The organism is Pseudomonas sp. PA-6-3C, from assembly GCF_021605825.1.
Taxonomy (GTDB): domain Bacteria; phylum Pseudomonadota; class Gammaproteobacteria; order Pseudomonadales; family Pseudomonadaceae; genus Aquipseudomonas; species Aquipseudomonas edaphica.
Genome location: NZ_WKDV01000029.1, coordinates 1 through 54,222, shown reverse-complemented (window position 1 = coordinate 54,222; position 54,222 = coordinate 1). Strand labels below are relative to the sequence as shown.

General features: G+C 59.9%; 61 protein-coding genes and 1 pseudogene (1 of these 62 only partly in view). 23 read left to right on the top strand and 39 right to left on the bottom strand.

Annotated elements, in window-relative coordinates:
- The 5 genes in view from tssF to tssA are tightly spaced (at most 34 nt apart) and all read right to left on the bottom strand, a layout consistent with a single transcriptional unit that may run on beyond the window.
- A protein-coding gene (tssF, locus tag GIW48_RS19360; protein ID WP_236461329.1) for a type VI secretion system baseplate subunit TssF crosses the window boundary here: on the bottom strand, positions 1-1,167 show its 5' portion. The gene continues 621 nt to the left of window position 1, outside the view; 1,167 of the gene's 1,788 nt are visible here — the first part of the coding sequence; the start codon lies at positions 1,165-1,167; its stop codon lies beyond the left edge, outside the window.
- Positions 1,157-1,576 carry a type VI secretion system baseplate subunit TssE gene (gene tssE / locus GIW48_RS19355; RefSeq protein ID WP_268935037.1) on the bottom strand — a complete coding sequence of 140 codons (420 nt, stop codon included), beginning with the start codon at positions 1,574-1,576 and terminating at the stop codon, positions 1,157-1,159. The genes tssF and tssE overlap by 11 nt, the downstream gene beginning before the upstream one ends.
- Positions 1,573-3,048: a type VI secretion system contractile sheath large subunit gene (gene tssC, locus GIW48_RS19350; protein ID WP_236461331.1), complete on the bottom strand. Its 1,476-nt coding sequence runs from the start codon at positions 3,046-3,048 to the stop codon at positions 1,573-1,575. The genes tssE and tssC overlap by 4 nt, the downstream gene beginning before the upstream one ends.
- A gap of 26 nt (positions 3,049-3,074) precedes the next feature.
- A complete protein-coding gene (gene tssB / locus GIW48_RS19345) occupies positions 3,075-3,572 on the bottom strand; it encodes a type VI secretion system contractile sheath small subunit (protein ID WP_017136831.1) in 498 nt (165 codons plus the stop codon).
- 34 nt (positions 3,573-3,606) lie between these two features.
- Positions 3,607-5,190: a type VI secretion system protein TssA gene (gene tssA, locus GIW48_RS19340; RefSeq protein ID WP_236461345.1), complete on the bottom strand. Its 1,584-nt coding sequence runs from the start codon at positions 5,188-5,190 to the stop codon at positions 3,607-3,609.
- 479 nt (positions 5,191-5,669) lie between these two features.
- Here tssA and GIW48_RS19335 point away from each other — a divergent pair, with 479 nt between their 5' ends.
- The gene (locus GIW48_RS19335; protein ID WP_017136833.1) at positions 5,670-6,185 is read left to right on the top strand and encodes an Hcp family type VI secretion system effector; all 516 of its coding nucleotides are present in this window, start codon (positions 5,670-5,672) and stop codon (positions 6,183-6,185) included.
- A gap of 53 nt (positions 6,186-6,238) precedes the next feature.
- Here the strand turns inward: GIW48_RS19335 and GIW48_RS19330 are convergent, their stop codons facing one another.
- Positions 6,239-7,060 carry an aldo/keto reductase gene (locus GIW48_RS19330; RefSeq protein WP_236461334.1) on the bottom strand — a complete coding sequence of 274 codons (822 nt, stop codon included), beginning with the start codon at positions 7,058-7,060 and terminating at the stop codon, positions 6,239-6,241.
- Between the two features lie 106 nt (positions 7,061-7,166).
- Here GIW48_RS19330 and GIW48_RS19325 point away from each other — a divergent pair, with 106 nt between their 5' ends.
- Positions 7,167-7,661 (top strand): DUF1543 domain-containing protein, encoded by a 495-nt coding sequence (locus tag GIW48_RS19325; protein WP_017136835.1) that lies wholly within the window; start codon positions 7,167-7,169, stop codon positions 7,659-7,661.
- A gap of 4 nt (positions 7,662-7,665) precedes the next feature.
- Here GIW48_RS19325 and GIW48_RS19320 read toward each other — a convergent pair whose 3' ends face one another.
- A complete protein-coding gene (locus GIW48_RS19320) occupies positions 7,666-8,211 on the bottom strand; it encodes a GNAT family N-acetyltransferase (RefSeq protein ID WP_177034415.1) in 546 nt (181 codons plus the stop codon).
- Between the two features lie 122 nt (positions 8,212-8,333).
- On the opposite strand from GIW48_RS19320, the gene GIW48_RS19315 reads away from it, so the two are divergent.
- Positions 8,334-9,011, top strand: coding sequence for a class I SAM-dependent methyltransferase (locus GIW48_RS19315; protein ID WP_017136837.1), 678 nt, complete (start codon positions 8,334-8,336; stop codon positions 9,009-9,011).
- 3 nt (positions 9,012-9,014) lie between these two features.
- Here GIW48_RS19315 and GIW48_RS19310 read toward each other — a convergent pair whose 3' ends face one another.
- Positions 9,015-10,214, bottom strand: coding sequence for a TPM domain-containing protein (locus GIW48_RS19310; protein ID WP_236461336.1), 1,200 nt, complete (start codon positions 10,212-10,214; stop codon positions 9,015-9,017).
- Positions 10,215-10,341: 127 nt separating this feature from the next.
- Between GIW48_RS19310 and GIW48_RS19305 the strand changes: the two genes are divergently transcribed.
- Positions 10,342-11,157, top strand: a complete 816-nt coding sequence (locus GIW48_RS19305) for an alpha/beta fold hydrolase (RefSeq protein WP_017136839.1) — start codon at positions 10,342-10,344, stop codon at positions 11,155-11,157.
- Entirely contained in the window at positions 11,147-12,280 is a 1,134-nt protein-coding gene (locus GIW48_RS19300; protein WP_169987773.1) for a PAS domain-containing sensor histidine kinase, read from the top strand. Before GIW48_RS19305 ends, GIW48_RS19300 begins: the two co-directional genes overlap by 11 nt.
- Here GIW48_RS19300 and dapF read toward each other — a convergent pair.
- The gene (gene dapF, locus GIW48_RS19295) at positions 12,277-13,080 is read right to left on the bottom strand and encodes a diaminopimelate epimerase (RefSeq protein WP_236461337.1); all 804 of its coding nucleotides are present in this window, start codon (positions 13,078-13,080) and stop codon (positions 12,277-12,279) included. The two genes, GIW48_RS19300 and dapF, sit on opposite strands and share 4 nt — an antisense overlap.
- 104 nt (positions 13,081-13,184) lie before the next feature.
- Here dapF and GIW48_RS19290 point away from each other — a divergent pair, with 104 nt between their 5' ends.
- Positions 13,185-14,213 (top strand): alginate lyase family protein, encoded by a 1,029-nt coding sequence (locus GIW48_RS19290; RefSeq protein ID WP_236461338.1) that lies wholly within the window; start codon positions 13,185-13,187, stop codon positions 14,211-14,213.
- A gap of 42 nt (positions 14,214-14,255) precedes the next feature.
- Positions 14,256-14,816, top strand: a complete 561-nt coding sequence (locus tag GIW48_RS19285; protein ID WP_017136843.1) for an AAA family ATPase — start codon at positions 14,256-14,258, stop codon at positions 14,814-14,816.
- 150 nt (positions 14,817-14,966) lie between these two features.
- Here GIW48_RS19285 and GIW48_RS19280 read toward each other — a convergent pair whose 3' ends face one another.
- Positions 14,967-16,550, bottom strand: coding sequence for a L,D-transpeptidase family protein (locus tag GIW48_RS19280; protein ID WP_099547809.1), 1,584 nt, complete (start codon positions 16,548-16,550; stop codon positions 14,967-14,969).
- A gap of 41 nt (positions 16,551-16,591) precedes the next feature.
- On the opposite strand from GIW48_RS19280, the gene GIW48_RS19275 reads away from it, so the two are divergent.
- A complete protein-coding gene (locus tag GIW48_RS19275) occupies positions 16,592-17,305 on the top strand; it encodes a murein L,D-transpeptidase catalytic domain family protein (RefSeq protein ID WP_017136845.1) in 714 nt (237 codons plus the stop codon).
- A gap of 30 nt (positions 17,306-17,335) precedes the next feature.
- Entirely contained in the window at positions 17,336-18,082 is a 747-nt protein-coding gene (locus GIW48_RS19270; protein ID WP_065912055.1) for a creatininase family protein, read from the top strand.
- Between the two features lie 53 nt (positions 18,083-18,135).
- Here GIW48_RS19270 and GIW48_RS19265 read toward each other — a convergent pair whose 3' ends face one another.
- Together GIW48_RS19265 and GIW48_RS19260 are read right to left on the bottom strand one after the other, a co-directional pair.
- Entirely contained in the window at positions 18,136-18,477 is a 342-nt protein-coding gene (locus GIW48_RS19265; RefSeq protein WP_017136847.1) for a hypothetical protein, read from the bottom strand.
- Positions 18,478-18,510: 33 nt separating this feature from the next.
- A complete protein-coding gene (locus GIW48_RS19260; protein ID WP_017136848.1) occupies positions 18,511-19,155 on the bottom strand; it encodes a hypothetical protein in 645 nt (214 codons plus the stop codon).
- 143 nt (positions 19,156-19,298) lie between these two features.
- On the opposite strand from GIW48_RS19260, the gene GIW48_RS19255 reads away from it, so the two are divergent.
- Complete coding sequence (locus GIW48_RS19255) at positions 19,299-19,544, top strand: hypothetical protein (protein ID WP_017136849.1); 246 nt, start codon at positions 19,299-19,301, stop codon at positions 19,542-19,544.
- 3 nt (positions 19,545-19,547) lie between these two features.
- Here GIW48_RS19255 and yfcF read toward each other — a convergent pair whose 3' ends face one another.
- A complete protein-coding gene (gene yfcF, locus GIW48_RS19250; protein ID WP_138452699.1) occupies positions 19,548-20,180 on the bottom strand; it encodes a glutathione transferase in 633 nt (210 codons plus the stop codon).
- 98 nt (positions 20,181-20,278) lie between these two features.
- Positions 20,279-21,157, bottom strand: coding sequence for a hypothetical protein (locus GIW48_RS19245; protein WP_225933049.1), 879 nt, complete (start codon positions 21,155-21,157; stop codon positions 20,279-20,281).
- Positions 21,158-21,420: 263 nt separating this feature from the next.
- On the opposite strand from GIW48_RS19245, the gene GIW48_RS19240 reads away from it, so the two are divergent.
- Positions 21,421-22,860 carry a lipase family protein gene (locus GIW48_RS19240; RefSeq protein WP_236461430.1) on the top strand — a complete coding sequence of 480 codons (1,440 nt, stop codon included), beginning with the start codon at positions 21,421-21,423 and terminating at the stop codon, positions 22,858-22,860.
- A 41-nt stretch (positions 22,861-22,901) separates the two neighbouring features.
- Here GIW48_RS19240 and GIW48_RS19235 read toward each other — a convergent pair whose 3' ends face one another.
- On the bottom strand, positions 22,902-23,444 hold the full coding sequence (locus GIW48_RS19235) for a DUF924 family protein (protein ID WP_026013690.1): 543 nt from the start codon (positions 23,442-23,444) through the stop codon (positions 22,902-22,904).
- A gap of 326 nt (positions 23,445-23,770) precedes the next feature.
- Positions 23,771-24,376, bottom strand: coding sequence for a LysE family translocator (locus tag GIW48_RS19230; RefSeq protein ID WP_236461426.1), 606 nt, complete (start codon positions 24,374-24,376; stop codon positions 23,771-23,773).
- 265 nt (positions 24,377-24,641) lie between these two features.
- Between GIW48_RS19230 and GIW48_RS19225 the strand changes: the two are divergent.
- Positions 24,642-25,016 (top strand): annotated as a pseudogene (locus tag GIW48_RS19225) (GNAT family N-acetyltransferase); the annotation flags it as partial.
- Between the two features lie 3 nt (positions 25,017-25,019).
- Here GIW48_RS19225 and GIW48_RS19220 read toward each other — a convergent pair.
- The 7 genes from GIW48_RS19220 to GIW48_RS19190 all read right to left on the bottom strand — a co-directional run bounded on the left by GIW48_RS19220 (position 25,020) and on the right by GIW48_RS19190 (position 31,966).
- Complete coding sequence (locus GIW48_RS19220; RefSeq protein ID WP_017136858.1) at positions 25,020-26,339, bottom strand: OprD family porin; 1,320 nt, start codon at positions 26,337-26,339, stop codon at positions 25,020-25,022.
- Positions 26,340-26,477: 138 nt separating this feature from the next.
- Positions 26,478-27,311, bottom strand: coding sequence for a phosphodiesterase (locus tag GIW48_RS19215; protein ID WP_236461420.1), 834 nt, complete (start codon positions 27,309-27,311; stop codon positions 26,478-26,480).
- A 9-nt stretch (positions 27,312-27,320) separates the two neighbouring features.
- On the bottom strand, positions 27,321-28,352 hold the full coding sequence (locus tag GIW48_RS19210; protein WP_099547798.1) for an ABC transporter ATP-binding protein: 1,032 nt from the start codon (positions 28,350-28,352) through the stop codon (positions 27,321-27,323).
- Complete coding sequence (locus tag GIW48_RS19205) at positions 28,349-29,143, bottom strand: ABC transporter permease (RefSeq protein ID WP_017136861.1); 795 nt, start codon at positions 29,141-29,143, stop codon at positions 28,349-28,351. Before GIW48_RS19205 ends, GIW48_RS19210 begins: the two co-directional genes overlap by 4 nt.
- Positions 29,140-29,958, bottom strand: coding sequence for an ABC transporter permease (locus GIW48_RS19200; RefSeq protein WP_236461418.1), 819 nt, complete (start codon positions 29,956-29,958; stop codon positions 29,140-29,142). The genes GIW48_RS19205 and GIW48_RS19200 overlap by 4 nt, the downstream gene beginning before the upstream one ends.
- The gene (locus GIW48_RS19195) at positions 29,959-30,963 is read right to left on the bottom strand and encodes an ABC transporter substrate-binding protein (RefSeq protein ID WP_236461416.1); all 1,005 of its coding nucleotides are present in this window, start codon (positions 30,961-30,963) and stop codon (positions 29,959-29,961) included.
- A complete protein-coding gene (locus GIW48_RS19190; RefSeq protein ID WP_236461413.1) occupies positions 30,947-31,966 on the bottom strand; it encodes a LacI family DNA-binding transcriptional regulator in 1,020 nt (339 codons plus the stop codon). The genes GIW48_RS19195 and GIW48_RS19190 overlap by 17 nt, the downstream gene beginning before the upstream one ends.
- A gap of 220 nt (positions 31,967-32,186) precedes the next feature.
- On the opposite strand from GIW48_RS19190, the gene GIW48_RS19185 reads away from it, so the two are divergent.
- The 6 genes from GIW48_RS19185 to GIW48_RS19160 all read left to right on the top strand — a co-directional run bounded on the left by GIW48_RS19185 (position 32,187) and on the right by GIW48_RS19160 (position 37,415).
- Positions 32,187-33,284, top strand: coding sequence for a carboxynorspermidine decarboxylase (locus GIW48_RS19185; protein WP_017136865.1), 1,098 nt, complete (start codon positions 32,187-32,189; stop codon positions 33,282-33,284).
- Between the two features lie 28 nt (positions 33,285-33,312).
- A complete protein-coding gene (locus GIW48_RS19180) occupies positions 33,313-34,557 on the top strand; it encodes a saccharopine dehydrogenase family protein (RefSeq protein WP_017136866.1) in 1,245 nt (414 codons plus the stop codon).
- 327 nt (positions 34,558-34,884) lie between these two features.
- Complete coding sequence (locus GIW48_RS19175; protein WP_186618248.1) at positions 34,885-35,127, top strand: hypothetical protein; 243 nt, start codon at positions 34,885-34,887, stop codon at positions 35,125-35,127.
- A 451-nt stretch (positions 35,128-35,578) separates the two neighbouring features.
- Entirely contained in the window at positions 35,579-35,914 is a 336-nt protein-coding gene (locus GIW48_RS19170) for a DUF6124 family protein (protein ID WP_138453237.1), read from the top strand.
- Between the two features lie 590 nt (positions 35,915-36,504).
- Positions 36,505-36,840 carry a DUF6124 family protein gene (locus GIW48_RS19165; RefSeq protein WP_017136868.1) on the top strand — a complete coding sequence of 112 codons (336 nt, stop codon included), beginning with the start codon at positions 36,505-36,507 and terminating at the stop codon, positions 36,838-36,840.
- A gap of 71 nt (positions 36,841-36,911) precedes the next feature.
- Complete coding sequence (locus GIW48_RS19160) at positions 36,912-37,415, top strand: signal peptidase II (RefSeq protein WP_169987747.1); 504 nt, start codon at positions 36,912-36,914, stop codon at positions 37,413-37,415.
- A gap of 41 nt (positions 37,416-37,456) precedes the next feature.
- Here the strand turns inward: GIW48_RS19160 and glsB are convergent, their stop codons facing one another.
- Both glsB and GIW48_RS19150 read right to left on the bottom strand, forming a co-directional pair.
- Positions 37,457-38,365: a glutaminase B gene (gene glsB / locus GIW48_RS19155; protein ID WP_017136872.1), complete on the bottom strand. Its 909-nt coding sequence runs from the start codon at positions 38,363-38,365 to the stop codon at positions 37,457-37,459.
- A 213-nt stretch (positions 38,366-38,578) separates the two neighbouring features.
- The gene (locus GIW48_RS19150; protein ID WP_099547791.1) at positions 38,579-38,989 is read right to left on the bottom strand and encodes a hypothetical protein; all 411 of its coding nucleotides are present in this window, start codon (positions 38,987-38,989) and stop codon (positions 38,579-38,581) included.
- 109 nt (positions 38,990-39,098) lie between these two features.
- On the opposite strand from GIW48_RS19150, the gene GIW48_RS19145 reads away from it, so the two are divergent.
- Positions 39,099-39,950 (top strand): AraC family transcriptional regulator, encoded by an 852-nt coding sequence (locus GIW48_RS19145; RefSeq protein WP_017136874.1) that lies wholly within the window; start codon positions 39,099-39,101, stop codon positions 39,948-39,950.
- On the opposite strand, the gene GIW48_RS19140 is transcribed toward GIW48_RS19145, so the two are convergent.
- Complete coding sequence (locus GIW48_RS19140) at positions 39,951-40,580, bottom strand: ribonuclease T2 family protein (RefSeq protein ID WP_099547790.1); 630 nt, start codon at positions 40,578-40,580, stop codon at positions 39,951-39,953.
- A 37-nt stretch (positions 40,581-40,617) separates the two neighbouring features.
- The gene (locus tag GIW48_RS19135) at positions 40,618-41,598 is read right to left on the bottom strand and encodes a Gfo/Idh/MocA family protein (RefSeq protein WP_099547789.1); all 981 of its coding nucleotides are present in this window, start codon (positions 41,596-41,598) and stop codon (positions 40,618-40,620) included.
- 127 nt (positions 41,599-41,725) lie between these two features.
- On the opposite strand from GIW48_RS19135, the gene GIW48_RS19130 reads away from it, so the two are divergent.
- On the top strand, positions 41,726-42,088 hold the full coding sequence (locus tag GIW48_RS19130) for an NUDIX hydrolase (protein WP_017136876.1): 363 nt from the start codon (positions 41,726-41,728) through the stop codon (positions 42,086-42,088).
- On the opposite strand, the gene GIW48_RS19125 is transcribed toward GIW48_RS19130, so the two are convergent.
- The 5 genes from GIW48_RS19125 to GIW48_RS19105 form a co-directional block, all read right to left on the bottom strand.
- A complete protein-coding gene (locus tag GIW48_RS19125) occupies positions 42,074-42,787 on the bottom strand; it encodes a transporter substrate-binding domain-containing protein (RefSeq protein WP_099547788.1) in 714 nt (237 codons plus the stop codon). The two genes, GIW48_RS19130 and GIW48_RS19125, sit on opposite strands and share 15 nt — an antisense overlap.
- A 224-nt stretch (positions 42,788-43,011) precedes the next feature.
- Entirely contained in the window at positions 43,012-43,506 is a 495-nt protein-coding gene (locus GIW48_RS19120) for a periplasmic heavy metal sensor (protein WP_017136878.1), read from the bottom strand.
- A complete protein-coding gene (locus GIW48_RS19115) occupies positions 43,503-43,934 on the bottom strand; it encodes a hypothetical protein (RefSeq protein ID WP_099547787.1) in 432 nt (143 codons plus the stop codon). Before GIW48_RS19115 ends, GIW48_RS19120 begins: the two co-directional genes overlap by 4 nt.
- The gene (locus GIW48_RS19110) at positions 43,931-44,509 is read right to left on the bottom strand and encodes an RNA polymerase sigma factor (protein WP_017136880.1); all 579 of its coding nucleotides are present in this window, start codon (positions 44,507-44,509) and stop codon (positions 43,931-43,933) included. The genes GIW48_RS19115 and GIW48_RS19110 overlap by 4 nt, the downstream gene beginning before the upstream one ends.
- A gap of 33 nt (positions 44,510-44,542) precedes the next feature.
- Entirely contained in the window at positions 44,543-44,854 is a 312-nt protein-coding gene (locus GIW48_RS19105; RefSeq protein ID WP_017136881.1) for a YXWGXW repeat-containing protein, read from the bottom strand.
- Positions 44,855-45,071: 217 nt separating this feature from the next.
- Between GIW48_RS19105 and GIW48_RS19100 the strand changes: the two genes are divergently transcribed.
- Complete coding sequence (locus GIW48_RS19100; protein ID WP_017136882.1) at positions 45,072-45,212, top strand: hypothetical protein; 141 nt, start codon at positions 45,072-45,074, stop codon at positions 45,210-45,212.
- On the opposite strand, the gene GIW48_RS19095 is transcribed toward GIW48_RS19100, so the two are convergent.
- Positions 45,209-45,457 carry a DUF1652 domain-containing protein gene (locus GIW48_RS19095; protein ID WP_017136883.1) on the bottom strand — a complete coding sequence of 83 codons (249 nt, stop codon included), beginning with the start codon at positions 45,455-45,457 and terminating at the stop codon, positions 45,209-45,211. The genes GIW48_RS19100 and GIW48_RS19095 overlap by 4 nt on opposite strands.
- 246 nt (positions 45,458-45,703) lie before the next feature.
- Here GIW48_RS19095 and GIW48_RS19090 point away from each other — a divergent pair, with 246 nt between their 5' ends.
- Entirely contained in the window at positions 45,704-46,648 is a 945-nt protein-coding gene (locus tag GIW48_RS19090; RefSeq protein ID WP_017136884.1) for a sensor domain-containing diguanylate cyclase, read from the top strand.
- A 291-nt stretch (positions 46,649-46,939) separates the two neighbouring features.
- Here the strand turns inward: GIW48_RS19090 and GIW48_RS19085 are convergent, their stop codons facing one another.
- From GIW48_RS19085 to GIW48_RS19060, 6 genes are all read right to left on the bottom strand, one after another.
- Positions 46,940-47,197 carry a hypothetical protein gene (locus GIW48_RS19085; protein WP_017136885.1) on the bottom strand — a complete coding sequence of 86 codons (258 nt, stop codon included), beginning with the start codon at positions 47,195-47,197 and terminating at the stop codon, positions 46,940-46,942.
- A 3-nt stretch (positions 47,198-47,200) separates the two neighbouring features.
- A complete protein-coding gene (locus GIW48_RS19080; RefSeq protein ID WP_017136886.1) occupies positions 47,201-47,647 on the bottom strand; it encodes a GNAT family N-acetyltransferase in 447 nt (148 codons plus the stop codon).
- A gap of 83 nt (positions 47,648-47,730) precedes the next feature.
- A complete protein-coding gene (locus GIW48_RS19075) occupies positions 47,731-48,639 on the bottom strand; it encodes a helix-turn-helix transcriptional regulator (protein WP_017136887.1) in 909 nt (302 codons plus the stop codon).
- Between the two features lie 36 nt (positions 48,640-48,675).
- Entirely contained in the window at positions 48,676-49,371 is a 696-nt protein-coding gene (locus GIW48_RS19070) for a fumarylacetoacetate hydrolase family protein (RefSeq protein WP_017136888.1), read from the bottom strand.
- Positions 49,372-49,478: 107 nt separating this feature from the next.
- Positions 49,479-49,808, bottom strand: coding sequence for a hypothetical protein (locus tag GIW48_RS19065; protein ID WP_026013691.1), 330 nt, complete (start codon positions 49,806-49,808; stop codon positions 49,479-49,481).
- 313 nt (positions 49,809-50,121) lie between these two features.
- Complete coding sequence (locus tag GIW48_RS19060) at positions 50,122-52,614, bottom strand: TonB-dependent siderophore receptor (RefSeq protein WP_236461411.1); 2,493 nt, start codon at positions 52,612-52,614, stop codon at positions 50,122-50,124.
- Between the two features lie 256 nt (positions 52,615-52,870).
- On the opposite strand from GIW48_RS19060, the gene GIW48_RS19055 reads away from it, so the two are divergent.
- Positions 52,871-54,222 (top strand): DUF6531 domain-containing protein (locus GIW48_RS19055; RefSeq protein ID WP_236461409.1); only part of this gene is annotated, 1,352 nt, incomplete at its 3' end.

The following is a 54,222-nucleotide window of genomic DNA, read 5'->3' as shown; positions in this document are numbered from 1 at the left end:
CGAGCGCTGACGAATGCTGTAGCTGGGCGTGCGCGCCGAAGTGGCATTGCCACTGCCATGCTCGAAGGATTCGAACGGCACATACGCCTGGTAGCCCAGTCCACCCGGGCGCCATCCGGTCACCTGGTCCACGGAAAAGACCGCGGCATTGCCCCGCGCTATGCCACCCGGCAGCAGCAGGTACTCATCCTGCTTGCCATCGAGGCGAATGGGCGCTGCATCGTGCTTGAACAGGTTGGCAATCGGCGTGCAATACAGCTTTACGTTGTCCAGAGTGGGGCGATGCGCCGCATGCGCGGGGTGGTTTAACTTGAAACGCAGCTCTATACATCTCGCCTGCTTGCGCAATTCATTTGGCAACGCCTCTAACGCATCCAGCCCCAGTACATCGACAAACAGATACTTGTCCGTAAACGCAAAATATTCCTGCAGATGGCGATAACCGCAAAAGGTGTTGGCGGGATAGGGAATCAGTGCATGCTCCTCATCGAACCCCACCGGTTTTACCTGGCTTGCAGCAAGCCGCAGCGACAACGGCTGGCCATCGCGATCCTTGATCACAACCCCTTCGTGGTCAAAGAGCCGCAATTCGATGCCTTCCAGATGACGCAACAAGCTCAGGTACAAGCCTTGGCTCACCTGTCGATCACCCGCCAGGTGCAAACGCAATTGATCGAACGCCAACTGGCTCAAATTGCCCTCGACGCTCATCTCCATGTGCAGGTTGAGGAGCGTTTGTGCTCCCTGGGACACGTACTCCAGGCGACTCAGTTGCAACGCCAGCACCTGGGTGGCGTAGCAGGTACGAAAGCGGCAGCGCTCACCATTGACCAGCACGCTTTCAACCGGCGTGTCCCGTTCTACGCTCACCGTGGTGCACGCATGTTTCAACGGGTCAAATTGCAAGATACTGAACGCCGGCAGTGGCCGCATATAGTTGGGCCACAGCAGATGCATCAATGAGTGAGTCAGCTCTGGAAGCTCGTCGGCAAGCTTCTGGCGCAAGCGCCCGGTCAGAAAGGCGAAGCCTTCCAATAGACGCTCTACATCCGGGTCCTGGCCTGAGTCGGCGAGAAAAGGTGCCAAGGCTGGGTTGCGTTCAGCAAAACGCCGCCCAAGTTGGCGCAAGGCACTGAGCTCACTTTGGTAAAAGTGGTTAAAGGACATCAGGCAGTACCTCAACCCGACCACCACCGGCCAACTGCGCGTTAAAAACCACTGGTTGCATAACGCCGTCGATGAGCAGTGTTGCCTCAATCACAAACGCCAGGACCAAGGGGTTGCCGGTATCGGGTAAGCCCCTGACACGCACATTCGAAAGACGTGGTTCGTAAACCTGGATGAAACGCTCAATCGACAGGCGCGACTGACTCAATGACTCATGCAGGCTCAAGCGCATGTCATTGAGGTCGGGCAGCCCATAGTCAGGCAGCGTCAAGACACTGCCTGCACGTGTGCCGAGCATGTTCTCCAAGTGCGCGGCAATCGACGCTACACTTCCGGCCCTGGCGGATGCCAGGCCTTCGAGACGCTCAAAAAGGCTGCGATAGTCGGGTATCCCCTGCCCCTTTCTCATTCTTTGTCGAGTTTGCCGACGAGGGACAGGGTGAAGTCCGCGCCCATGTACTTGAAGTGCGGTCGCACACTGAGGTTAACGCGGTACCAGCCAGGTTCGCCCTCAACATCACTGACCACGATGCGGGCAGCCCGCAATGGGCGCCGCCCACGCACTTCGGCGCTGGGGTTTTCCTGGTCGGCAACGTATTGGCGAATCCATTTGTTGAGCTCCAGCTCAAGGTCGGTACGCTCCTTCCATGAACCCAACTGCTCACGCTGCAACACCTTGAGATAATGCGCCAGCCGGTTGACCACCATCATGTAGGGCAGTTGTGTTCCCAGGCGGTAGTTCAATTCCGCTTCCTTGCCCTCGGCACTGCTGCCGAAATACTTGGGTTTTTGTACTGAACTGGCGGAAAAGAACGCCGCGTTATCACTGCCTTTGCGCATGGTCAGGGCAATAAAACCTTCCTGTGCGAGTTCGTACTCGCGACGGTCAGAGACCAGCACTTCGGTCGGGATCTTGGTTTCAATTTCAACCATGCTCTGGAAATGATGCAGGGGCAGGTCTTCCACTGTCCCACCGCTTTGCGGGCCAATAATGTTCGGGCACCAGCGAAACCGGGCAAAACTGTCCGTCAGCCGGGTGGCAAAGGCAAACGCGGTATTGCCCCACAAATAGTGTTCGTGGCTGTTGACCACGTTTTCCTGGTAGGCAAATGTCTTGACCGGGCACTCAAGGGGATCGTAAGGGGTACGCAACAGGAACCGCGGCACGGTCAGGCCAATGTAACGAGCGTCTTCGCTCTGACGAAAGCTTTGCCATTTGGCAAATTGCGGCCCCTCGAAATGATCCTTGAGGTCCTTCATGTCAGGCAGACCGGTAAAGCTTTCCAAACCGAAAAAGCTCGGCCCTGCGGCGGCAATAAACGGTGCATGGGCCATGCAGGCAACACTGGAAACGTATTGCATCAGCTTCACATCCGGCGCGCTGGGCCCAAGGAAGTAGTTGGCAATGATGGCGCCCACGGGCTGGCCGCCGAACTGACCATACTCGGCACTGTAGATATGCTTGTAGAGCCCGGACTGGGTGGTTTCCGGGGAGTCTTCGAAATCGTCCAGCAGGTCCTGTCGTGAGACGTTCAGCAGTTCGATCTTGATGTTCTCGCGAAAATTGGTGCGATCGACGAGCAGTTGCAACCCTCTCCACGAAGCTTCCAGTGCCTGGAAATCCGGGTGATGAAGAATTTCATCCATTTGCTCGCTGAGCTTCATGTCGATCTCGGCGATCATTCGATCGACCAGACGCTTCTTGACCGGCTCGCCGCTGTTGTGCGGTTTGACAAGCTCTTCGATAAACGCCGAGACACCGCGTTTGGCAATGCTGTAGGCCTCGTCATCCGCGCTCAGCAGTGTTTGGGCAATGATGGTATCGAGAATGCTGTGCTCGTCAGCCACTCGGGTGGGTAGCGGATGCTGTTGGGTGGTCATGGCGTCAGTGTCCTTTACTGAAAATGTCAGGCGGTGGGGTCACTCAACCCCAATTCGGTCAATACACGTGCGCGGGAGTCGTCATCCGCCAGCGCCTGTTCGATCGCCTTGCGAAAGCTCGGCGTGTTACCCAATGGCCCCTTGAGGGCCATCAGTGCTTCACGCAGCGCCATGAGTTTTTGCAGCTCCGGGATCTGCTCGACCAGGTTCGCCGGGGTAAAATCCTTCATCGAGTTGACCCGCACCTGGATCGACAGTGCTTCGATATCGGGCAGTTCCTGCAGGCGATTAGGCACACTTAGCGTCAACGCCAGTGCCTGTTTGGCCAGCACGTCATCAAAGGTGTTCTTGTCGATACCGATAGGCTTGCGGTCTTCGAGCTTGCGTGGGTCTTCGCGCTGGGCGAAGTCACCCAGCACCAGCAATTTCAGAGGTAGCTCAACCTCTTCCTGGGCGCCCCCGACGGCGGGCTTGAAGGTGATATTGATGCGTTCCTTGGGTGCTACCGAACCTTCTTTGGCCACGGTAAATCTCCTTTTTTCGAGGGGGTTCAAAAGCCTATTCAAGTACCGCTTCAACATCGAAGTGGCAGAGCCTTCGGTGGGTAGTTTCCTTACGCTCGCGTATGGCCTGGCTTTGCGGCAAAAGCTCGCAACAGCGATACAAAAGCTGCGCAACCTGCAGTGCCAGTTCCGGCTCCCAGCGATCCAGACCGGCGCGCTGAAGCTCGTGGTCCAAGTCTTCGAGCTGCACCTTCGCCAGCTCTTGCTTGCCTGCCGATACGCACAACCGCGCCAGTGCCAGACGCCAATGAAAACGCGCGCGCTCGCTGCGTGCGGTGTGCATGCCCTGCTTGAGTTCGTGTATTGCCTCCTTGAGCCCGTCCTTACGCAACCTGGGCATGACCTCTTGCAAGGCCGCTTCCCAGGGTTCGGCGTTGGCATCCACAACCACGCCGGACGGCGCAGGCGGCTGCAAGTGTCGAGCGACCTGAAGCGTGATCCAGTCCCGGGTAGCGGTATCGGCAAACGGCGCACCGTCGTGAAATTTGAATTCGGGCAGGTCTGGCAAACGTTTCAATAACAGCGCGAAGCTGACTTCCAGTTCGGTCATGGCCAGATCGGCCTGCAAGGCGTCAAGGCATTCCCAGACCATGCGCAAGCCGTCAAACCAGAACAACGCACCCGCCAGGCTGGCCTCAAGTTCAAGCAACAGGTCGCCGTAATGCCCTTGGGCAAAACGCTCCCGGTAGCGCTTGAGCTTGTCGGGCGTCGGGCCACGAAGCACCGTGAGCCGGTCACTGTCAGCGTCCGGGTAGCTGTTGAGTGCCAGCCAGGTCAGTGTCCGGTTAAGCCGCAAGGCGCGCAGGTCGGTCGCATCCTGGCGCAGCCACCAGTTGCACAAGTGCCGGCCATGTTCCTGTAAGGCGCGCAGTGATTTGTGGGCTTCTTTTTCACTGGCTATCGTCTGGTTACCCGTTTTGTCGTGACCCGTTGCCGACTCGGGGATCAGCAGCCGCGTCGTCGCCTGCTTGACCTGAGCAGTCACAAGCGCCGAACCGGCTTCTGACAGCTCCACTTCTACGGCCTGCTCCAAGCGCTGCGTCAATTGCCTGCGCAGCGGCAACAACGTCGGTGCCTCATCACTCAAATGCGCAGACCAAAGCTCATCGAGGTGCGTCAGGTGCTCAAGCATGCGGCGAAACAATGGCTGCTGGTCCTTGAGCGAAAAGCTTTGTGCAAATACCTGCTCCAGGCGTAGCGCCAACCAGCCCAGTGCTGCGCCACGGGTGCGTAATTTTGCCGGATAGACAACCGCCCAATGGTGCTCGCATAAATGACGTATCAACCCGAGGCCCGCCACCAGCCCCGGCAAGGATTCACGCTGGTACAGCGCCCAAGTCAACCAGGCCGCCACCCGCAGATCCTTGGTGTGCTGACGCAGCAGGCACTCGCTGATGTGCATGACCTCCTGCCAGTCCGGCTGGGTGCTGACATGTATCGATTGCACTTTGCCAAGCTCGGACTCCAAGGCCTCATATTCACTTGAAAAGCGCATATCGCTGCCTGCAAAGTTACCCTGCGAACAGGGCACCAAGGCAAGTTCAAGATAATAGCCACACAAAGCGCCTGAATAATCCATTTTGGACCGCACACCATTTAAAACAATTAAATTCTGCACACCTGAAGCACACTCAGGCGCAAAAAACACGATTATAAAAACCTCGCCACTCTCTCCACGAAGTTCGCAAACACTAGCTGGACAAATAACATCCGGCAAGTGTCAAATCGGCACTTAAGGATTTTCCTACAAGCCCCTAAATCATTGGCGTGCGCACCATTTTGCGCAGCAAAACCAGCACGCCATGCTCAATTAACCCTCTCCTCCAATAAGCACACGAAAAAACTAGACGAGCAAATTAATGCACACTTCTGCGCAACCAATTTCATTTAAATCGGATTAAAACATCCACCTCCTTAATGAAATCAAGCTCAATAACAAGCAACCCCCTGCTTTTACTGGGCTTGTTAATTTCAGGCACGCTTCTTGTTATAGGAACTTGCCCAGCCGGCACAACTGCCGCTGGGCACTACTTCAACCATCAGGCAAGGAAACCCGTCATGCCAACACCCGCATACCTTTCGATCACCGGTGTCAAACAAGGACTGATTACGGCAGGCACGTTTACCCAGGACTCGGTAGGCAACATTTATCAGGAGGGCCACGAAGACCAGATCCTGGTCCAGGCTTTTTCGCATCAAGTGATCATTCCCCGTGACCCGCAATCCGGTCAGCCAACCGGCCAAAGGGTTCACAAACCGCTGATGATCAGCAAGGTCTTCGATAAATCATCGCCCCTGCTGTTCAGCGCGCTGACCAGTGGCGAAGAAGTCAAATGCCAACTGCAATGGTTCCGCACCTCCTCGGCCGGCACCCAGGAGCACTATTTCACCATCGAGCTTGAGGGTGCGACCATCGTGGACATCCAGTCACGCATGCCCAACTGCCAGGCACCGGAAAACGCGCACTTCACGCATTTGGAAGATGTGCATTTCACCTATCGCAAGATCATCTGGACGCACGAAGTGGCGGGTACTTCCGGCTCGGACGACTGGCGTAGCCCGGTCGCCGGCTAACCCTGGGTGACGCAGAAACGCCGGCCATGGACGGCAGCGTTTCTGCGCGCTTGCTACACCATTGACAGTGGATGCTTGCGCTTGGGTGCACCGAACACGCGGTCGATCGCATCCAGATCGTGCTCATCCAGCACCAGTTTCGCGGCATTTGCGTTCAGCCGCACATGCTCGGGGCTCACCGCCTTGGGAATGGCAATCACACCCTCCTGACGCAGTACCCAGGCCAGGGCGATCTGTGCGGGTGTGGCCTCATGTCGGTGGGCAATTTGCTTGAGCGTCGGGCTGGACAGCAGTTCGCCGCCCTGGGCGATTGGGCAGTACGCCATCAGTGGCAAATGGTGCTGTTGCCACCATGGCAACAGGTCGAACTCGATACCCCGCTCTTCGATGTTGTAGAGCACCTGGTTGGTGGCACACGCGGGGGATGCAAGTTCCTGCAGGTCGGCGACGTCGAAGTTGGAAACACCCCAACGACCGATCTTGCCTGCCTCGCGCAGACGTTCGAACGCTTCGACGGTTTCTTCGAGCGGGTACTGGCCGCGCCAGTGCAACAGGTACAGGTCGATATAATCAGTGCCCAGCCGCTGAAGGCTGGCGTCACAGGCACGCGGCACGCCCTTGTGGCTGGCATTGTGAGGGTAGATTTTACTGACCAGGAACACCTGGTCGCGCTTGCCACGAATGGCCTCGCCTACCACCTTTTCGGCGCCACCTTCGCCGTACATTTCAGCGGTGTCGATCAGGCTCATGCCCTCGTCGATACCCAATTGCAACGCGGCGACTTCAGCTTTGCGCAGGTCCGGGTTTTCACCCATGCGCCAGGTGCCTTGGCCGATGACAGGCACGGGAACACCGGCCAGATCAATGGTGCGCATAACAACCTCCTGATGAGTTGGCGAATTAACAGTGTGGCACTGACCGGACAAAAGGGTTCAATCGAAGTATGGTTAGCCTTTACCCAATCACCAGGCAGGACCTGTAATGCTGTTTGTTGTCATGCTCGGGGGCAAGCACCCAAGGGCCAAAATCGAAGTTCACGATGTGGTGTTCGCAGTGGCGGACACGCTGCAAGCCACCTACCCGCAATTGCGAGACGGCTGGTTCGGCAGCCCCAAGGGCATGCATATCGACGCCTGGATGGCCGTCGATGGCGTAGACGGCTGGAAAGTCGAACTCAGCCAAATGGCGCCGCCTGCCGGAGCCCATCACCTGTACTTCATCAACCTGGGTGGTTATGAAGCCAAGGTGTTCGGCGAGGCCCACCATTACTTACTGGTGGTGGCTCGCGACAAACAGGAAGCCAAGCGCAAAGGCCAGCAGCAGCTATTGCAGCACTGGTCGCAGGCCCATACCGATGGCGTGATGGATATTGACGACTGCCTGCCTATCGATCTGGTGGACGGTCGCTATGTTCACCTGGTGCCAGGCGCGCACCAGCCGATCATCCAACAGAACGACTACATCACCCTGCCCTGAGCCTTTATGTACAGGGCGCCAAGGTTTTGCCAAACAAACGATTGCCATGGGTTTCCCCTTGGAAGGTATAGGTCGGCGACCCCAGCACCGCGTAACCCCGTCGGGGGTAAAAACCCAGCGCGCGCTCATTGCCCACCCACACGGTTGCCCACACGAAAGACGCCCCGCCCAGCACCGCGCGCTGTTCTGCCGCCTGCAGCAACCGATAGCCAATTCCCTGGCCGGTAAATCGCTCCTGGATGTAGAGGCGCTGCAACTCGGCGGCATCTGAAGCTGTGATCATCGAATGAGTGGCGTGGAGTTTGATCTGGGCAAAGCCAACAAGGTGGCCATTCGACTCAGCCACCACCAGCGAGAGACCGGGTTGTATCAGCAGTTGGGTGATGGTCTGCGGCGCAAAGGCTTGCAGCGCCTCTCTGGCAATCGAGGCGCGGATACCTTGGGTCGCGTAAGTATCGAGAAACACCTGCATACCGAGCACGCCGATGCATAAGGCGTCCTCGGCAGTGGCATCCCGAACAGTAATGGGCGGCGGGTTGATAACAGGCATTGAGTCTCCGTACTCAAGGGGTGCAGGGATCAACGTTTTACCACGAATGCAGCCAACAGCAATTGCCTCTACCGATGGGCCGCAGTAGGGTTTACGCCTCGCCCAATCTGCAGGAGCCCGCCATGAGCTTTTTTTCCGACCCTGATGCCGTCGCCCGCTACGCCGAAGGCCCTGTGCGTCTGGTACCGGGCTTCGATGGCTTGCAACGGATGACCATCCTGCTGCTGCGTGAAACTGTTCCAGCGACCGGCAGCGTGTTGGTATTGGGCGCCGGGGGCGGCCTGGAGCTAAAACGGTTTGCCGACGCCGAGCCAGGCTGGCGCTTTACAGGCGTCGACCCGTCGGCCGAGATGCTGAAGTTGGCGCAGGCGACACTGGGCCCTTTAAATGAGCGCGTGCAGTTGCACGAGGGTTATATCGATACCGCCCCATTGGGTCCCTTTGACGGCGCCACCTGCTTGCTGACCTTGCACTTCATTCCAGAAGAGGAACGCCTGCAAACCCTCAAGGCCTTGTGGCAACGGTTGCTACCCGGAGCACCGCTGATCGTGGCGCACCACAGTTTCCCCCAGGCACCGCAGGAAAAAAGCCGCTGGTTGAAGCGTTACGCCGCGTTTGCGGTGGACTCGGGCGTGCCGGCCGAGGATGCAGAGCGCGCGATTACCGCGATCAGCGCCAAATTGCCGGTACTGTCACCCGCACAAGATGCAGCCTTGATGGTTGAAGCCGGGTTCGAAGGCGTGGAGCTGTTCTACGCCGGCTTCAGTTTCAAAGGATGGGTAGGTTATAAACCGCGCTAGCGCTTACCAACTACCAGATGCCCCACCGCCACCACTGGAACCACCGCCTCCGGACGAACTGCTGCTTGAACTGGAGCTGCCTGAGCTTGAGCCAGACCCGCCGCCCGAACCCGAGCCGCCATCGGAAATACTCTGCAAAAACACTATAAACGCCACCACCGAAGCGGCGGGTATGGCGATGATCCAGCCTTGATAACCGTGCCCCAGCAGTAACCCGACTGCCACATACACCGCTACCACCGCCGCCACCCGCACGAAGAAGAAGCGCGGGCTATTCTTCCAGGATTGGTGGATAACGAAAAACAGTCCCATATACAACGCCAGCACCAACGCGCAGCCAAACGGCCACACCAGCCAATGGACGAAGTTGACGGCCACGAAATGGTCGACCACCAGCAGCCCGGCAACGTAGGCCAGCACCCCAATCACGCAATAAAACACGGTGCGCGCCAGCCATAAGGCGCCGAAAGTCGCGCCGCCAATCAGCAGGGTCAGCGGCAACACCAGCAGGTACATCGGCCAGTCGCGACCGCCCCCATACAGCGTCAACAGTACCGTAACCGCCACGGTGGCGATTAACGCCGGGCGCCACGGCAGCTTGCCGGCGGCGATCAGCACACCGCCGACGCCTCCCAAGATAAACGCCAACAGCACCGCAATGGCCTGCGGGTTGACCTCAGGCCCCACCGGCTTGGGCAGGTCGCCGCCGTCTACCAGCACGCCCAGGTCATCGACGGCCTGTTGAATCCCTCCCGCATAGTCACCCTGGCGAAACGCCGGGGTGATGTGCTCTTCGATGATGCGGTGGGCCAGCAGGTCGGTGACCGTGCCTTCCAGGCCGTAACCTACTTCGATACGCACGGTGTGGTCGTTTTTAGCCACTACCAGCAGGATGCCGTCATTGACGTCCTTGCGCCCCAGTTTCCAGGCACGGAACAGTTGGTTGGCAAAGTCTTCGATGGTTGCGCCGCCGGTGGTGGGCACCAGCAGCACGGCAACCTGGGCGCCCTTGCGTTGTTCGAGGGCGGCGAGTTGAGCCTTCAAGCGCTCGGTTGTGCCGTTATCCAACGTATTGGTGAGGTCGATCACCCGTTGATCGAGGGCGACCTTGATCGGCGAAGTGTCCGCCTGGGCACTGGTCAACAGGCCGATAAACACCAGCGCCAGCAGACTCAAGACGGATTGGCGCAAATACAGCCGCATGTTTTGTTACCTGAAGTTTCTTCGAGGAGGCGTCGACTTTACCTTATAGACGTATAACGCGTGACCCCACGCCCGCGACTATCTAAACTGCCCACACATATAGCAATGCGCCATAGCTGAGAACCCCATGAACCTAAAGCACCGCAACAACGTCAGTGTGATGGGCAACGGCACGGCGACCTTGGTGTTCTCCCACGGTTTCGGCTGCAACCAGGCCATGTGGAATTATATGACGCCGCACTTTACCGAGCGTTTTCGCGTCGTGATGTATGACTTGGTGGGGGCTGGCCTGTCGGACCTCAGCGCATTCGACAAGACCAAATATGCCGCGCTGGGCGGTTATGCCCGCGATTTAAACGAGATTATCGACGCTTTCGCCAGCGGCCCGGTGATCCTGGTCAGCCATTCGGTCAGCGCGATGATCGCCACCCTCGCCGACCGCCTGGCACCAGGCCGTATCGCCGCCCATGTGATGATCGGCCCGTCGCCACGCTATATCGACGACGTGGGCTACGTCGGCGGCTTCAAGCGCAGCGATATCGATGACCTGCTTGACACGCTCGACAGCAACTACCTGGGCTGGTCCAGCACCATGGCCCCCGTGATCATGGGCGCCCCCGAGCAACCGGCGTTGAGTGCCGAGCTGAGCGACAGTTTCTGCCGTACCGAACCGGACATCGCCAAGCAATTTGCGCGGGTGACCTTTATGTCGGACAACCGTAAGGACGTGATCGGCCTGACCACGCCCGTGCTGATCCTGCAATCACGTGACGACCTGATTGCACCCGTGGCGGTGGGCGAATACCTGCACAGCGTGCTGCCCAACAGCACCTATTGCCTGGTCGATAATGTCGGCCATTGCCCGCATATGAGCGCGCCCGAGGCCTGCACGAGGGCGATGGACAACTTCCTGGCGCCATGGGCCATGGCTGATGTCGGCTGATCTGTTCGACAGCGCCGCCTGTGCCCTGGCGGTGACGGCTGAAGACGGCACGATCCTGCGCGCCAACACGCTGCTCGGCCAATGGCTGGGGCTGCGCAGTGCCGAGCTGTGCGGGCGGCGGTTTCAGGATTTGCTGACCATGGGCGGGCGAATATTCCACCAGACCCACCTGACGCCGATGCTGCGCATGCGTGGCAGCGTCAGCGAAGTCAAACTCGACTTGGTGCACCACGACGGCCACAAAGTGACCGTACTGCTCAACGCCAGCGCCCGCGAACAGGCTGGCGCATTGGTACACGACCTGGCGCTGTTCGGTACCACCGACCGCGACAAGTACGAGCGCGAGCTGCTCAATGCGCGCAAGCTTGCCGAAGCCTTGTTGCAGGAACGCACCAGCACCGAATTGGCGCTGCATCAGGCCCAGGCGGAACTGAGCGAAGCCTATGCCATCGCCCAGCGCCGCGCGTTGTTTGCCGAGCAGATGGTGGCGATCGTCAGCCATGACTTGAAAAACCCACTGACCGCCATCCGCATGGCCACCGACATGCTTGCACGCAGCGAGCGCACGCCCAGGGAGCATCAGTTGCTGGGCCATATCGGCCAGTCCTCCGAGCGCGCCCAGCGAATGATTGCCGACCTGCTGGATTTCACCCAGGCCCGGGTCGGCCACGGGATCAGCATCAAGACCACACCCCTGGACCTGCACGGCGTGATCCGGCACGCCGTGGATGAACTGCGCGTGGCCTTTCCCAAGGCCACGTTAAAGCACCAGGCCGATGGTATAGGCCAAGCGTGCCTGGATGCCGACCGGGTGCAGCAGATCATTGGTAACCTGGTGGCCAACAGCGTGGCCTATGGCGACTTGTTGATGCCAATTACCATCACCTCACGCTTGGGCGAAGGTGGCTGCCAAGTGGCCGTGCATAACCACGGTGCCGCGATCCCGCAAACGCTGCTGGCCGGGCTGTTCGAGCCCATGACCCGAGGCACCGACCAGGGCAGCGAGGTGCGTAGCGTGGGGTTGGGCCTGTATATCGTGCGTGAACTGGCCAGGGCGCACGGTGGAGACGTGGCGGTGAGTTCCTGCGTCAACGAGGGCACGACCTTTACCGTAACGCTTTAAAGCAGGTACGCCGTGCCCTGCATGATCGGCTCGACACGGCCGGTCAACACCACACCGCCCTGCCCGTCCCACTGCACAGTGACCGTGCCACCGTCGCATTGCACCTGAACCGTGGCGTCCAGCAACCCGCGCCGAATCCCATTGACCACCGCGCCACAGCAGCAGGAGCCGGAACCCAGCGGCACACCCCCGCCGCGCTCCCAGATACGCAGGCGGATGTGGCTGCGGTCCAGCACCTGCACAAAATGCACATTGGTGTTGGCCGGGAACAGCGGATGGGTTTCCAGCGCCGGGCCCACGGCCGCCACGTCGATGGTGCTGATGTCGTCGATAAAATACGTGCAATGCGGGTTACCCATGCTGCAGGCGGCAGGCGCGCCATCGATGGGCAAGGTGCGGGTGTCCAGCGCGTCAGCCAGTGGTACGCCAGACCAGTCCAGCGAGGGCGCGCCCATGTCCACCGACACTTGCTGGCCGGCGGCCCGCACGCACGTCAGCAAGCCTCGATCCGTGCGCAATACAATGGCGTCGCGACCGGTCTCATGCATCAAGCGGTCGGCCACGCCGCGGGTGGCGCTGCCGCAGGTTTGCAGCGGCGTACCGTTGGGGTTCCAGAACTTGATGCGGGCCAGGGCGTCTTCGCAGTCGAGCACCACCGCCAGTTGGTTGAAGCCGATACCGGTGTGGCGGTTGCCCAGCCGCCGGGCGACCTGCGCAGTGATCGGGTCGTCCAGGCCACGGCGGTCGATGATGATGAAATCGTCGCCATGGGCATGCATCTTCACAAAGGGCAAGGTCATGGGCGGTCCTCGGTCGAGATCAGCCTGCAAGCATACGGGAGTTTCATCCAAGCCGTTTCAGCCGCGTGCTAGCGTTGGTACATCCTTATCCAACAGAACCGTCCATGAACAAAACCACCCTTGCCTTTACCTTGCTGCTGGCCGCGTTGCCCGCGGTGACGATGGCTGCAAGCCTTTGCCAACCTGCGTCGGCAAACCCGGCAGCCCACGCGCTGCTGGCCGCCGCCCAACGGCATTTGGCCGACCAGCCTGCGCCATTGCCGCAGGTGCACACCGAAGGCACCCTGCCGAACCATGGCATTCGCGAGCAAAGCCTGGTTGCCGAAAAGGACTGGCCGCTGATGCGCCAGGCGGCGCTGGTCTGGCGCATCAGCGGTGACCCGCGTTACCTCAGGCAAGTCGACGACTACCTCGCCGCCTGGGCCGATGTCTACCAGCCGGATTTCAACCCCATCGACGAAACCAATCTCGATATGCTGATCACGGCCTATGCGCTTACCGCCGACCACCTGCGCCTGGAAACCCGCGCCGCCAGCCGCCGTTTGATCAGCAAGCTGGGCAATGGCTACATCGCGCATATCGAACAATTCCACGGCCAGAAAAAAGGCACCCAGACCAATAACTGGCAGAGCCACCGCATCAAGTTGGTGACCCTCGCCGCCGCCGCACTCAACGACCAGGCCATGCTTGAGCACGCTCATCAACTGTTTAAACAGCAAGTGGCCGATAACATCCTGCCTGACGGTTCGGTCACCGACTTCCAGGACCGCGACGCCCTGCATTACGTGGCCTACGACCTTGAACCGCTGGTGCAGGCCGCACTGGCGGCCAAGGCCTACGGCGGCGACTGGCTGAGCCTTAAGAGCAATGGTGCGTCGCTGGGCGCCGCCCTCGACTGGCTGGTGCCTTACGCCACTGGGCAACGCAGCCACCAGGAGTTCGTGCACACCCACGTTCAGTTCGACAAAGACCGTGCCACAGTAGGCGAAGCCGGTTACAGCGGCACCTGGGATGCCAAAAGCAGCGCGACGCTGTTCTGGCTGGCGGCGCAACTGGATAAACGCTACCTGCCCGTGGCCACACAACTGGCGGCCCACCCGGCCGATTGGATCAGCGCCTGCTATTTGAAGTAAGCGCGGCTAGACTGGCCGGGCGCCCTATTCAAAGGATTGACCATGCTTATTGTATTCAGCGGCCTGCCCGGCACCGGCAAGACCACGATTGCCAGCGAACTGGCACGTCGGATAAACGCGGTTTACCTGCGTATTGATGTGATTGAACAGGCGCTTCGGGATGCAAACGTACTGACCGGTGATGTGGGCGCCAGCGGTTATGGCGTGGCGAATGCGCTGGCATTGAGTAATTTGAGAATGGGGCAGACGGTGATTGCCGACTGTGTGAACCCGCTGAAGGAGAGCCGGGAGGCGTGGCAGGCCGTGGCGGCGACAGCGGGCGTCGAGATGCTTGATATTGAGGTGGTTTGCTCTGACCTGCTGGAACATCAGCGCCGGGTGGAGGGCCGCACGGGCGATATTGCCGGGTTGGTGCCGCCCTCCTGGCAGTCCGTTTCAGTACATGAATATGAGGCGTGGGCTGAGACGCCACTGACTGTCGACACTGCAAGTGTGACAGCCGCCGAGGCCGTCGAAGTGATCCTGGCACACATCACCCCTGTGGCGAGCGGGCTTACCGTGGCGAGCAGGCTTGCCCTGCGTTGGGCTGCGAAGCGGCCCTAATACAGTCACCGCGTTTTCTCAGAGACACATAAGCGTCTGGTTTTGGGACTGCTACGCAGCCCAACGCAGGGCAAGCCTGCTCGCCACAACAACCCCGTCTGCCACAACAAACCAGCTAGCCACAACAAGCCCGTCTGCCACAGTGAGTTTTTAGAGCACCGCTCCCATCGCCTTCACCAACACCGGGTCACGCCCATAAATATCCGGCGAGTACACCAACCCGCCTTGGCGATCGACTTCCACTGTCCAGTAACCCAACAGCACCGGCACTGGCGTGGCCAGCCTGAATTCATGGGTTGTGCCGGTGGCCAGCAATTCTTCGGTGCGCGTGCGTTCGGCCGGGGTTACCAGCAGGTCGCGCAGCATCATCGGCTGCTCAACCCGCACGCAGCCCGAACTGAATGCCCGTGGGCCTTTGGTAAACAGCGGCTGGCTCGGCGTGTCGTGCAAGTAAACGGAATAGGGGTTGGGAAAGCGCATCACGATGCGGCCCAGCGGGTTGCGCGGGCCGGCCTCCTGGCGCAGCAGAATGTTGCCGGGGTGCGACCAATCCACCTGGTCGGCCGTCAATGGGCGGCCCTGGGCGTCGAGCACTTGCAGGTTTTGCTGGCGCAGGTATTCGGGGTTGAGGCGGATGGCCGGGAGTTTGTCCTCACGCATGATCGTCGGCGGGATGGTCCACGTGGGGTTGAGGGTAAGCCGGGTAATGCGCGACTTGAGCAGCGGCGTCTGGCGTTCGGCACGCCCCACTTGCAGGCGGGTTTGCCACACCGGGATGCCGCTCTGGTAAACACTCAATTGCGCAGCCGCGACGTTAACCACGACACCTTCGGGTTCCAGGTCCTGAGCCAGCCAACGAAAACGTTCGAGGTTGATGCGCAACTGATCGCGGCGCATCGCCGGGCTGATATTGAGTTCGGCCACAGTACCCGTGCCTATCACACCGTCGGCCTGCAACGAGTGGCTGAGCTGGAAGGCCTTGACCGCCTTGACCAACTCGTCACGGTACTGCCGGCTGTTGCCCGTCGGCGCCTTGGCGAGATAACCACCGCTATATAAGCGCCGCGCCAGGTCGGGCACGCGCGGGTCCTCCATGCCTGGCTTGAGCAGCGGCCCGGTGGCGACCGGGTCCCAATGGGGCAACGGCTGCAGGCGCACAGTGGCGTAGGTATTGCGCAAGCTGCGGTACAGGTCGGCACTGGGGCGCGCCTGATCAAAGGCTTGCGCCATGTCTTGCAGGCCGGTGGTGGCAAAAGCCAGCACTTGGGTATTGGGGTCGAGGGTGGGTGGCTGGGAATGCCACAGCGGCTCGAAACGCGACTGTTGCAGGCGCCCGTAATGCAAATCCTGCAGGGCTTGCAGGTATTGCCGGCTGCTGCCGATATCGCTGCACAGCACGTTACCCGTGGCATCCACGGTAGGCAGGCTATAGTGGGTGGGGTCCAGGCCATCGTCGGCCAGCATCAGCAACTGAGATTGCAGAGTGTGGCGGCGCTCATCGGACCACAGCGTCACATTGCCCTGTTGCTGGTAGAACGCCTGCAAGCGCGCTTGGGTCGTTGCGTCTATCTGCGCGGCAAGGTTGGGGCAAACGCTGGGCAGTTCAGAAAGGGCCAACTGCACCGGGCTGGTCGAAACCACCGGCACAGCGTCCACCGGCAGCTCATCAGCTGTCGCGACCAGTGGTGCAACGAGCAGGCAAATGCTCAAGTAACATGCGTGTTTTTTGAACAATTGACTTAACTCCAATCCACAGCGGGGGGGATGTACTGTAGATGCTGACTTTAATATGCCGCGCCGGCTTGATCGCCATGACCCTGGCTACGCTGAGCAATGTTACGCTCGCCGCCACTGCCAACCCTCCTACTTTGTATAGCAGCCTGGCGCGCTCGGCTCCAGAACTCAATCCCACTGTACTGAAAAGCGCCCTGAGCGCGGTGCAATGCGCGGTCAATAACGGCGAGGAACGCTCGGATCGCCTGGCCGTCATTGACTACTCCCAGCCCTCTACCGCCCGTCGGCTGTGGATCTTCGACCTACGCAAGAGGTCCCTGGTACTGCGCGACCTGGTGGCCCATGGTGCCAAATCCGGGGAAAACTTTGCCACGCAATTCTCCAATCGGGAAGGCAGCCACCAATCCAGCCTGGGTTTGTTCCGCACCCAGGAGAGTTACTTGGGCACCCACGGCTACTCGTTGCGCATGGACGGCCTGGAGCCGGGCTTCAATGACCAGGCCCGCGACCGCGCACTGGTGATTCATGCGGCCGACTACGTCAACCCGGCGTGGAGCAAGCGCGAAGGCCGAATCGGCCGCAGCCAGGGTTGCCCGGCCGTGCGCCCGCAAGTAGCGCGCCAGGTGGTAGACAAACTCAAGGATGGGCAGTTCATGTTCTCCTGGTACCCGGACCAGCGCTGGCTGAAGTCGTCGACGTATCTCAACTGCAAACCCCAACAGGTGGCGAGTAGTCGTACAATCCGTGGTGGTTAGCCTGTCCCCACAGATAAAAGAGAGCGTCGCATGCTTCTACACACCTCCACCTGGATCGAAATCGGGCAGTTTCTGGAACGCAGCCGCACGGTGGTTATTCCCATTGGCTCCAACGAGCAGCATGGCCCCACCGGCCTATTGGGCACCGACTGGATGTGCCCGGAAATCATCGCCCACGAGGCGCAGAAAAACGCCGACATCCTGATCGGCCCGACCTTCAATATCGGTATGGCCCAGCACCACCTGGGTTTTCCCGGGACCATTTCCCTGCGCCCTTCCACCTTTATCGCTGCCATTGGCGATTGGGTGCGTTCATTGGCCGGGCATGGTTTCGAGAAAATCCTGTTCTTGAATGGTCACGGCGGCAATATCGCCACCATCGAGGCGGCCTTTTCCGAGCTGTACGCCGAAGCCAGCTACGCGCGCCGCCCGGCCGGGTTTGCACTCAAGCTGGTGAACTGGTGGGACCTGGAAGGCGTCAACGAACTGGCTCACCGCCAATTCCCGGTGGGCCACGGCAGCCACGCCACGCCGTCGGAAATTGCAGTGACGCAGTGGGCGTACCCAGAGTCGATCAAGTCGGCTGAGTATTCGCCACAAATCGCCAACACCGGGCCGATCCGCGAAGCGCTGGACTTTCGCGCACGCTTCCCCGACGGGCGCATGGGCTCTGATCCTGCGCTGGCGACGGTGGAAAAAGGCGGTGAGTTGGTGGCGTTGGCAGCCAAGGGGTTGGTCAACAGCGTGAACGCCTTCAGCAACGAAGCCAAACCCTAGGCCCACCATAAATCCAAATGTGGGAGCTGGCTTGAACGGTGTGAAGGCTCGGATTACTTGCAATCCTGTGCCGCCAACTCAAGCCGCGATGGCTTGATCGCCGACGCCAGTGGCTTACGCTCATACAGGAACACCTTGGTGCCGTCCTGGGACTTGTAGGCTTCCAGTACATCATCGGCGGCAATCTTGCTGGTCAACACCACTTTGGCATGACGCGAGTTCTGGGTCACCGTCGAGGTAATGCCGTGTTTTTCAAGCTTGGGCAACACGCACTGCACATAGCCTTCAGGGGTCTTATTGGTTTGCAGGGTCAAGCTCGGAGCGTTGGGAGCGGTGATACAACCGGTCAGCAACAAAGGAGCCGCAGCCAGGGCCGGAACGAAAAAAGCGCGCATATAAAATCCTGAGTATAAAAAGAAAAGTTCACATCAACTGGCGCTTACCAACGCCTTGAGCGACACATCGAACTGCTTCAACGCATCAAGCTGTACATCACGCTGCTGTTCAATCTGTGCGGCAATTTCCGGCACCGCCTTGTCATGCACCCACACAGACGGCACCTGTTTGTGCACCGAGCCTTCAGCCTTGGCGATGTATTGCAGGTTCGCGTCATAGAACCGTGCAACAAAGCGCGCCTCAACCTGATCGTTACGCTGGGTCAGCAGCTGGTTGTGGGTATCGAGCACCACCACCACATCCGGGTGCGCCTGCACCAATTCATCGAGGCTGCTATAGACCGTTACTGTAAGAAAAGTGCCCTGCAACGAACTCATTAACCAATCGATGGCCAGTTCCGGGTCGGAGCTGTTGACGAACGCTTCACGGATGCGCCCGTCGAGGGCATCCTTGGCGCCGTTCATGGCCATGGCGTGGTAGCGTTCAAGGTAGCTGAGGTTGTCGCGGGTGTTTTCGCTGTACAACACCCCCACCGATTGCGCGTGCCGCAGGGAGTCTACGCTACCGACGAGAGGCAGCAAATGGCTTGTACGCAGATCATCGGCAATCGCCGGGTTGGCCAGCACCGTGGTGCCGAGCATCAGTATCATCAGGCCCAGCTGGATTATCGTCCTCATCGCGCATTTCCTTGAACAGCGTGTCGATGGCGTGATTGTCCGCTTTTGGCGCAAAAACAGAACGTGTGATCCTTGATGGTGACTATCATTTGAACCGATAGTGTCAGGCAGCCTAACTCCATAAAACCTATAAGGACCACGCCATGAAGCCCCACCAGAAAACCTTCGACCGCATCCGCGAAGCCGTATTGCCGGAGTTTCGCGAGCGGGTCGCCGATTACCTGGTTGAATATGAGAACGTGCTGCAGGACGACACCGCAGACGCCGACCTGCGTTACGCCAGCGCCCAGCAACTGCTCGGTTACCTGCGCGGCTTGAACACCACGCGGGTGTTGGGCATGGCCGATTGGGAAGACCTGGGCCGGCGTGTGGCCCAGGAATGGCTGTAACCCCTAGAGCGCCGGGCGGTGCAGGTTGACCCAGGCCTGCACGGAAGGCCGCTGCCATTGGTGTTGTGCATAGGCCACCAACTCGGCGGGCACGTTGTCACCGTTGAGGATCAAACGGTTGAGCATCACCGCCAGGTCCACATCGACTATCGACCACGCACCGAACAGGTACAGCGGGTTGCCTGCCAATAACGCCTGTGCCGCCTGAATCAACTTGTGCGCGGCCGCCTCACCCGCAGGCGACAACGGCGGCATCTTCTGCCCATAGAACACCACCAGCGTCGAACGTTCCTGGCGAATAGCCTGCAAGTCGCTGCGCAACCACGCCTGAACCTGCCGCGCCCTCGCCCGCTGTTTTAAGTCCGTCGGGTATACCGTGGTCTGGGGGAAAGCCTCATCCAGGTATTCGCTGATTGCAGAGGACTCCGACAAGGCGAAGTCGCCTTCCACCAACGTGGGCACACGCTGAGTCAGGGACAGTTGGACAAATTCCGCTGCCTGGTTTTGCGCCGTGTCCAGGTCAAGGGTGACGGTTTCGAAGGTCATGCCCTTTTCCAGCAGGGTGACGAATACCGACATGGCGTAGGGGCTGGTGTATTGGGCATCCACGTAAAGGCGCAACGATGGTGAAGGCATAAAAGCTCTCCTTGGGTGAGAGACCACGCTACGAGATCGGCGCCCAGAAAGACAATGCGCTGTTTTTATAGGGGCATTCCTGGTGGGAATGCATACTTTTATCCAGCGCTCGCCAATACTTGATCAAATGCATAGCCCATCATGTTATTCAAGAACTTCTCTTGCCCATTGTCCACCGTGGTGCCTGAAACCTCAGTGGTGGTAAGTTCAATATCACTGAATGCGATCACTCGGCCCATCGTGCCGCCTACCAACCAAAAAAGCACATAAGCACCAAAAGTAGCCAACACCTTGCTGCCTGGGGGAAGTTGTGTTGCAGTCATTGCAAGTGATGCAGACCCCTTGATTGTCACGCCTGAAGAGTTGCCGAAATAGCTGCTCAAGTTTTCCGTTGTGGAAGACAAGCCACTGTAAACCCCCACAACAGGCACGCCAGCAAGCGTACCGGTATGCCCAAATCGCTGTAAAACATTCAACATGCCTACAGCGGCGCCATTATCACAGGCTAACAGTAAGACGCCGCCTAGCGCTGCATATTCTTTCAACCTATCTGCTTGTGCCACGGTAAAACTACTATTATGTAACCCGACAGACAGCACATCATATTTAGCCTTCAATTCAGCAGCCGTTATAGAGGGAGCAACAATATCTGCCGCGGCATCAATAGCGTCTACAGACTGGATTTTATTATAAGTCCCGTTGGGTCCGTAATTTGCGGGCTCTTTAACCTGCGCCATCAAATTGGGGTAACTTGAATTACCAATGGCGACACTCGTAAAACCAAACTTTATAACCTGCAACTTTACTGGCTTGGTCACGGCCGCAGTCGCCGCCGAACAACAATGACGGTGCACATGAACATGCACGTGTATATGCACATCCTCACCATGATTGGAGCAGCCCGCAGGGTCTTTATCACACTCATCAGTTACAACAGTGCAACATACGTCACTCGGAGGGTTGGTTGAATCAGACATGATCAAGACTCCTATTGCCTAAAAGCACTTCTTCCAGCCTCAACGCATCGGGCAGAGGCTGACCTTCAGGCACTACACAGCCATTCCAAGGCTGCGTCTACTGTCAGAACTAACAGGCTCCTCGCCAAAAGGTGGCTGACCACGATAAAGGCATTCCTGGCGGAAACAGGCGACTTAGTGGCAATATCACATCGTTTAGCCTCCCCGCAAACCAGCTCCCACACTCGCAACACTCACCCATGGCTTTCAAGGAAGATAAGCTTATGAAACAAGCAGTTGTGGTTATCCACGGCATCGGCGAACAGCGCCCAATGGACACGCTACGCGGCTTCGTCGAAGCGATGATCCCTGCCGCCCCGCCCGATGGCACACCGTTTTACTGGAGCAAGCCAGACCGGCTTTCGCGCAATTTCGATCTGCGCGTACTGAAGTCGTCAGGTCGCACCTCCACGGACTTCTATGAATACTACTGGGCCCACAAGATGCAGGGCACCAAGGTCGGTCACCTACTGGGCTGGCTATGGGATATTTTCAAACGCCCGCGCCGTGACATTCCCGAGGCCATCGTGCCGATCTGGCGCACCACGCGCTGGACGCTGATGGTGCTCCTGCTGCTGATTGCCAGTGGCACTCTAGCCACGGCCTGGGGCGGGTTCGAGCCCAGTGACAATCCGTTCGCACTGTTGCCACTGCTGCTTGGCGCCATCGGGCTAGGGTTGCGCTATTCAGCGCTGTCTTACCTCGGCGATGCGGCGCGCTACTTGAGTCCCAACCCGCAGAACGTGGTGATTCGCGAACAGATCCGCGCAGACGGGGTGGCGTTGCTGCGCGCCCTGCACAACCAGGGCGACTACGACCGTATCATCGTCGTCGGCCACAGCCTGGGCAGCGTGATTGCTTACGACATCGTCGGTTACCTGTGGCATGAACACCACGACCAATTGACCCAAGTGATCCCCAGCAACCGCGAGCTGGCCAACCGTTATGCCGCCAATGCCACGTTGCAACCGGTGATTAATGATGCATTGCCCAACGCCGGCGCCGCCCTCGATGGCAGCCTGGGCAGCACCTTGAGGTTCCGCGAGCAGCAGGCCCAGGCATTTATCGAGCAACGCGGCCTGGGCAATCCGTGGCGCATCAGCGACCTGGTCACCGTCGGCAGCCCGATGGCCCACGCCAGCCTGTTGTTGGGCCGCAGTGTGAGTGACTTCAAAAAACGCATTGAACGCCGCGAAGCGCCGGCCTGCCCACCGACCGAAGACACCAAGGGCTATGGCTATAACGCACGCAAGCCAGTGATGCTTGGGCAAAAACCGTTTACCCCGCAGTACCTGCACCATGCTGCGGCGTTTGCCGTGACGCGCTGGACCAACCTCTACTTTCCCGCGCCCTACGGCTTGTTTGGCGATATCGTCGGCGGCCCGGTCAAGCCGGTGATGGGTGCAGGCGTGCTGGATTTACCCGTCACCGTAGGCACCTGGAAAGGCTGGCTCGCCCGCTCCTGGCTGAGCCACACCCATTACTGGAGCGAGCGCGGCGGTGCCCAGGGTTACCTCGGCACGCTCACTCAGGATGACAGCGCAATCAGCCATGGCCAGCGCCCGTCGGCCACCGAAGCCTTGCGCTGGGCGGTCGACCTCAAGGGGTTGCGGCGCTTTCGTCCGGTGGGCGCCAAGGCAGCCTTGGCACCCACCGAGGTCTAGGAGGCCCATGATCGCTCCCACGCAATGGGAACGATCACGGCCTAGCCGGCGAAACCACCGGCCTTGAGAAACTCATGCTCGGGTTGGGTGGTTGCCCTGGCCAATACCGCGTTGCGATGGGGAAACCGCCCAAACCGTTCAATGATATCCGCGTGTTCCTTGGCCCAATGGTAGGTGCTGGCATCCAAATACTGGTTCAGCGCCAGCGAACGCTGCTGGTCCGCCGGATCTTCGGAATGTTCAAACGGCAGATAACAGAAGGCGCGCAGTTCGGGCTCGATCTGTTGATCCAACCCGGCGTCCACCGCCCGCCGCGCATACAAACGCGCCAGCGGGTCGGTGGCAAACATATGTGCCGTGCCGCGAAACGCATTGCGCGGGTATTGATCCAGCAAAATCAGCAAGGCCAGCGCACCCTGCGCCGAATCCAGCCAGCTTTCCAACTCACGCCGGGCGGCTTGCATATGCGTGGCGTGAAAGGTCTCGCGAAAGGCTGCGTCAAACGCGTCGTCCTTGGCGAACCAGCGTTTTGGCCCTGCCTGCTTCCAGAACGCGATCACTGCCTCGGCGGATTGTTCGTTCATGCTCGTCATCGTCCTCTCCAACACTTAACACAAAAAAAGCCGCACAGACTTCATCATCGACGTCGGCGATATCCATCAAGTGTCCCACATGGGCTGCGCAAGCTTGCGCGCGGTCGCACCATTGCACATAGGGTTTACCTGATGATCCACCGTCTTGCCCAGGTTTTCAGCGACTCCAATAGCCAAGTGCGCAACAAGCTGTCGGGTACAACATCAACGGGATCTTTGTCGCCAACTGCGCGATCTCGGTGATGCTGTACCGCTGGAAAAGCCTTGATGCCATTGAGCTCAAGCGCCCTGTGGCCTGAAACTGCGCGCCACCGGGTTCAAGGCGCAATAACGTGCAGGTAGAACGCGTGAAACATGAAATACGCACACCCGGCCAACGCCAGCCCCATGCAGCGGTTGAACCAGGTAAACGCCGCCGCCCCGTTGATCCGCCGCCCCAACAGTGCGCCCAACAATGCGTAAACCCACGGCGCGCCGACCGCCCCCAGCCCCAGCAAGGCCGATACGCCAAAGATCGAGACCCCGGTAATATGCGCCGCCGGCAACATCACGCTGGTGATTGGCAACACCGCGACGATGCCCTTGGGGTTGAGCAACTGGATCACCAGGCCATTCCAGAAGGTCAAGGTTTTGGCAGGCGTGCTTGGGGCGTCATCCACCTCGGTACGTGCGGTGAACACCTGGTAGGCGAGGTACAGCGTGTACACGCCGCCAATCAAAGAAATATACGGCAATGCCGCCTGGGAAATGATCGCTTCGCCGGTGTAGCCAAACAGCACGAACATCAGCAGCATCGCGCACCCCACGCCGATGTAGAAACCGCTGGAGCGACGCAATTTGCCCGTAAGCCCGGCATTGAGGCCCATCAAATTGACCGGACCGGGGCTGTACATGACGCTGAACGCGTAAAGGAAAATGTCCATGGCGAACCTGCAGTAGAAGAAGTCGGGCGAGTCTACTGAGCGGGGTGGTGCGCAATCTTGAACGTTTGTGGTTGATTGGCGCACACGTGGCGAGGGAGCTTGCTCCCGCTGGGCTGCGCAGCAGTCCCGAAGCCACACTCTGTAGTGAGTCCCTGGGCGCCCGCTACACATTAAATCGGGGCCGCTGCGCGCCCCAGCGGGAGCAAGCTCCCTCGCCACAGGTAGAGTGTCAGCCGGCCAAACGATAGAATCATCCAATGCGGTCAGATTTTTGACCCGGCTTGTCAGCGAATGGGAAAACGGCACCCTGCGGTTTGACAAACCTGGTGAGTGCCTATTGGGCGTGTTTCGTCACGACCTGTTGATTGCGATCGGAGGTGTTTCACGTGATCCGTACTCCAATCCAGACACCGGCCGGTTACGCCGAGTGTACGTTGCCCCCTCAATGCGCAGACACAACGTTGGCAAGGCGCTGGTGCAACGGTTATTGGAACACGCAGCGGCACATTTTCAACAGGTGCACCTGACCACCGATACACCAGAAGCCGCAGCGTTTTATCTGCGCTGCGGCTTTCATCAGATAACCAATGGCACAGCAACCCACGCGAAATCGCTTGTGCCGGGCGTCACCGGACCTTGAGCCTTACATCAACGGAATCGAGTAATTCACAAATACCCGGTTCTGGTCCTGGTCCCGCGCGACTTCGCTGCGCGACACGCCATTGCGCCAGCCGAACCCGACGTTCTTGAACGGGCCGCTTTGCACCACGTAGTCCAGGGAGATATCCCGTTCCCATTCGCTGGCGTTGTTGCCGCTGGCGGTGAGGATGTGGTCGCCCTTCAAGTACATCACCGACGCTTTCAGGCCGGGCACGCCGAGCGCGACGAAGTCGTAGGCGTATTGGGCAAAGGCCGTGCGTTCACCGGCCTGGATAAACGTTTGCACGGTACGATCGGTGTAGAGGTACAGGCTGGAGCCGCCCTCCCCTTTATTCACCAGCCCGCCCTGGTTGAGTTGGGCGAAGTTGCTGTCGTCCGAGACTTGCTGATAACCGGCGGTAATGGCGTGCGGGCCGAGCGAATAGATGAACGCGGCGCTCCAGGTGTTGTTGTCGATCTCCCCCGTGCCGTTCTTGGTATAGCCGCTGAACTTATAGCCTTCTGCACGGCCGGCGGCGCTGCTGTTTTTGCCGTCGGAGGTGGTCTTGAAATAACGCAGATCGGTTTTCAGTGAGCCGTAGTCACCCAACGGCAACACATGGATCAGCCCGGCAAAGTGTTGTTGGTAATAGTCTTCAAGGTTGGCGTAGTAGTACTGCACCAGCAGGTCCTTGTTTACTTGATAGTCGGCACCGGCGTAGTTGAATTTATTGCTTTCCTGGGTGCCGCCTGCCGCTGCCAGGCCACTGCGGTCGCTGGACCCGCGGCCGGTGGTGTGTTGCAGTTGGCCGCCAATCAAGGTCAGGTTGTCGATGTCTTTACTGGTGATCTGCCCACCTTCGAAAGACTGTGGCAACAGACGGCCATCGTTGCTCACCAGAATCGGCAGGTTTGGGCGCAGGTAGCCGTAGCGCAGCTCGCTCTTGGCGAAACGCGCCTTGGCGGTCGCACCGCCACGGGCCCAGCTGTCGGCAGCTTTGCCGTCATCGTTGGGGATCATCGAGCTGCCGACATGGCGGCCGGCACCACTGTCGAGGGTCAGGCCGAGCATGCCGATAGCATCCAGGCCAAAGCCTACGGTGCCGTCGGTAAAGCCCGACTGGTAGTTGAGAATAAAGGCCTGGCCCCACTCTTCGGTCTTCGACGGCGCGGCGGTGCCGTCGCGGTTATCGTTGTTGAAATAGAAGTTACGCATGTTCAGGTTGGCTTTGCTGTCGTTCAGAAAGTCAGCCGAGGCCAAGGGGCTCAGGGCAATGCCCAAGCCGCCGGTCAATACGCTTAAAACATTCAAAGTGGCTTTCATCAAGGCGAACTCCGGCGCGGAATCCAAGTTCCGGGCGCAAAAAAGGGCAGCAGGATGCACACGACCAAACGTGAGTGGGTCGCTGCGTTAACTAACGTTCAATTACCTGGTTGTAAGGAAGTGGACCTCCGTGAAACCTCAGTCAATCAATCCATGGGCGTCATAAAACGGATACGGCCCCGGGTAGTCCCCGAACACACCGTTGTGGCTGATCAACCCGTGCTGTTCATCCCAGCGATGCAACAGGTAACCCGCCGGCTCCAGGTTGAAATGCGCGGGCGCGGCGTCTTGCAGGTCGAGCACGATCTGATGGGAAGTGCCGGGGCAGACACAACTCAGGCTGCCGCCAAAACGCCGCTGCATCGGGCGGTGCAAATGGCCGCACAACAGACGCTCCACTTGTGGGTGACGGGCGACGACCTTTTCCAGCGCAGCCGCGTTGATAAAAGGTTCACGGTCCATATGACCGATGCCGCTGATAAACGGCGGGTGATGCAGGATCAGCAGGGTCGGTACATGCGGGCGCAGCGCCAATTGCACGTCCAGCCACCGCAACTGGCTTTCCAGCAACTGCCCGCCATGGCCACCGGGGATGGTCGAATCGAGGCCGATCAAACGCAACGGGTGCTCATCCACAACCCAGTCCAGCGGGCCATCCGCCGACGTCGGCAAATAGCGGTGATCGCCGAATGCATCCAGCAACGGCCCACGCGTGTCATGGTTGCCCGGCACCACATAGCAAGGCATGTGCAGGCGCGACAGCTCCGGGTGCAGCACGGCGTATTCATCGGCGCGACCAAAATCCACCAGGTCGCCGCTGACCACCACGATGTCGGGCCGTGGGTCACTGGCATTCAGATGGTCGACGGCACGGCGCAGTGCGCCCAGCGTGTCGACCACGCCATAGGTGAGGCGATTACCGGCTTTCAGGTGCAGGTCGCTGATCTGGGCAACAACAAACGGACGGTTCACAGTAAATTCTCAAGCATTGAGGGTAAATAACTTGTGTGGCGCAATCGCCAGGGCAATCGGTGCGCCGACGCTGTGCAATAGGTTGTCGCTGCTGTCCACCAGCAGCGGTTGGGCGCCACCGACATCCACCAGCAGGCGGCTTTGTGCACCCTGGAAGAATTGCGCCACAAGATGGCCGTGCACGTGCCCTTCGTCTTCCATCACCCGCAAGTGTTCGGGCCGGCAATAGACGGTGCTCGGCGAGTCAGCCCTGTGCCACGGCAACTCGCCGCCGCAGACTTTCAGGCCGTGGGCGGTGCGATCAAGCACCACAAAGGCATTGAGGTTGCCGACAAAGCCTGCGACGAACGCATTGGCCGGTTGCTGGTAGATCTCCCGCGGGCTGGCCAGTTGTGCAACACGGCCCTGCTCCATGACCAGGATGCGATCGCCCAGGGCCATGGCTTCGCCTTGGTCGTGGGTGACAAATACCGAGGTGATGCCCAACCCACGCAACAGCTCATCCAACTCACTGCGCAAACGCTCGCGTAATTGCGCATCCAGGGCTGCCAACGGCTCGTCCAGCAACAGCACTTTGGGGCGCGGCGCCAAGGCTCGCGCCAGGGCCACGCGTTGGCGCTGGCCCCCGGACAATTCGTGGATGCTGCGTTTGCCGTGGTTCTGCAAACCCACCAGTTCCAGCAGTTCTTCACAACGCTTGTTGCGCGCAACGGGCGACAGGCCGCGAATCTTCAAGCCATAGACGATGTTCCCGGCCACATCCAGGTTGGGAAACAGCGCGTAATTCTGGAACACCATGCCCACATCGCGGCGCTCGATCGGCAGGCGGGTGACGTCCTGGCCGCCGAAAAACACCTGCCCCACGTCCGGGCGTTCCAGCCCGGCGATCAGGCGCAGGGTGGTGGTTTTGCCGCAGCCGGACGGGCCGAGAATCGCCAGGGTTTCACCGCCTTCGACGGTCAGGTTCAAGTCATGCACGGCCACGGTGCCGTCGGCGAACGCCTTGCGACAGCCCTTCAGGCGGATAGTGATAGCAGTCATCGACGCTCTCCACGGGACAAACGAGCACTGATGGCCTGCAACGCAATCAGCAGCGGCACGATCATCAGCAAAAAGATAAGGGTGTAGGCGCTGGCGATTTCCAGGCGCGCCGAGGCATAGCTGTCGGCCAGACCGACCGGCAAGGTTTTGGTCATCGGCGTGTGAAGCATCCACGTCAGGTTGAACTCACCCAGGCTCAGGGTGACCACCATCAGTACGCCCGCCAGAATCCCCGCCCGGCAGTTGGGTACCACCACACTGAAAAAACGCTTGATCGGCCCGGCCCCCAGGCTCGCGGCGGCCTCTTCCAGCACTGGCAGGTGCTGGCGTTGCATCACCGCCATCACCGGGCGTACCAGAAACGGCAGCGTGAACAGTACGTGACCGACAAGAATGAACAGCCAACTGCTGCGAAAGGTGCCGAACTGGCCGTAGGTCAGCAGTAACGCCAACGCACTGGCGAGCCCCGGCATCGCTACCGGCAGAACCATCAGTTCCTCGAACGCACGGCTGAAGCGGTTGTTCATGCGCACTAACGCATACGCTGCGGGCACACCCAACACACAGACGCACACCGCGCAGGCCAGCGCCAATTGCAGCGACAGCCACACCGTCGGCGAGTAGGCCTGCCACACCTGGATCAGCCAATCGAAGGTCAAGCCGCTGGACAGGCCGACAAAGAAATTGCGCGTCAACCCGGCCAACAACGACATCAACACCGGCACCAGCATGAAAGCGCACACCAGCAGGGTGAACAGCAGTTGAATCACAAACAGCGATGAGCGCTTCACAGGACAGTCCCCGCGTTTTTAACCAGGCGTCGTGTCAGCAACAGCACCGCCCAGGTTACCGCGCCGAGCACCACCGACAGCGCAGCTGCCACGGCAAAGTTGGCGTAATTGGTGAACACGTTGTAGATCGCCACCGGTGTGACATTCAGGCGTGTACCCAGGGTGAAGGCCGTGCCGAAAGCGCCCATGGAGGTGGCAAAGCAGATGGCCCCGCAAGAAGCCAGCGCCGGCGCCAAGCCCGGCACGATCACGTCACACACCACGCGCCAATGCCCCGCGCCCAAAGAATGCGCGGCCTCCTCGAGGCTGCGATCGAGGCTTTCGCACGCAGCCATCACCGTGAGAATCACCCGTGGGATCGAAAAGTACAGGTAGCCGACAAACAACCCCGCCAACGAATAGGCAAAGATCCAGCGCTCACTGGCCAAGTGCATCCCCAGCGCCGCAAACAAGCCTTGACGCCCCGCCAACAGAATCACCAGGAAGCCCACCACCACGCCAGGAAATGCCAAGGGAAACGTGAGCAGCGCCACCAACGCCGAACGCCCGAAAAACTGCTGGCGTGCCAGAAACACACCGCTGATGCCACCGATCAACAGCGCGACCAGCGTCACCACCATCGCAAGCATCAGGGTTTGCCCAAGGCTGCCCAGGTATTGCGCGCTGCTCAGCACCTGCCAATAGCCGCTGCCGTTGCTGTCACGGCTGTCGGCGCCCAACACCACCAGGTGCGCCAACGGCAACAGCCAAAAGGCGAGCAGCACCGCAAAAGCCGGGGCCAGCGCCCAGGCCGCGTGTCGGGTCGAAGTTGCCACTTACTTGACCTCGTTGAGGTAGCGGGCGGCGAAGGCTTCCTGCACCGCGGCCATTTTCTGGTAGTCCACGACACCTGCGCGGGCGTAATCGCTGTCGGGCAAGAACTGTGCGGCGACCTCGGCCGGCATTTTCACCGGGCGCACCGGGCGCAGGTACGCCTTGGCCCACAGCGCCTGGCCCTGGTCCGAAAGTACGAAGTCGAGCACCTTCTCGGCGTTGGCGCGATGCGGCGCATTGGCCACTTGGCTCATCACATACGGCACGCTGATGCTGCCCTCTTGCGGGATCACAAAGGCAACATTGGCGTTGTCCTTGTAGCGGGCACGGTAGGCGTTGAAGTCGTAATCCACCAGGATCGGCAATTCACCGGACAGCACCCGTGCATAGGCGGTTTGCTTGGGCACGATGGGCGCGTTTTTCGCCAGTTTCTGGAAATAGTCGATGGCCGGGGCGAAGTTATCCAGGTCGCCGCCCAGGGCACGGTTGATGGCCACGGCAGACACGTAGCCGACGAATGCGCTGGAGGGGTCGAGGTAGCCGACCATGCCTTTGTATTGCGGCTTGAGCAGGTCGGCCCAGCTCTGCGGCACCGGCAAACCGCCTAGCGCGTCGACGTTGACCATGATGCCCAGGGTGCCCGAATGGATGGCGAACCATCGGCCCTCGGGGTCTTTCAAGCCTGCGGGAATCTGCTCCCAGCCCTGGGGTTTGTAACCCTCCACCACCCCGGCTTTTTGCGCTTGTAAACCGAACGTCACGCCGTAGTACACGACGTCAGCGACCGGGGCGGCCTTTTCCGCCACCAGTTGCGCCAGCGACTGGCCGGAGTTCTTGTTGTCCAGCGGCACCTGTACGCCAGTGCTGGCGGCGATGGCCTTGAGCTGCGTGCCCCAGTCGGCCCAGTCCGGCGGGCAGTTGTAGCAAATCGAGGTTTCGGCGGCCTGGGCCAGGCTGGCCACACCGCACAGCAACACAGCGGCCAGGGTTTTACTGAATGCGCGCATCGAGGGGCTCCTCATGGGGTTGAGTGCTTTCGCCCGGCCGGATATGGCAAGGCAAGCAATGGGAAATCGGGGCGTTACCGGCGATTTGCGCCAGCAGTTGGTCAATCACCGTGCTGGCCAGCAGTGCAATGGGCTGCACCACGCTGCACAGGGTCGGGTGCATCTGGGTGCCAAGGGAGATACCGTCAAAGCCCATCACCGACAGTTGCTCGGGCACATTCCAGGCATTGCGGCGCAGTTCGGCGATCAGGCTGATGGCCAGGAAATCGTTAGAGCACACCAACGCCGTGGGCGCGTCCGGGCCTTGCAGATACGGCTGGATCGCGGCAAATTCGGCCTGGGTGTGCGCCGGCATTTCGATCACGGCGCGTGGTTGAAGGCCATACGCTTTCATCGCATCGCAATACCCGGCATAGCGCAGTCGCGCACGGTCCGATTGCAAGGCGGGCCCGGCGACCATGCTGATGCGTCGGTGCCCGGCCTCAAGCAAATACCGCGTGGCCAGTGCCATGCCCGCGCGGTTATCAACCGACACCGCGCTGTAGCCGGGGTTGCTCGGCTGGTGGTAGGCCAGCACAAACGGGGTTTGCTCCGTAGCCAGGCTGTTCAGCACGCTGCTGCTCTCGGCGTCGGTGACGGTCAGCACCAAGCCATCCACACGCTGGCGCAGCAGCTCTTCGACCACCACGCTTTCGCGCTCGCAGCTGTAGTCGGTGGTCGCCAGCAACAAGCTGTAGCCACGCAGCCGCGCTGCGCGCTCCATGGCCTGGAACTGTTCGGCAAACACCGGGTTGAGCAGGTTGGGCACCACCACACCGATCAGATGGGTGGTTTGCAGGCGCAACTGGCGGCCGAGCAGGTTGGGCCGAAAACCCAGCTCACGGGCAGCAGCGAACACCTGCTCACGGGTGGCCTCGCGCACCTGCTCCGGGGAGGCGAAGGTGCGGGCGGCAGTGGCGCGGGATACACCGGCCAACTGCGCAACGTCTTTCAAATCAGTCATTGTCACTCGCTTGAGATCGATCTCATTGGCGAGGACAGTAACGGGGGAATGTGGCAGGACGGTGCCAGGGAGATGACGGTTTAATGGCAGCCAGGGTTCACGAGAATGTCTTTATTGCGACGTAGGGTTCAGCAAATCCGCCCGCTAACCTTTCGATCTGATCCAAGTGCGGGCACAATGCGTGTCCTTTTTTGGCAGGCACCGCCGCAGGCTCTCAAAAATGATCAAAACGCCGTACTACCTCATCGATAAACAGAAGCTTCTGGTCAACATGCAGAAGATTGCTTACGTGCGCGAGCAGTCCGGCGCCAAGGCTTTGCTGGCGCTCAAGTGCTTTGCTACCTGGTCGGTATTCGACCTGATGCAGCAATACATGGACGGCACCACCTCGTCGTCGCTGTATGAATTGAAGCTCGGTCGCCAGAAGTTCGAAGGTGAAGCGCACGCCTACAGCGTGGCCTGGGCCGATGACGAAATCGAAGAGATGCTGGAGAACTGCGACAAGATCATCTTCAACTCCATCAGCCAACTGCAACGTTTTGCCGAACGCAGCGAAGGCAAGACCCGCGGCCTGCGCGTCAACCCGCAGGTGAGCAGCTCCGACTATTTGCTCGCCGACCCGGCGCGCCCGTTCAGCCGCCTGGGCGAATGGGACCCGGTGAAGATCGAAGGCGTGATTGATCAAATCTCGGGCTTCATGTTCCACAACAACTGTGAGAACGGCGACTTCAGCCTGTTCGACAAAATGCTCGGCACCATCGAAGAACGCTTCGGCGCGCTGCTGCACAAGGTCGAGTGGGTCAGCCTTGGCGGCGGCATCCACTTCACCGGTGAAGACTATGCCGTGGACGCGTTCTGCGCGCGCTTGAAAGCGTTCTCCGAGCAGTACGGCGTGCAGGTGTATCTGGAACCGGGTGAAGCAGCGATCACCAACAGCGCCTCGCTGGAAGTCACCGTGCTCGACACCCTCTACAACGGCAAGAACCTCGCCGTGGTCGACAGCTCCATCGAAGCTCACCTGCTGGACTTGCTGATCTACCGCCTCAACGCCAAATTAGCGCCGAGCGACGGCGAACACACCGTGATGGTGTGCGGCAAATCCTGCCTGGCCGGGGACATCTTCGGCGAGTATCAATTTGATCGTCCGCTGGCCATCGGCGATCGGCTGTCGTTCATCGACACCGCAGGCTACACCATGGTCAAGAAAAACTGGTTCAACGGCCTGAAAATGCCGTCCATCGTAGTGAAACAACTCGACGGTACAGTCGAGGTGGTTCGTGAATTTGGTTACGACGACTACCTGTCCAGCCTTTCGTAAGCTGGCGGATAAAGGAGAGATAAAGCAATTGAAAAAGAACGTTCTTATCATTGGTGCAGGAGGTGTCGCCAAGGTGGTGGCCCACAAGTGCGCGCAGCACAACGACGAACTCGGTCGTATTGCTATCGCGTCGCGCAACATCTCCAAATGCCAGGCCATCATCGACAGCGTCAAGGCCAAGGGTAGCCTCAAGGTGCCCGCCGACATCCAGGCCTTTGCGCTGAACGCTTTGGACGTGGAAGCGACCAAGGCCCTGATCCGCGAGACCGAGTCGCAGATCGTTATCAACGTGGGTTCCGCGTTCCTCAACATGTCGGTACTGCGTGCCTGCATCGACACGGGCGTTGCGTACCTGGACACCGCCATTCACGAAGAGCCGGGCAAGGTCTGCGAGACCCCGCCGTGGTACGGCAACTATGAATGGAACCACCTGGAAGAGTGCAAACAGAAGAACATCACCGCCATCCTTGGCGTGGGCTTCGACCCGGGTGTCGTCAACGCGTATGCCGCGCTGGCGCAGCAACAGCATTTCGACCGCATTGATTCAATCGATATTCTCGACGTCAATGCCGGCAGCCATGGCAAATACTTCGCCACCAACTTCGACCCGGAAATCAACTTCCGCGAGTTCACCGGGCAGGTGTGGAGCTGGCAGAACAGCCAGTGGACCAGCAACACCATGTTCGAAGTCAAACGCACCGACGACCTGCCGGTCGTCGGTTCGCAGAACCTCTACCTTACCGGCCACGATGAAGTGCACTCGCTGTCGAAAAACCTCGACGTGCCCAACGTGCGTTTCTGGATGAGCTTCGGCGAACACTACATCAACGTGTTCACCGTATTGAAAAACCTCGGCCTGCTCTCCGAAAAACCGGTCACCACCGCCGAAGGCCTGGAAGTCGTACCGCTTAAACTGGTCAAGGCCGTGCTGCCCGACCCGTCTTCGCTCGCCCCCGGCTACACCGGCAAAACCTGCATCGGTGACCTGGTCAAAGGCACCAAAGGCGGCCAGCCACGTGAGATGTTCATCTACAACGTGGCGTGCCATGAAGAAGCCTTTGCCGAGACCGACAGCCAAGGCATCTCCTACACCGCAGGCGTGCCTCCGGTAGCCGCTGCGCTGCTGGTAGCGCGTGGCGAGTGGGATGTGAAACACATGGCCAACGTCGAGGAACTGCCGGCTGAGCCGTTCCTGAAGGCGCTGGACGTGATGGGCTTGCCGACTCGGATTAAAGACGAGCACGGTGATCGGGCTTGGGATGCGATTGCTTGATTAGGTGATTGCTGACCGAACAAAAAAATGCGCCCTCTGGGGCGCATTTTTTGTTTGGAACAAACACAAATCTCCACCCCAATGAAGATCAACCTGTGGGAGCTGGCTTGCCTGCGATAGCGATCTTCCAGTACCGCATGGGTTGGCAGACACACTGCTATCGCAGGCAAGCCAGCTCCCACATTGAATCTCCGGTGAATGCCAAAACAGTTCAAAAAACTGTCAATTCTCACAGGTTACGCCTCCCACAAACTGCGCTAGCTTAGCCAGTCGAGAGCGCAATCATCGATTGGCTCACCCATTCATCATGAGCGAAAGGACTCGTCCATGAACCGGCCAAAACCCGCAACCCGCAACACTTCGCCGATCAAGCCACGGGCACGAAACCGTTTAGGCATCACCGCCCACCTGCCCCGCTGGGTGTTCGCGCTGCTCATTGCACTCTGCACCCTTGGCGCACTGCAAGACCGCGTCCGCCGCGTACGGCCGGTGTACGCCGTACTGCTGTGTGTCGGCGTGCTCATGCTGTTATGGGCGGGTTGGATACGCTGGTTTGCGCCTGGTTCATAGCTCGCAGGTATGACACTCGCCATCAAAGAGCGATGAAGATCAACCTGTGGGAGCTGGCTTGCCTGCGATGGCGGCCTTTCAGTGCCGGATGGGTTGACTGACACACTGCTATCGCAGGCAAGCCAGCTCCCACAGGTGATCGCACGCGTTCAGATATTTCCCACAGTGGTTTCAGGTTGTCGGTCGGAAGTGGGCTGACTAATCTCTGTGCCGTCGCTGCCAATTCAGCGGCCGGATTTGACCGTCCGATTAATTAAAGTACAGCTTGGCTCTAACCTATTTCAGGTGTTTTTTTCACGCCTGAGGTATCGTGTTGCGGTGGCTGTATGCGGGATACCTTCGGGTATGCCGGATTTCCTTTGATTGCCGGTCGGTCAACCCGTGTACAGCTGCCACCCTCTTCGCTTGACCGCGAACGTTGGCAGCTCCACTTAATCTTAGGACCTTCACCATGATCAAAGACAGCCCAAATCCCCCAGGCCAGCCAGACTACGACACCAGCACCCTGCACGAAGTGGCCTACCGTGCGATCGCCCACTACCTCAACTCCAGCAAACCCATTCCCGAGCCCAGCGAAGGCATCTTCACCGTGCGCGCCGACCTGGGCACCGAAACCCTGCTGGTCAACGCTTCCCAGGACTTGGCGTCCATCAGCGATATCGCCAACCACCTGGCGTTTGAAATCGACGGCTCCCAACGCAATGTCGCGCTGGGCATCTGCCGCATGCTCGAAGGTGTGCAACTGCTGGTGGACAAAGCTCTGAACGTAGCGCACCCAGCCGCCTGAAGATCGTTTCCACGCGTTGTGAACGATCAACCTCAAAACCGATGAAGATCAATAGGTGGGAGCTGGCTTGCCTGCGATGACGGCCTTTCAGTACCGCATGGGTTGACTGACACACTGCTATCGCAGCATAGGTATCTACACAACTTTTAAAAGCAGCCTATTTCTCCTGTGGCGAGCAGGCTTGTCCTGCTCGCCACAACAGCCCACCTGCCACAGACTTCGTGTTAACCGGTTGTGTAGATACCTATGGCTATCGCAGGCAAGCCAGCTCCCACAGGAGATCGTGTGCGTTCAGATATTTCCCACAGTGGTTTCAGGTTGTCGGTCGGAAGTGGGCTGACTAATCTCTGTGCCGTCGCTGCCAATTCAGCGGCCGGATTTGACCGTCCGACTTTAAAGAGCAACTGCACCCACACCGATCCTGGGCGTTTTTTTTACGCCTGATGTATCGTGTCGCGGCAGCTGTACGCGGGATACCTTCGGGTATGCCGGATTTGCTTCTTTAGCCGGTCGGTCAACCCGCGTATAGCTGCCACCCTAATTCGTTTGACCGCGAATCGTGGCAGCTCCATTTATAAAGGAGCTTCACCATGATCAAAGACAGCCCAAATCCCCCAGGCCAGCCAGACTACGACACCAGCACCCTGCACGAAGTGGCCTACCGTGCGATCGCCCACTACCTCAACCCCGGCAAACCCATTCCCGAACCCAGTGAAGGCATCTTCACCGTGCGCGCCGACCTGGGCACCGAAACCCTGCTGGTCAACGCTTCCCAGGACTTGGCGTCCATCAGCGATATCGCCAACCACCTGGCGTTTGAAATCGACGGCTCCCAACGCAATGTCGCGCTGGGCATCTGCCGCATGCTCGAAGGTGTGCAGTTGCTGGTGGACAAAGCCCTGAACGTGGCCCACCCAGCCGCCTGAAGATGGACGAGGTAGAGCGCCTGAGCTATCTTCGGGCGCTCTATCGACAGACCGGAACAGGAAGTTACCGCTTGAGTACCTCGCCCCTTCTACGAAGCCGCACCTTCGCCCTCCTCGCCGGCATTGCCTTTATTGCCGTGGACCAGCTAGTCAAACTGCTGGCCCTGGTTTCGCTGCAAGCCAGCAGCTTCAAAATTGGCTCCAGCCCTCTCAACCTTGCGCTGGAACTGAGCCTCAACCCAGGCGCCTTCCTCAGCCTGGGCGCCGCATTGCCGCCGCAGGTCAAACAGCTGATCTTTATCGTTGGCGTAGCCGTCGTGGTGACGTGGGCCATGTGGTGGTCGCTTTCCAACTGGAGCCAGCCGCTGCGTAAAGTCTTGCCGCTTTACGCAATTGCCTTGGGCGGTATCGCCAACTTGATCGACCGTGTGTTTCGCGACGGGCATGTCGTGGATTACATGGTGCTGAACGTGGGGCCAACACATACCGGCGTGTTCAATATTGCCGATATCGCAATTACAGCCGGGGCATTGTTTTTGATGCTTGATCTGTTCGTGAAGCCTCGTAAGTCCTGATCAGCAAGGGGATTCATGCATCAGCGTGAATCCCCAGGCACTCAAAACACCGACCACCCAATCCGCTCACTCAGCAACTCCAACGCCTTCATCCCCGCCAGCGAGTTCCCCGCCGCATTCAATTCCGGCGACCACACGCACACCGTAAACTGCCCCGGCACCACGGCGACAATTCCGCCGCCGACGCCACTCTTGCCCGGCAAACCCACACGGTAGGCAAAGTTGCCCGCCTCGTCATACAGCCCGCTGGTGGCCATGATCGAGTTGACCTGCTTGGTCTGGCGCGCGGTCAAAATCTGCTCGCCACTGTGGGCACTTACGCCCTCGTTGGCCAGGAAGCTGAATGCCCGGGCCAAATCCAGGCAGCTCATTTGCAGCGCGCAGTAGTTGAAGTAACTGTGCAGCACCGCGTCGACGTCGTTGTGGAAGTTGCCGAAGGACTTCATCAAATAGGCCATGGCCGCGTTGCGCGCGCCGTGCTGGGCCTCGGAGTCGGCGACGACGCTGTTGACCAGGATTTGCGGGTTACCCGACAGGCGCCGCACAAAGTCACGCATCGACAAAATCGGCACGGCGAAGCGTGACTGGTTGATGTCGCAGATCACCAGGGCGCCGGCATTGATGAAGGGATTGCGCGGGCGGCCGCGTTCGAACTCCAGCTGCACCATGGAATTGAACGGTTGCCCCGAAGGCTCGTGGCCCAGGCGCTCCCAGATGGTTTCGCCGCCATGGTCGATGGCCTGCACCAGGCTGAACACCTTGGAGATGCTCTGTACCGAGAACAGCGTGTCGGCATCGCCTGCGCAATAGGCCGAGCCATCGTTGCCGTACACGGCGATGCCAAGCTGATTGGCAGGTACATCGGCGAGTGCGGGAATGTAGTCGGCGACTTTACCCTGGCCGATCAGGGGGCGAACTTCGCTCAGGATCGATTCCAGCAGTGCCTGCATGTCTTGTCCGGTCATTCTTATTGAATCAGTGATAAGCGGGGCGCGGAGGATACTTTAATGCGTCCGCGAGGACACCCCCTTGATCGTTCCTACGCGCTGCGTGGGAATGCCGCCTCGGACGCTCCGCGTCCCGCACCTGAAGTCGTGACGCGGAGCGTCACAGGATGCATGCCCACGCGGAGCATGGGAACGATAGCGCAACGATCGGGCACATCAAAAATGCGCCACATCCGACACCTGCTCATCGAGTACATCCCGCGCCAGCGCCCAGGCGCGCTCCCTGGATTCCACCACCAGCAGCGGGTAGCCCCAGGCCTTGCCGAACATCAGCGCAAACGGCTTGAGGGCCAGGCGTTGCGCGGCGCTGGGTTCCACCTGGATCATGCCTTTGACGTAAGTGCGCAGCGCCTGTTTGTTTTTTTTCATCCAGATCGAGGCGTGTTTACGCTCCTCGTGAGAGTGCTCGTGGTTGTTTTCGTCGACGGCTTTTTCGTGCAGCAGCACAAACGCTTGCTGGCGAGCCAGCAGGCTTTCGAACACCGCAAAAGCATCCTCCGGGCCGCCTTCGTTAGGCGCGTCAAACACGATTTTCACCACGGGAAAGGTTGAACTGTCGAGTCGCATGGCAAAGCTCCTAAATGAGAGTGGCTCTCACTATAGAGATCTTGCGACTGGACGGCATTGCACAGAATAGCCAGAATATTTCGCAATTCGGCCAAATAGCGAATCCGCCATGCAACGCCACCGCCTTGAAGAACGCGACCTGTCCCGGTCCAGGGACGCCGACCTGATCCCGCGCGCAGTGGTCGCCGTAGGCGCCACCAGCACGTCCGAGCGTTGGGAACATACGCCGCACTCGCACCGCAAAGGCCAGTTGATGTACACCCTGCGCGGGGTGATTCATTGCCAGATCGAGGCCGGCATCTGGATCGTGCCGCCCCAGTGCGCACTCTGGATTCCCGGCGGCCTGGCCCATGCCGCGCGGGGTGCCGGGGAGGCTGAGGTGTATTGCCTGCTGATCGACCCGGACGCCGCCGGCGCTCTGCCCACCCAAGGCTGCACGTTAGCCGTGTCCGGGCTGTTGCATGAGTTGATCAGCAAGGCGGTGAGTTTTCCGCACTTGTACGAGGAAAACGGTGCGCAGGGACGCTTGATCAACACATTGTTGGACGAACTGGCCCAAGCCCCCATTGAAGACTTGCACCTGCCCATGCCCCAGGACCTGCGACTGCGGCGCCTTGCCGACAGTTTGCTGGCAGACCCCAGCGACAAGTCCACGCTCGAACAATGGGCACAGCGCATCGGCATGAGCGAGCGCAGCATGACGCGCCTGCTGCTGGAGGAGCTGGGTTTGAGTTTCGGCCGCTGGCGCCGGCAGTTACATGTGATTCTGTCACTGCAACGCCTGGCCAAGGGTGAAAGCGTGCAACGGGTAGCGCTGGACCTGGGTTACGAGAACGCCAGCGGCTTTATCACCATGTTCCGTAAAGCCGTGGGCCAGCCGCCGGCGCGTTACCTGGCGGATCGCGCCGGCGCGTCGAGTGCAACGGCGGTTGGCGCCATCGCCTTGCACCCCGACAGTTGATCAACGCTGAACCGGAATGCGGATATCACCGCCCCTGCATTGGCTCTTAACACTGCGGGGGCAGCCGGCAAAACGCAGCTCTTTGCTCAGGCACACGCGTACTTCAGACAGCACCTTGCCTTTGCAAATGACCGCCATGCCATGGTTGCCCATGGCCGGGTTGCTCTGGCGGAACAGGCTCTCGATCGCTTGTGCATCCATGTAATTGGGCACATTGAACGGCTGCAACTGCTGCGGAATCTGCACGTTGGCCAAGGCCGTATCGGTGGCCTCCAGGTAACGCGAAGCGTCCAGCCCGCTGCAGGTGCCGTGTTTGGCCCACTCGTGCTTGAGCAACGCCTGCGTGGGGAAGATCAGCGCACCTTTGGCCAGGTCCGCCGCCGACAATCGCGATTGCGTATCGCACGACGCGGGCCAGCCGCCCTTGGCGTACTGCGGCCAAAGCCCGTGCAACACAAACCCGTAGCCTTTGCCCGTGCATTGCTCGTTGCCAGGGTGCGTCAGGCAGAACGTCGGCGACCATGACAGCGACAACACATAAAAATCAAACTCCCCAGGCGTCCCTTGGCTACGTGGGGCCGCCAGCACATTGGTGGCCAGTAACAGCCACAACAGCATCCAATATTTCATTTGCCTATTCCTGAGAGAAAAAACAGGTATATCCCCATTAACCCGGCAAATTAGGGTTACGGAGTAACACCTTATCGAGGATCCGGTCGGTCTTCAGCGCCTCGATCGCCAGTGACGGATGTTCGGCTTCGCCACAAATATGCGCATTCATGGCCAGTACGTGATGCCACTGGATATGTTCATGGCAGGGTATTTCCAGCACCTCATTCACCTCACCTTCCAGGCGTAACGGCTGGTCTTCAAACACGGCAAAGGTGATGCGGCCGCGGCTGCCGATCAGCTCCACGCGGTCTTCGCGCCGGTCTGCGACAAAGTTCCAGCAACCCATGCCCAGCGCGCCATTTGCGAAAGTCCAGCAAGCCGTTACCGCATCTTCAGCCACGTAATTGCCAGCCTGGCGCGCGGTAAACCCGGTGACCTCGACGATATCGCCGGCCAGGTACTGGAACAAATCAAACCCATGGCTCGCCAGGTCGGCAAAGTAGCCGCCGCCGGCAATAGTCGGGTCGGTGCGCCAGTTGGCAGCGCTGGCATCGGCGGCCGCCGGTGGCTTGCACAGGCTCCAGGTCACGTGGCGCAACTCGCCAATGCGCCCTGCCTGCAGCCAGTCGCGTACTTGTTGAAAGCGCGGCAACGAACGGCGGTAGTAAGAGACAAACAAGTGCAGCCCGGCCCGCTCGAAGGTGCGCTGCATCAAGGCGCTCTGCTCGGCATTCAACGACATGGGCTTTTCGACGCAGCAATGCTTGCCGGCTGCCGCCACCATCAGGCTGTATTCGAGGTGGCTGTCGGGCGGTGTGGCGATGTACACCGCGTCCACTTCAGGGTCGTCGATCAAGGCCTGGGCGTCGGTATAAAAACGGGCAATGCCGTGGCGTGCCGCATAATCACGCACAGCTTCTTCACGGCGCCCCATCACGGCCACCAGCGCCGAACCTGGCGCTTTGTAGAAGGCGGGTCCACTCTTGAGTTCAGTGACGCTGCCACAGCCAATCATGCCCCAACGTACGGTATTCATCAGTTGTCCTCGTCCGTTTTCATCAAGGGGGCAGTATCCACATCACCGCTGGTGCATGCCAGCCTGAATCAGCATGACAATTGCATTACACTTTCATGACAGCCATTGGGCCAGGCAGGTGTAGACATTGAAAATCCGTGCAACCGTAATTTGTGAACACCAGGGGCATATCCTCTTCGTGCGCAAGGCCCGCTCGAAATGGGCCTTGCCGGGCGGCAAGGTCGAGCGTGACGAGCGCCCGGTCGGCGCCGCCGCACGCGAGCTGGAAGAAGAAACCGGGTTGAATGTGGATGGTTTGTTGTACTTGCAGGAGCTGAAGGCCCGCGACACCGTGCACCACGTGTTCGAGGCCTCGGTGGTGAACATCAGCGAGGCGCGCCCTTGCAACGAGATCATTGACTGCCGGTGGCACGCTTACGGCGCCATGGACGAACTGGACACCACCGACGCCACCCGCCACATCGTCAAGTCCTTCCTACGACGCCTGTAAGTCCGCACTCTGCCCGCTGTCCAGCAAACCGCGCTTGACTCCACCCTTGGCTTTCTGCCGTTCGACAAAGGATTTGACGAACGCGGCAGCGGCTGCATGCGCCACTGGAACGGCCATGGCCTGGTGAATGGTCATGAAGTTATCGTCAAGCAGGCGCCAGTGCGCAGACACACGGGTTTGCAGAAAATCCCGCACCCCCGCCGCCGCATCCAGGCCTTGCTCGATAAACCAGTCCACCGCCGCCGCAGAAGTGGGCGCACGCACCAGTTCGGCGTGCTGCACGGTTCGGCTCAGGTACAGGTCGTAGGCCGCGCCCTGTCCCACGGCGATACGCTTGCCCGGCGCATCCAGTTGCGCCACCTGGGTCAGCGCCGAATCAGCCGCCACCAGGTACGTGCCCTTGATCGCCACATACGGTGCGCTGAAGGCGATTTGCTGCTCACGCACCGGCTCGATCGCCAGGAACGCCACGCGCCACGCGTCTTCGGCCAAGGCGGCAAAGACCTTGCCGGCGGCGTCAAAGGTGATCAGCTCCAGGCTGGCGCCCAGCTCCTCGGCCAGCGCGCGTGCGAGTGCCACCGACACACCCTGCGGCTCGCCGTCGGCGCCGCGCTGCGCCAGCACCGGGTTACCAAGGTTAATAGCGGCGCGCAGTACGCCATCCGGGGCCAACTGTTGCAGTACTTGCGGGTCAATCATCGAGCGCTCCTTGACGGGTCCGTTGCACAGTCTAACGGATCACAAACGGCAATACGCCGCCGTGCTCAAGGTACCCAAGCGCTTGCAGCGAGTCGAGACGCAAGGCCAACACGCTCGTGGCAATACTCCGTCGGCGCGCTCGATACGCAGGCAGCGATGCGGCGACCCGACAAGCCAGCTCCCACACTTGGATCGCATTGCATCAGCTGGATGTGAGCAACCGCTCAGGAACGCGGTCTAGTCCCCGCCACCTGCGGCAGTTTCTCGCGGTTTTTGGCCTGCCCACGCTGGTACAGCGCCTCGACCAGTTTTTGCCGTTCATCCTGGGGCAAATTGCTCGCAAACTGCGCCAGCGTCGCGTCCACCAATGCCCGGAGCGCCGCATCTGCCTCGCGGGCCTTGGCCAGTTCAGTGACCAGCGCATCGCGATCCAGCGTCGGCGCTTCGAGCTGCTTGATCACCCCCAGGCGTGCTTCGCGACCGGCCATGATCAGCGGCTGGCTGTCGGCGCGGTTGTGGCGCAACAACTGGCGCAATTCCTTGCGCCGCTCCATCGGCAACTTGATCATCGCCTGGCGCAGACCGTGCTGGTTGACCACCGCTTCTGCGGGCTTGGCGGTAGCCATCCAGTGATAGAGGCCGCCGCCCACGCCACCGATCAAAAACACATTGAGTAATACCGAGAAAACCAGCCAGGGTTTAAGGGAAGTTGGGGTCATTGCTCGGTTTCCTCGGCGTTGACGGTGAAGACGACATCGGCGTCGCCCTGATCGAAGACGCTGGGCAGCACGTCGGATGACAGCATCGGCAACGGCACACTCAGTGACGCCACCAGTACCCCGGCGGCGATGCCGGCAATGCCCACGCCCACCAACCCGGCAGGCGACAGCCAGTTGGCATAGCGTGCCCAGAACGACGGCCGTCGCGGTGCAGACTCGCGAATCTGTCGTGCAAGCGCCGGTTCGTTGAACACCAACTGATGGCTGTCCAACTGGGCGTCGAGCCAACCGACCTCGCGCAACGCCTCGCGCGCGCGTGGGTTGCCGCTGTCGAGCAGTGCCTGGGCGGCGGCTTGTTCGGCGCTGGGCCAGCGATGCAGGCTGGCGCCGTAGGCGTCAGCCAAGTGCGCAAAGCGTTCAGGTGTCATGGTTTTCCCCTTCCTGGGCGGGCGAGCCCGGGTGTGTCGGCAAGTTGGCTGCGCAACTGGCGTCGGGCCCGCGACAGCAGGCTCTCCAGTGCCTCGACGCTGATGTTCATCAGGGCCGCGGCGTCGATGTTCGACAGCTCCTGGTAGTACTGCAGCACAATGGCTTCACGCTGGCGCTCGGGCAAGGCCGCCAGGGCGGCGGCCATCCTTGCACTGCGGTCCGCCGTTTCCAACTGTTCATCTGGCGAGGGTGCGCTGTCTGCCAGTTCCAGCGCTTCATCCTCGTTCAACGGGCGTTCCTTGCGCCGGCGCAAGCGGTCATGGCACAGGTTGAGCGCCACGCGGTGCAGCCAAGTGTCAAAACGCGCTTCGCCGGGGCGCCAGTTGGCAGCCTGGCGCCAGATGCGCAGGAAGCTTTCCTGGGCCACGTCCTTGGCTTCGTCGGCATCCCCCAGCAGCCGCCCGGCAAGCGCAAGCAGGCGCGGCAGCTTGCGCGTCACCATTTCGTTGACGGCCGCAGGTTCGTTGTTGCCGATACGTGCCAGTAGCTCAACGTCCGGATCAGTGTCTTTCAATCAGGTAATACTCGGTCCGGGGGCTAAGAGGTTTCAGCGAATCCAGTGCCCTTTGCGCCAGTACCAGTTGGGGCCACGGGATTCCCAGTGCCCAGGCTCCCAGCGTGCGTTACGCACTACTTCCTGCCAGTGGCCCGGCACCCAGGCATACGCGCCACGTTCCCATTGCCAGTGGCCACGGTCCCAGACAAAGCCCGGGCGCTCAGCCGGGATCACTTCAACGCGTTCGGCCGGTGGGGCCTGGCGAATGATCACTTCGGTCTGGGCAAAGGTCGGGGTGCTGACAAGCGCGGCGAAGGCCAGCGGGACCAACAAGGCATAGCGCAATTTGGCCAGAGGGTTCATGGCAACTCCTTCATACGGCGGACGAAAATGTTCGCATCTGATGGGTTGAACGCTGGGCACAGGAAAATCCGTCGCGAGAACGGTGAATTGTTTCTCGACGATGGGAGTATTGCTCAAGGGAAGAAAACGCTGGATGAAATGTTTGAAAGCATCGCGACGGATTTGTGCAGGTGGTGGCGTTCAACAGGTAACGCAAAACACACAATGAGGAAATATCATGCCCCGTCGACTCTCTATGCTGGTTGCCGCCCTGTTGATCGTCAGCCTCAGCGGCTGCGTAATCCTGCCGGAGCATCGGCATTGCTGCTGGCGCTACTATGGCGCTGACACCGCCCCCACCAGCAGCGTCAACAGTTAACCGACTGCCGCAAAGCCACGCCGCCCGGCCTTGATCTCGGTGCGCAGTTCGCCAATAAGGTTTGAGATGGAACGGATGCTGTCCAGGCCTTGGGGCGAGACCCGGGTCAACAGCAGATCGACGCGACCCGACGCTGGCTCGAACACCCTGATGCGCAGCGAGCCGTCGCTGTTGAGGCTGCAATCACAGGCCAGCGGCAGGAAGCCCGCGGCCATGATCTTATTGAGTTCGTCGAGCGCAATCATGCTGAGCCCCCATCCCTGGGTTCGACCCTGTGGGTGTGATGCAACCAGCATAGATAAGGTTTTGCCTGCTACTGAACAATTAATTCAAAAGTGATAGCTGTGCCACATTTCGCCCTGTAAACGCTGGTGCACTGGCGCCAGAAACCCAACACACGACCTCTCGTCTGCTGCTTTGGCAAGGGCTTGACTCACAACCTGTATCAAAAGACGCTCTTGGCTTTTCGCCATCACCCTGAGCCGCCCGCCATGAGCATCGTTCCCCCGAGCCAGCCCGACAGCGACGTGTACAAAACCCTGCTGGAGTCGACCAAGGCCATCCCTTGGCGCATCGACTGGCAGAGCATGACCTTCAGCTACATCGGCCCGCAGATCGAAACGCTGCTGGGCTGGAGCCCGCAAAGCTGGGTGAGCGTGGATGATTGGGTCGAACGCATGCACCCGGACGACCGTGAATACGTGGTGAACTTTTGCGTGTCGCAATCGCGTGCCGGCGTGGACCACGAAGCCGACTACCGCGCACTGACGGCCAACGGCGAGTATGTGTGGATCCGCGATGTGGTGCATGTGGTGCGCAAGGACGGCGAAGTCGAAGCCTTGATCGGCTTTATGTTCGATATCAGCGAGCGCAAGAAGACCGAAGAGCACTTGATCCGCCTGCAAAAACAACTGGAGGAATACTCCTTCCAGGACGGCCTCACCGGCATCGCCAACCGCCGCATGTTCGACACCGTGCTCGAACGCGAATGGGCCAGTGCCCTGCGCAGCCAATTGCCGCTGTCGTTGATTATTCTGGATATAGACTTTTTCAAGCAGTACAACGACCACTACGGCCATATCAAGGGCGATGAAGCCTTGCGCCAGGTGGCCCGCACTTTGTCGCAGGCGGCCAACCGGCCACGGGATTTTATTGCGCGTATCGGCGGCGAGGAATTTGTGTGGTTGCTGCCCGAAACCGACGCAGCCTCAGCAAGGCAAGTGGCGCAGCGCTGCCTGCACTTGATTTGCCAGCAGCAGATCGAACACGCCGTTTCGCCGGTTTCCAAGTTGCTGAGCCTGAGCCTGGGGGTGGGCACGCATACCGTGACGCCCAACAGCGACCTGCTGGCGTTCGTCGAGTCGGTCGACAAGTTGCTGTATCAGGCCAAACGCAATGGACGCATGCGTGCAGAGTTCGCTGATAGTGAAGTGTGATGCCGAGGTCAAACTCCAGGCAAAAAAAATCCCAAGTAGCTGATGGAAACTTGGGATTTAAAAATGCATAAACCGTGGGAGGTGAACGCCCGGCTATAGTAACGATTGTCAAAACCTGCAACAAGATTATTTTATTCCTTTCGTCGGATTAAAAGCCGCGTAAGTCATTCAATAACCACATGATTTTTAAGGTAGCCAAGTCAACAAGTGCCACTTTTTGGTGCAATAAACCGATATAGCCCTTATCACTTAGTGGCTATATATCCATTGTTCAAATAGGGTTATTGCTTATCACGGCGCGGCACTCTCGCTGTAACGCTTTCTGAGTTGCTTACAGGCCTCAAGCGATTCCAGACTGGTAGTCGAAGTGGCACGGGCCACACTTTCAAGATGTTGGCACAGCGCCAAGCGTTCGGCGGCCTCTTCCCGTTCCAGGTCAACCTGAGCATTGAAGCGCATAAACAAGATGCCGAGCAGCACCGCGGCGCACGCAACCCCGATCGTCGCATAGCGAAGGCCGTTGGTGGACGGGGGTTCTGCCGGGTTCATGATTTAAGGTGCCCTGCTCTTTTCATACCGCACATCATCGCCCTCGACCCGGCCCACCTGCGTCCAGCCCAGCCGTTGGTAAAACCCGTTGGCGCGGATTTCACCGCGCCCGTCGGTGATCAGGTACAGCGTCGGGTGGTGCTCAAACAGTGCGGCTTCAGCCACCGCCATCAGTTGGCGGCCCAAACCCCGGCCTTCGTAGGCGGGCAATACGAACATCGCAAATACCTCGCCGCTGTCAAAGTTGACCATCGAAAAAGCCGCCGGCTGGCCCTCCACTTCTGCCAGCCACACGCACGGCGCTTCACGGATGCTGTCCGCCAGCACCTGTGGCGTAATGCCCAGATCCGCCATCTGCTCACGGCTCAAGTGGTTCTGCACCACGGCCGTGCGAATGGCGAACAACGTGTCGATATCCGCCAGCGTCGCCAGCCGAATAGGGTTTTGCATAGATGCCTCCTCCGTGGATGCACGCAATTGTATGTAAATAGAAACACACAGATTGTCGTGGATTTGTAAGAGAAGGCGCTCGACTACAGGGGTTTTGCCTGTTGTTGACGCCGAAACTGCCCCGGCGCCAGGCCATGGGCCTTGCGAAAGCAGCGGGAAAAGTACGCCTCGTCGGTAAACCCGCAACGCAGGGCAACTGCACCTATCAATTGCGCAGTGTTGAGCAATAAGGTGCGCGCCAATTGCATGCGGCGGTCGAGCACCCACTGAGAAAAGGGTTTGCCGGTTTCTTTGCGCAGCAAATGGGTGAGGTAGTTGGGTGACAGGAACGCAGCGGCCGCAGCGTCAGTAAGATTGAGGCCCGGCTCGTGCAGATGCTCGCGGATATAGCCGTGCACCCGTGCCAAGGCGTCTTTGCGTCCGCGTCGGGTGGTGTTATTGGCGGCAAACGCCTGCAAGGGTTCGGCGTACTGCTGGCAAACCAGGCCGATCAGTTGGAACAAGTAGCCCTTCAAGCGCTCACGTGCGCCGAAAGTGCGCTGGGCGTCCAGGGTGCGCATATGGCCGAGCCAGATGTGCACTTGTTCAAAGTCGGCGTCGTCAAGGATGAAGTCCAGGTGCTCCTGAAAACGGAACGGTGACAGCTCCGGCGCCTGGCTGATGGGGATGTCTTCCAGGTCCAGCGGGTCGCAGGTCAACTGCGGCAGGAAGAACGCCTGGCTGAAGTTGATCAGCATGAACTCGCCGTCTTGCGGGTGGGGAATCACATGCAGGCGATGGGGCAGGATAAACGCCATGGCTTTGTGCGGGAACGGACGCACCGCGCCGCCGATATGTTGCACGGTGTCGCCGCCCAGGTTGATCTGGATCTGGAAGTATTCATGCCGGTGCGGGCTGGTCAGCGCCGCCCGCCCGCGCTTGTCGCGGATATAGAAGTCGGGGCGGTCGCTGCGTTGTTCCATGCCATAGGTGGTGACGCGGGTGCCTGGCATAACAGTCTCTCGAATGGCCTGGGCACCACTTTAGCCTCAACCCTGGCTGAGGGTGAAACTCAACTCGCCGATGCCCTCGATGCCAGCGGTAACCGCATCCCCACGCTGCAACGCGCCGACGCCTGCCGGGGTGCCGGTAAAGATCAGGTCACCGGCCTTGAGTGCTACGGATTTTGAGGCGTAGCTGATGATTTCACTCACCGACCAGATCAGGTCAGCCAAGTCGCCGACCTGGCGCTGCTGACCATTGACCTTGAGCCAGATCTTGCCGCTGGCCGGGTGCCCGATAACGCTCGCAGGTTGCAAGGCGGTGCTGGGCGCCGATTCATCGAACGACTTGCCCCAATCCCACGGACGCGCGAGCTTTTTCGCCTCGGCCTGCAGGTCGCGACGGGTCAAGTCGATACCGACGCCATATCCCCATACGTGAGACAAAGCGGCTTCAGGGCTGATATCCACCCCACCCTTGCCGATGGCCACCACCAGCTCCACCTCATGGTGCAGGTCGGCGGTCAGTGGCGGATAAGCGATCACGCCTTCGGCCGGCACCACCGCGTCCGCCGGTTTCATGAAGAAAAATGGCGGTTCGCGATCCGGGTCATGCCCCATTTCACGGGCGTGTTCACTGTAGTTGCGGCCCACGCAGAACACGCGGCGCAGCGGGAAACGTGCGTCGCTGCCCTGTACGGCCAGGGATGGGGTTGGCGCGGGGGGGAATACGTAATCAGTCATGGCCTGTGCCTCTTGGTTTACCTGGCGCCAGTATGGCCAGCAGCGCCAAGGCAAAGTTGGACAGGCTTACGCAGATTTTGCACTGACCGGTGCAAAACAGCCCTGGATCATTTACGCGCCACTTTGTAGCGCAGGCAGTCCTGGTAAAAACTCTGGCGGATGACGTCGGGCTTGAGCCGTGAGCGGCTGTCGTAGGTCTGCTCGGTGATGCCCATGGCCATCATGCGCATCCACGATTTGCTGAACTTGATGGTCTGGATCTTCTGCCGCGCGGCATACAGCGACACACCCGACAGCTTGAGTTCCTGTGCCCTGGCGGCGGTGCCTGCGCCCCAACTGCACATGTACTTGTCACCCTCGCGCAACTCTCGGGCCTGCACGCTCGCCGCGCCGCCAGCCAGGGAACAGGCGATCAGCATCATTCCAACAGTGCGCATTTGCATCCCCATCTAACCACCTGAAAATAAAAGTGATTTTGGCGGGGATTTTGTTACAAAGGGGCCATTAAATTGCCTTCCTGGGTAAACATTTACCTAATAAATGTTGGCAAAAACCTGTGGCGAGCGAGCTTGCTCGCGCTGGGGCGCGCAGCGGCCCCTTGACCGGATGACCGTGTACTTCAGGTGTACCCAAGTGTCAGGTTTTGGGGCTGCTGCGCAGCCCAGCGCGAGCAAGCTCGCTCGCCACAACAGCTCGCTTGCCACAAAAGCTCGCTCGCCACAAAAAACGGATCACCCTAAAGGGTGCCGATTACCACTGGTAAGTGGCACTCGCCTGCACGGTGCGCTGCGAGCCATACCAGCACCACGAATAGGAGTAGCACGAGGCCACGTATTCTTTGTTTGCCAGGTTGGTCGCGTTCAGCGCCAGGCGCAGGTTGTCTTTGGGGTTGGCGATATTCGGGATGTCGTAGTGCAGCGCCGCATCCATCAAAGTGTAGCCCGGTACCTTCAGGGTGTTGGCGGTATCGCCCCAGGACGAGCCCACATACCGCGCGCCGGCCCCCACGCCGAAGCCCTTGAGCAGGCCGTCGTGGAAGGTGTAGTCGGCCCACGCCGAGGCCGTATGGCGTGGCACGCCGTAGGTGGTGGTGCCCTCAACGGCAATCGCCGGCCCAGTGCCGACATCGCTGATCGGCGCGTAGCGAACGGTACTGTTGGATTTGCTCGCGCGGTTGTCCAGATAGGCGTAAGCCGCGGTAATGTTCAGGTTGTCGTTGAGGCTGGCCTTGCCTTCCAGTTCAAAGCCACGGGACTGTTGCTCGCCGTCCTGGATCTGGCAGCGGCCACTGCCGCACAGGTGCGTCGGGTCCGGATCCATGGTCGGCACGTTGGATTGGCGCAAGTCGAAAATCGCCGCCGTAATGAAGCTGTTGCTGCCTGGCGGCTGGTACTTGATGCCGATTTCATACTGTTTGCCTTCGGTCGGCTTGAACACCGAACCGCCGTAACCCGTGCCCGATTGCGGGTTGAACGACTCCGCGTAGCTGGCGTACGGCGCCAGGCCGTTATCGAACAGGTAGGCCAGGCCGACCCGCCCGGTAAACGCCTTGCTGTCCAGCGACGACTTGCTCTTGGTGCCGGAGCTGATGGTTTTGGTGGTGCTGTCGGTGCTGGCCCAGTCATAGCGACCACCCAGCAACAACACCCATTGGTCCCACTTCATTTGCTCTTGCAGGTAAACACCGGTCTGCTCGCTGCGCGAGGTCGCGTCGGTGATGAACGCGGGTGTGGTGACCGGCGCGCCGTAGGCCGGATCGAAGATATCCAGGTTCGGGCCACTGCCATAACCGGTCTTGGTGTCGGTGCGGGTGTTCTGGTAATCGAGCCCCATCAACAGCGTGTGCTGCAACGAACCAGTGTCGAATTTGGCCTGCACCTGGTTATCGAGGGTGTAGGCATCCATGTCCACATCGGCAGCGATGGTCGAGCGCTTGGAGGTGCGGTAGTCGCCCATCAGGTAGCTGTTATAGATGCTGCGATAGACGCCCTCGGCGCGCAGGTAACGGGCGTTCTGGCGCACCGTCCACACGTCGTTGAAGTGATGTTCGAAGGCATAGCCGAGGGAGTAATGCTCGCGGTCGCTTTTTTCGAAGTTCTTTTCACCGTCATAGAAGTCCACATCGATCTTGCGTCCCGTAGGGCTGCGCAGCACTGAGCCCCAGGCTGGCACCGACCCGTAGGACGCGCCCTTCGGGTCTTTCTGAAAATGCCCAAGCAAGGTCAGCGAGGTAGCATCGTCCGGGCGCCAGGTGAAGGCACTGGACAGCGACTGGCGGCGGGTTTCGGTGTGGTCGACCTGGCCATCGGCGTCATCGAACAACCCCGCCACGCGATAGGCATACACACCCTGATCATCAATCGGGCCGCTTAAATCAAAGGTAGTGCGCTTCTTGTTGAAGGTGCCGTATTCCACGCCGACTTCATGAAACGGCGTGTCCAGCGGGCGTTTGGTGACCATGTTGATCACCCCGCTTGGCGTGCCCTGCCCGTACAGCACCGAGGCCGGGCCGCGCAGCACTTCGACGCGCTCCAGGTCGAAGGCGTCTTTTTGCGGCAAGGCATCTCGGCTCGATGGCATACGCAGGCCGTCGAGGTAGGTTGCCGGGGCGAAGCCACGGATAGTCAGTTGGTCGAGGCGCGAAGCCGTGGCCCCACGGGTCTCCGGCACCACGGCGGCGCTGTAGCGCAGGATCTGGTTGAGGCTTTCGGCGTTTTGCGCACGCATCTGGTCCTTGGTGACCACCGAAATCGACTGCGGCGTCTCGATCAGCGCGGTATCGGTCTTGGTGCCCGACAGGCTGCGGGTGGCGACATAACCCGCCACCGGCCCAGTGGGGCTTTCGCTCTGGTAGGCGCCGCTGATGGTGGTGGCCTGCAACTGCATGGCGCCGCCATCGTTCGGGAACGCTTCGAGGCGATAGCGGTCGGCGGAGATCTTGATGGCCTGCAAGCCACTGCCGGCGAGCAATTGCGCCAATGCCACGTCGGTGTCGTATTGCCCGCTCACACCGTTGCTGTGCTTGCCGCGCGTCAAGCCTGCATCAAACGCCAGTACCAGCCCGGCCTGCTCGGCGAGACGATTGAGGGATTGGCTCAAATCACCCGCGGGAACCGAAAAACGGCGCAACGCGCTGCCGGTTTCTTCGGCAAACAATGGCTGGACGACGAACAACGGCACAGCGGCAAAAGCCATCGCCACCGACAGGGCCAGTGGGTGCAAGGGACGAGCAAGGCGCGACATGGGAAATCCTGCGTAATGGAGGTTCTATTAACCATGACGGCCATGTCGCCAAATCGGGCAAGGATGAGAGTAATTTTTATTTGCATGACTTTATTGCAATGAGCCGGTTCGCTTTTTTGCGTAGTCCTTCGGGATAGTTTTTCGCGGTTTTTACCCGTCCTGCGTCATCCCATTCTGATTTTTCCAACCATTCGTCCAGCGGCTTTTTCCTGCAGCAGACTCCGACGCCTTGCCATTTTTTGCCGAGACGTCACGGATGACCAACGCCGCCCACATCGCCTTTATCGAACATGAGCTCAACGGCTTTCATCGGAGCCTGGCGGAGTATCGCCAGCAGATGGACGCCTGGTATGCGCGGGCGTTGGATACGCTCAGCCATGCTGCCGACATGCCGTCGCTGTTGGGGATGGACCGTGTGCTGCGGGTTGGCGATGCGCAACAGTCCGTGAGTATTACTGACATGGGATTTTCCACCGTGGCCCTGTGCCCGGCGGGCGGCGAGCTTAAAATCCAGAGCTTGTTCGAATCAGTGTATGACGTGCCGATCGGCGATATCCCGGTGGAGGTTGTCGGGCTGGATGACGGCAGTTCCACGCTTGTCATGCTCGATGAACATGGCAAGGGTTCGCATTTTTGCGCCGCTGGTGGGCGCTATCAGGTGCGGGTGCAGGGCGGCGTTTCTGCGCAGCAAGTGGACGCGCTGTTTGCCTCTTACGCAGGGCTGACGGCCGACCTGGAGCACTGGCTGCGCGAGCAGTGGAAAGATTTCAAACCGTACTGGCAACAATCGACTGCCAGCGCGATTGGCAGCGGCGTGCTGGCGGGCAGTTGGGCGGCAATCCGCGATGTATGGGACAGCATCAAGCTGGTTCAGGCGATTCTTGAAGACCCGCTGAAATTCACTGAGCAACTCGGCGCCGAGGCCGCCAGGTTGGCGCAGTTGGCCACCGATGCGCCCAAGGTCATGGAACAGGCCATGTTACTGGCCAGCGATGAGGCCGCGCTGTACCTGATGCTGCGCACCGCGATGCTCTGGCTGGACGCACTGCCACCCGGCGAGATAGCCGAGACGGCGGCGGGCTTTGTAGTGTCGCTGCTGATTGATCTGGTGATCGGCGCAGTACTGACCATCGCGTTGCCGGCGGCGGGCGTGGCTTATCTCGGCTTGCGGCTGGCCAAGTATGGCGCGCGGATTTTGGATGCCGCTGTGGGTTTTGTCAGGAGCCTGCTCGGGATGCTGACCAAATTCATGCAGGCGGTGGACCGTTACAAGGCGGTGGCGGTTCGCGGAGTGGTTGGCGGGTTGAAGCAAGGCACGCTGCAGATGCGCTGGCGGGCGCGGCAAAACGCGGTGGTTAAGCAAAAAGAACACGTTGATGACGTGCCTGCTTCGGGCAAGAACCTGAATGGCGATGCGGCGGCTCCTGCGGACAAAACCGTTACCAACGGTTGCCCGGTGTCCATGGTTACCGGCGAGGAACTGCTGACCCTCACCGATGGCACGTTGGACGGGATTTTGCCGTTTGAGTGGACGCGGGTGTATCGCACCAGTGCGGTGGAAGTGGATTGCGGGTTGGGGTTTGGCTGGAGCCATTCGCTGGCGCAGCG

Excerpts from the sequence above, each read along its gene's own strand:
- GIW48_RS19175 (WP_186618248.1), top strand. The coding sequence starts at position 34,885 with ATGAACCGGCCAAAACCCGCAACCCGCAACACTTCGCCGATCAAGCCA.
- GIW48_RS19065 (WP_026013691.1), bottom strand. The coding sequence starts at position 49,808 with ATGCGCACTGTTGGAATGATGCTGATCGCCTGTTCCCTGGCTGGCGGC.
- GIW48_RS19300 (WP_169987773.1), top strand. The coding sequence starts at position 11,147 with ATGTCGGCTGATCTGTTCGACAGCGCCGCCTGTGCCCTGGCGGTGACG.
- GIW48_RS19255 (WP_017136849.1), top strand. The coding sequence starts at position 19,299 with ATGAAGCCCCACCAGAAAACCTTCGACCGCATCCGCGAAGCCGTATTG.
- GIW48_RS19325 (WP_017136835.1), top strand. The coding sequence starts at position 7,167 with ATGCTGTTTGTTGTCATGCTCGGGGGCAAGCACCCAAGGGCCAAAATC.
- GIW48_RS19105 (WP_017136881.1), bottom strand. The coding sequence starts at position 44,854 with ATGAACCCTCTGGCCAAATTGCGCTATGCCTTGTTGGTCCCGCTGGCC.
- GIW48_RS19305 (WP_017136839.1), top strand. The coding sequence starts at position 10,342 with ATGAACCTAAAGCACCGCAACAACGTCAGTGTGATGGGCAACGGCACG.
- tssA (WP_236461345.1), bottom strand. The coding sequence starts at position 5,190 with ATGGATTATTCAGGCGCTTTGTGTGGCTATTATCTTGAACTTGCCTTG.
- GIW48_RS19070 (WP_017136888.1), bottom strand. The coding sequence starts at position 49,371 with ATGACTGATTACGTATTCCCCCCCGCGCCAACCCCATCCCTGGCCGTA.
- yfcF (WP_138452699.1), bottom strand. The coding sequence starts at position 20,180 with ATGCCTTCACCATCGTTGCGCCTTTACGTGGATGCCCAATACACCAGC.
- GIW48_RS19330 (WP_236461334.1), bottom strand. The coding sequence starts at position 7,060 with ATGCGCACCATTGATCTGGCCGGTGTTCCCGTGCCTGTCATCGGCCAA.
- dapF (WP_236461337.1), bottom strand. The coding sequence starts at position 13,080 with ATGACCTTGCCCTTTGTGAAGATGCATGCCCATGGCGACGATTTCATC.
- GIW48_RS19240 (WP_236461430.1), top strand. The coding sequence starts at position 21,421 with ATGAAACAAGCAGTTGTGGTTATCCACGGCATCGGCGAACAGCGCCCA.
- GIW48_RS19120 (WP_017136878.1), bottom strand. The coding sequence starts at position 43,506 with ATGACCCCAACTTCCCTTAAACCCTGGCTGGTTTTCTCGGTATTACTC.
- GIW48_RS19060 (WP_236461411.1), bottom strand. The coding sequence starts at position 52,614 with ATGTCGCGCCTTGCTCGTCCCTTGCACCCACTGGCCCTGTCGGTGGCG.
- GIW48_RS19125 (WP_099547788.1), bottom strand. The coding sequence starts at position 42,787 with ATGATTGACCCGCAAGTACTGCAACAGTTGGCCCCGGATGGCGTACTG.
- GIW48_RS19170 (WP_138453237.1), top strand. The coding sequence starts at position 35,579 with ATGATCAAAGACAGCCCAAATCCCCCAGGCCAGCCAGACTACGACACC.
- GIW48_RS19095 (WP_017136883.1), bottom strand. The coding sequence starts at position 45,457 with ATGATTGCGCTCGACGAACTCAATAAGATCATGGCCGCGGGCTTCCTG.
- GIW48_RS19245 (WP_225933049.1), bottom strand. The coding sequence starts at position 21,157 with ATGTCTGATTCAACCAACCCTCCGAGTGACGTATGTTGCACTGTTGTA.
- GIW48_RS19285 (WP_017136843.1), top strand. The coding sequence starts at position 14,256 with ATGCTTATTGTATTCAGCGGCCTGCCCGGCACCGGCAAGACCACGATT.
- GIW48_RS19315 (WP_017136837.1), top strand. The coding sequence starts at position 8,334 with ATGAGCTTTTTTTCCGACCCTGATGCCGTCGCCCGCTACGCCGAAGGC.
- GIW48_RS19220 (WP_017136858.1), bottom strand. The coding sequence starts at position 26,339 with ATGAAAGCCACTTTGAATGTTTTAAGCGTATTGACCGGCGGCTTGGGC.
- GIW48_RS19185 (WP_017136865.1), top strand. The coding sequence starts at position 32,187 with ATGATCAAAACGCCGTACTACCTCATCGATAAACAGAAGCTTCTGGTC.
- GIW48_RS19090 (WP_017136884.1), top strand. The coding sequence starts at position 45,704 with ATGAGCATCGTTCCCCCGAGCCAGCCCGACAGCGACGTGTACAAAACC.
- GIW48_RS19235 (WP_026013690.1), bottom strand. The coding sequence starts at position 23,444 with ATGAACGAACAATCCGCCGAGGCAGTGATCGCGTTCTGGAAGCAGGCA.
- GIW48_RS19310 (WP_236461336.1), bottom strand. The coding sequence starts at position 10,214 with ATGCGGCTGTATTTGCGCCAATCCGTCTTGAGTCTGCTGGCGCTGGTG.
- GIW48_RS19100 (WP_017136882.1), top strand. The coding sequence starts at position 45,072 with ATGCCCCGTCGACTCTCTATGCTGGTTGCCGCCCTGTTGATCGTCAGC.
- GIW48_RS19135 (WP_099547789.1), bottom strand. The coding sequence starts at position 41,598 with ATGAATACCGTACGTTGGGGCATGATTGGCTGTGGCAGCGTCACTGAA.
- GIW48_RS19140 (WP_099547790.1), bottom strand. The coding sequence starts at position 40,580 with ATGAAATATTGGATGCTGTTGTGGCTGTTACTGGCCACCAATGTGCTG.
- GIW48_RS19190 (WP_236461413.1), bottom strand. The coding sequence starts at position 31,966 with ATGACTGATTTGAAAGACGTTGCGCAGTTGGCCGGTGTATCCCGCGCC.
- GIW48_RS19265 (WP_017136847.1), bottom strand. The coding sequence starts at position 18,477 with ATGCGCGCTTTTTTCGTTCCGGCCCTGGCTGCGGCTCCTTTGTTGCTG.
- GIW48_RS19165 (WP_017136868.1), top strand. The coding sequence starts at position 36,505 with ATGATCAAAGACAGCCCAAATCCCCCAGGCCAGCCAGACTACGACACC.
- GIW48_RS19150 (WP_099547791.1), bottom strand. The coding sequence starts at position 38,989 with ATGCGACTCGACAGTTCAACCTTTCCCGTGGTGAAAATCGTGTTTGAC.
- GIW48_RS19260 (WP_017136848.1), bottom strand. The coding sequence starts at position 19,155 with ATGAGGACGATAATCCAGCTGGGCCTGATGATACTGATGCTCGGCACC.
- GIW48_RS19230 (WP_236461426.1), bottom strand. The coding sequence starts at position 24,376 with ATGGACATTTTCCTTTACGCGTTCAGCGTCATGTACAGCCCCGGTCCG.
- GIW48_RS19210 (WP_099547798.1), bottom strand. The coding sequence starts at position 28,352 with ATGACTGCTATCACTATCCGCCTGAAGGGCTGTCGCAAGGCGTTCGCC.
- GIW48_RS19195 (WP_236461416.1), bottom strand. The coding sequence starts at position 30,963 with ATGCGCGCATTCAGTAAAACCCTGGCCGCTGTGTTGCTGTGCGGTGTG.
- GIW48_RS19075 (WP_017136887.1), bottom strand. The coding sequence starts at position 48,639 with ATGCCAGGCACCCGCGTCACCACCTATGGCATGGAACAACGCAGCGAC.
- GIW48_RS19320 (WP_177034415.1), bottom strand. The coding sequence starts at position 8,211 with ATGCCTGTTATCAACCCGCCGCCCATTACTGTTCGGGATGCCACTGCC.
- GIW48_RS19270 (WP_065912055.1), top strand. The coding sequence starts at position 17,336 with ATGCTTCTACACACCTCCACCTGGATCGAAATCGGGCAGTTTCTGGAA.
- tssE (WP_268935037.1), bottom strand. The coding sequence starts at position 1,576 with ATGAGAAAGGGGCAGGGGATACCCGACTATCGCAGCCTTTTTGAGCGT.
- GIW48_RS19085 (WP_017136885.1), bottom strand. The coding sequence starts at position 47,197 with ATGAACCCGGCAGAACCCCCGTCCACCAACGGCCTTCGCTATGCGACG.
- GIW48_RS19145 (WP_017136874.1), top strand. The coding sequence starts at position 39,099 with ATGCAACGCCACCGCCTTGAAGAACGCGACCTGTCCCGGTCCAGGGAC.
- GIW48_RS19080 (WP_017136886.1), bottom strand. The coding sequence starts at position 47,647 with ATGCAAAACCCTATTCGGCTGGCGACGCTGGCGGATATCGACACGTTG.
- GIW48_RS19335 (WP_017136833.1), top strand. The coding sequence starts at position 5,670 with ATGCCAACACCCGCATACCTTTCGATCACCGGTGTCAAACAAGGACTG.
- GIW48_RS19290 (WP_236461338.1), top strand. The coding sequence starts at position 13,185 with ATGAACAAAACCACCCTTGCCTTTACCTTGCTGCTGGCCGCGTTGCCC.
- GIW48_RS19115 (WP_099547787.1), bottom strand. The coding sequence starts at position 43,934 with ATGACACCTGAACGCTTTGCGCACTTGGCTGACGCCTACGGCGCCAGC.
- glsB (WP_017136872.1), bottom strand. The coding sequence starts at position 38,365 with ATGCAGGCACTGCTGGAATCGATCCTGAGCGAAGTTCGCCCCCTGATC.
- GIW48_RS19275 (WP_017136845.1), top strand. The coding sequence starts at position 16,592 with ATGCTGACTTTAATATGCCGCGCCGGCTTGATCGCCATGACCCTGGCT.
- tssC (WP_236461331.1), bottom strand. The coding sequence starts at position 3,048 with ATGACCACCCAACAGCATCCGCTACCCACCCGAGTGGCTGACGAGCAC.